Origin of the sequence: Nocardioides sp. (assembly GCF_036405735.1) — a bacterium.
Taxonomy (GTDB): domain Bacteria; phylum Actinomycetota; class Actinomycetes; order Propionibacteriales; family Nocardioidaceae; genus Nocardioides.
In genome coordinates this window covers 1-57,460 of sequence record NZ_DASWXC010000091.1, presented here as the reverse complement: position 1 = coordinate 57,460, position 57,460 = coordinate 1, and the positions used below count along the sequence as shown (strand labels likewise).

The following is a 57,460-nucleotide window of genomic DNA, read 5'->3' as shown; positions in this document are numbered from 1 at the left end:
TCTGCGGCCGGGCCCGCCGTCCGTCCCGGTCCGCAAGGACACCACGATCTGCGCGCCCCCGCTCGGCTGAGCCGCGGGCGTCAGGTGGCCTCGCCGGACGCCCGCTCCTCACGCAGCCACTGGGCGAGCCGACCGTGCCGGCTGACCTGGCGCAGCCGTCGCTCGGTCTGCTCCCGGACCGCGCGGGGCGCCACCACGAGGACGTCGTCGCCCGCGCGCAGCGCGGTACGGCGCTCCGGCACGATCGTCGCGCCGTCACGGACGATGAGCGAGACCGAGCAGCCCTTCGGCAGTCGCAGCTCGCCCACCTCGACGCCGTGCATCCGTGAGCCCGGGGTGATGGAGACCTGCAGGAGGTCGGCCGCGAGCCGGTCCAGGGGCGCTGCCTCCACCTCGAGCGCGCGGGGGTCCGACGGCCGGGCGACACCCAACAGGCGCGCGACCAGCGGCAGGGTCGGGCCGGTCAGCAGGGTGTAGGCGACGACCATCACGAAGACGATGTCGAAGAGCCGGGCCGAGCCGGGGACGCCCTCGGCCAGCGGGATCGTCATCAGCACGACCGGCACGGCGCCGCGCAGCCCCGCCCAGGAGAGGAACGCCTGGTCGCGCCAGCCCATCGGGCGTGCCACGGAGCTCACCAGCACCGACAGCGGCCGCGCCACGACGGTCAGCACGAGCCCGGCCACCAGCGCCAGCCCGACGACCTCCCACGTGATCCGGCTGGGCGAGAGCAGGAGTCCGAGCATCACGAACAGGCCGATCTGGGCCAGCCAGGCCAGCCCCTCTGCGAACGACCTGGTCGGTCCGCGGTGGGGCAGCTCGGTGTTGCCCAGCACCAGCGCGGCGACGTACACGGCGGCGAAGCCGCTGGCGTGGACGGCCGAGGCCGCGCCGTACCCGAGGAAGGTCAGCGTCAGCACCGCGAGCGGATAGAGGCCGGAGGAGGGCAGCGCGATGCGACGCATCACCCAGGCCCCGCCGAAGCCGACCGCGAGGCCCGTCAGCGTTCCGACCGCGACCTCATAGCCGATGATCCCCACGACCTGCCACCACGGGTCCTCCTGGGCGGCGCCGCTGGCGACCAGCGTGACCAGTACGACGGTCGGGGCGTCGTTGAGGCCGGACTCGGCCTCCAGGGCACCGGTCAGCCGGCGCGGGAGCGGGACACGACGCAGCACGGAGAAGACGGCCGCGGCGTCGGTGGGCGCGGTGACGGCGCCGAGGAGTACGGCGAGCATCGGGTCCAGGCCGAGCAGGTAGTGCCCCGCCGCCGCGACGACACCCACGGTCACGGCGACGCCCAGCGTGGCCAGTGACAGGCCCAGCCGCATAGCCGAGCGCACCTCGCCCCACTGGGTGCTCAGACCACCCTCGGCGAGGATCAGCGCCAGCGCGGCGAAGCCGAGCGCGTGGGCGAGCTGGGCGTCCTCGAAGTGGATGCCGATGCCGGACTCGCCGAGCGCGACACCCATGAGCAGGTAGACCAGCAGCGAGGGCAGTCCGGTGCTGGAGGAGACCCGGACCGCGAGGATGGCGCAGAGGATGACCGCGGACCCCACGAGCACGAAGACGTCGAGCTGGTGGACGTCGAAGCTCATGTCACCCCTGGTCGGCCGGTGGCGGGGCCTGAGTCTATCGGGCGCGGATAGGTTGGTCTGCGTGGGATCTGGGGTGGGTTCTGGCGTGGGTTCTGGCTTCGACTCTGGGCTGACCGAGCGGTGGACGGCCGCCTCGCGTGCGAACGTCCCGCCGTTCCACGTGATGGACATGATCGAGGCCGCCACCGTGCGGCAACGGACCCACGGCGACGCGGTCAGCCTGCTCTCGGGTCAGCCGGCGACCGGGGCACCGGCGGCCGTGGCCGCCGAGGCGGTGCGGCTGCTGCAGTCCGGTGAGCCGCTCGGCTACACGCCCGCGACCGGCATCCTGGCGCTGCGCGAGGCGATCGCCGCCCACCACGCCCGGTGGCACGGCATCGACGTCTCGCCCGACGACGTGGTCGTGACGACCGGAGCCAGCGGCGGGTTCCTCCTCGCGTTCCTCGCCGCGTTCGAGGCCGGCGACCGGGTGGCGCTCGCCCGGCCGACGTACCCCTGCTACCGCAACGTGCTGACGGCGCTCGGCTGTGAAGTCGTCGAGCTGCCGACCGGCCCGGAGACGCGGTTCCAGCCGACCCTGGAGCAGCTCGCGGCCGTGCCGGACCTCAAGGGCGTGCTCGTCGCCTCGCCGGCCAACCCGACCGGCACCATGATGCTTCCCGACGAGCTCGCCGCCATCGCCGCATGGTGCGAGGAGCGGCGCGTCCAGCTGATCTCCGACGAGATCTACCACGGCATCGAGTACGCGCCGCTGGAAGGGCATCCGCCGCTGGCCCGGAGCGCCTGGGAGACCAGTCGGGAGGCGGTCGTCTTCGGCAGCTTCAGCAAGTACTTCTCGATGACCGGCTGGCGGCTCGGGTGGCTGCTGGCACCCCGTCGGCTGCGCCGCGCCGTCGACGTGCTGACCGGCAACTTCACGATCTGCCCGCCGACGCTGGCCCAGCGCGCGGCGGTGCAGGCGTTCACGGACGAGTCCTACGCCGAGCTCGACGGCCACGTGCGCCGGTACGCCGGCAACCGGGCCGCCCTGCTGGCCGGACTCGCCGACCTCGGCATCACCCGGCTCGCCCCCGCCGACGGCGCCTTCTACCTCTACGCCGACGTCGGCCACCTCACCGACGACACCATGGCCTGGTGTCGCCGGCTGCTGGCCGAGCACGGGCTCGCCCTGGCCCCCGGCATCGACTTCGACGCCGGCGCCGGGGGCGAGGGTCACCGCTTCGTGCGGCTCTCCTTCGCGGGGGACCGCGCCGAGATCGACGAGGCCCTGCGCCGGCTCTCCACAGCCGTGCCGCGCTGAGGTTTCCGCCGCGACCGGCCGGGCAGGAGGCCGGGGAGAGCCGGAGCGGAGGTGGTCGATGATCTTCTACGGCGACCCGGAGCGCGTCCTCCGGCTGTCGCGGCGGCTGGCGCGCGAGGCGGCCGGCATGCGCGAGGACGCCGAGGAGGTGCACCGCGCGGTCCAGGCCGTGCCGTGGCAGGGCGTCGCGGCGGATGCCATGGCGACGGCGTGCCGGACGCGGGTCGCCCACCTGCTGCACACCGCCGACCTGTACGACGAGGCGGCCGAGCGGCTGGTCGACCACGCCCGCCGGGTCGAGGGGCGGCTGGCACTGATCGCCGCGATCGAGCAGCACGTGCTCGGCCTGGTCGACCGCGCCCGGGCGCGGGCCGCCGACGTGGCGTCCGGCTTGCTCGACGCGCTCGACCCACGTGACGAGCTGTTGGCGACGTTCCGGCCACCGCCGTCCGGCAGCGTCGAGTGGCTTCGTCTCGACCTCCCGGTGGACCTCCCCGTCAGCCTCCCCGGGCTGCGATGAGGACGGTGAAGCCGGGACCGCCCGACTCCGACGGTCGCAGCGTCGCCATCGCCGACATCGCCGGCGGGGTCGCCGGGCTGGCCGCGTCGACGGCAGCGATGACGGCGCTCGCCGGCACGATGGGCGGCGTCGGGTTGAGACTGGCCGGCCGGGCGGCGATCGGCGCCGCCACGGCGGCCGACACCGACCTGGCGCTCTCCGCGCCGGTGGCACCGGAGACGTTCGCCGTCGCCGAGGCGGCGCTGCTACGGGCGGTGGCCGGTCCGGAGGGCGCCGGACCCGATGTCGCCGCGTGGGAGCTGCTGGCGGTCGGCGTACGTCGGGCCGCCGCGACGATGACGGCGGCCGACGAGCTGGTCCGTGGCTGGTGGCTCGGCCTCGCCGAGCAGGCGCTCACCGTCGGCGCGCCGGGCATCGCCGCGGCCGGTGCGCTGGCCGGCGCGGCCACGGGGCAGCGCGCCTCCTACGCCCTGGCCGGGCTGCTCGGCACCGCCTACCTCACGGGGACCGGGCACCGCACCGTGCCGCGCCCCGACCTGACCGTGCCCGACCTGGCCCGGCAGCCGCAGGGCGTCCAGGGGCTGGTGACGGTGCTCGCGCAGACGAGCGCACTCTCCGGGCCTGGCGCGGAGCGGAACAACGGCACCGTCGCGGTGCAGACCCTGGTCGCCCCGGACGGCGGGCGCCGCCACGTCGTCTACCTCCCCGGCACCGACGACCTGCGCCCGTGGAGCCGCGACGGCGACGTCCGCGACTGGGCGACCAACCTCCGGCTGACCGGCAACCGCCCGACCGCGTACGCCGCGGGCGTCCTCGACGCGATGGCACAGGCCGGCATCCGGCCCGGTGAGCCGGTGCTGCTGGCCGGGCACAGCCAGGGCGGGATGCAAGCCGCGGCGCTGCTGAGCCACGGGACGCCGTACGCCGTCACCGACGTCGTCACGGTGGGCTCACCCACCGCGCAGCTGGAGGGTCGCTTCCCCGCCGGCAGCCAGGTGCTCTCGCTGGAGAACGCCGGTGACCTCGTCCCGAAGACCGACGGTGCCGACAACCGCGACACCGTCGCGCAGGTCACCGTCACCTTCGCCACCCGCGACACCGGCATGCCCGGCAACCACGACCTCACCCACTACCTCGCCGGCGCGGCGGCGGTCGACGCCTCGGCCCATCCCTCGGTCGTGGCCGCGGTCGACGGGCTCGACGACTTCCTGTCCGGTGAGCTCGCCGCGGCGGGGCAGGTCTTCCAGATCACCCGGGACTGAGGCGCGCGGCCGTCAGGCGATCCGGTGCACGAACTCGCCGAGCTGGGTCAGGTTGCGGCACTCCACCATGGGGACGACCTCGCCGTAGCGGGTGGCGGCCGAGTCGCCGGTGTCCCACTGCCGGCGTGCCTCCGGGTTGAGCCACCACGCCTGGCGCGTGTTCTCCGCGATCGAGCGCAGAGTGGGCAGCGCCAGGTCGGCGTAGTTGGAGCGGGCGTCGCCGAGGACGAGCAGCGACGTCTTCGGACCCAGTGCATCGGCGTGCCGCTCGGCGAACAGCTCGAACGCGCGGCCGTAGTTGGTGCGGCCGAACCGTGCGGCGTACGCCGACGCCTCGGCGAGGCGCGTCATGGTGTCGACCATGTCGCCCCCAGGCGTGAAGTACGACGTCACCTCGTGAACCTCATCGACGAAGGTGAACGCCCGCACCTTGCTGAACGCCTCGCGCAGCGCGAAGACCAGCATCAGCGTGAACGACGCGAAGTTGGCCACCGACCCGCTGACGTCGCAGAGCACGACGAGCTCGTTGCGGTGCGGGCGCTTCGGCTTGTGGTGGGTCTCGAGCGGGACGCCACCGGAGGCGATGGAGGCGCGCACCGTGCGGCGTACGTCGAGCGGTCCGCGGCGCCGGGCGTGGTGTTCCTGGGTGAGCCGGGTGGCGAGCCGGCGGGCGAGCGGATAGACCTCCCGCCGCAGCTCCTCCAGGTCGGCGCGGCGGGCGGAGAGGAAGTCGAGCCGGTCGATGGTCGGCCGCACGCTGACGTCGGCGATGTGGGCCGGGCCGCGCTCCTCGGCGATCCGGCGCCGGGCGTCGGCCTCGACCAGACCGGTGTACGCGCCCACCCGGCGGGCGGCGACCCGCTCGGCCTCCTCCTCGGTCCAGCCCGAGGCCATCAGCCCCTGGACCAGCCTGCTGGTCACCTCGTCGGGTGCCAGCCGCCGCAACGTGGTGTACGACGACCAGGACGACAGTCCCGGCCCGCGACCGGGCATCGCCCCCAGCCGGCCGACGGCCTCCGCGGCCAACTGGCGCAGCCGCTCGGTGTCGTCGGTCGCGAGGGCGTCGACGAGCTGGTCCTGCAGCAGCCGGATCGACGCCGCGGTGTCGCGCAGCACCGCCGCGTCCCGGGCATCCACCGCCACGTCCGCGTCGAGGGCGGCGTCATCGGCCCGTACGCCGGCCACCCCGTCGCCGACCAGCCGAGGGAAGTACAGCTCGAACAGCGCGTCGAAGGTGGGCCGCTGACTGTGCCGCTTGACCAGCGTGGCGGCGTACACGTCGCGCACCTGGGTCCGCGAGCCCCAGCCCACCGCCCCCAGGGCGCGCGCTGCGTCCAGCCCCTCCGACAGCGACACCGGCAGACCCGCGGCGCGCAGCGCCTCGAGGAACTCGATGTGACGGTCGAGCAGGGCCATGGGATCAGCGCCGCAGCCGCAGCTCGCGCACCGCGCGCTCGGTGTCGGAGGCGTGCTTGAGGACGACCCCGAGGGTGTCGTCGATGGCCTTGGCGTCCAGGTCCTCGATCTCCAGGGCGATGAGCGTGCGCGCCCAGTCGACCGACTCCGCGATCGACGGCGCCTTCTTCAGCTCCAGCTCCCGCAGTCGCCCGACGACGGTGACGAGCTGCTCGGCGACCTTCGCCGGCAACCCCGGCACCTGCGAGGTGACGATCTCCTTCTCGCGCTCACTGTCCGGGTAGTCCAGGTGCAGGTAGAGGCAGCGGCGCTTGACCGCCTCCGACAGCTCCCGCGAGGCGTTGGAGGTGAGCACGACGAACGGGCGCCGGACCGCGCTGACGGTGCCGAGCTCGGGGATCGTGACCTGGAAGTCGCTCAGCACCTCCAGCAGCAGGCCCTCCACCTCGACGTCGGTCTTGTCGACCTCGTCGATGAGCAGCACCGTCGGCTCCTCGCGGCGGATGGCGGTCAGCAGCGGCCGGGTGAGCAGGAACTCCTCGGAGAAGACGTCGTCGTGGGTCTGGCTCCAGTCCTGGCCCTGGCCGTCGCTGCCGGCGGCCTGGATCCGCAGCAGCTGCTTCTTGTAGTTCCACTCGTACAGCGCGCGGGCCTCGTCGAGCCCCTCGTAGCACTGCAGCCGCACCAGGTCGGCGCCGGTCGCCCGGGACACCGCCTTGGCCAGCTCGGTCTTGCCGACGCCCGCCGGCCCCTCGACGAGCAGCGGCTTCTCCAGCGTGCCGGCGAGGAAGGCCGTCGTCGCGGTCGGGCCGTCGGCGAGATAGCCCACCTCGGCCAGCCGCGCGGTCGCCTCGGCAGGGGACGAGAACCAGGTCATGGCGCCCATCCTCTCAGTCCCCGGCCGACGTACCTCACCGGTTCTCAGCGGGCGCTCAGCCCGCAGTGGCACCCTGGTCCCGTGCCACCCGGAACCCCGCCCGTGAAGCCGCGCGCCCTCGTCGTCGACGACGACCAGGCCGTGCGGGAGTCGCTGCGCCGCTCCCTGGAGTTCAACGGGTACGACGTCACGCTGGCCGGCGACGGGGCGGAGGCGCTCGCGATGATCGCCGCAGCACGCCCCGACGTGGTGGTGATGGACGTGATGATGCCCCGCCTCGACGGCCTGGAGGCCACCCGGGCGCTGCGCAGCGCGGGCAACGACGTCCCCGTCCTCGTGCTCACCGCGCTCGACGCGGTCGGCGACCGGGTCGACGGCCTGGACGCGGGCGCCGACGACTACCTCACCAAGCCGTTCGCGCTGCCGGAGCTGCTGGCCCGGCTGCGCGCGCTGCTGCGCCGCGCGACCCCTCGCGAGGAGGGCGACGAGGCGGAGATCCTCACCTTCGCCGACCTGACGATGAACGTCCCGACCCGCGAGGTGGTCCGGGGAGGCCGCCGCATGGAGCTGACCCGCACCGAGTTCGCACTGCTGGAGATGTTCCTGCGCCGGCCGCGGCGCGTGCTGGAGCGCTCCTTCATCCTCGAGGAGGTCTGGGGCTTCGACTTCCCGACCACCGCCAACTCGCTGGAGGTCTACGTCGGCTACCTGCGCCGCAAGACCGAGGCCGACGGCGAGCCCCGCCTGATCCACACCGTGCGTGGCGTCGGCTACGTCCTGCGCGAAGGATGAGGCCCCCTTCTCGCATGCCCGTGCGTCCGCGCCCCGAACCGGGACCCCGATGAACAGCCGCTGGCACTACCGCCGCTCGCTGGAGAGCCGGGTCACCCTGCTGACCACGGTCGCCGTCGGTGTCGCCGTCGCGTTCGTCTCCATCGGCGTCTACTTCACGGTCCGGGTCCAGCTGACCGCGACGCTGGACGACTCGCTGCTGCAGCGCGCCCAGCTGGCGGCGCGCTCCTCCACGCTGCAGCAGCTGACCCAGGGTGCGGAGATCCCTGCCGCGGCGTTGGGCGCCGCCGACATCCGCATCGCGTTCGTCTACGCGGACGGCATCATCCACATCCCCGACCGGGCCGGCGACTTCCCGCGCCTCGGACAGCCCGAGCTGGCCGTCGCCACGGGCGAGCGGGGCTGGGTCATCCGCACCATCCGGGTCGACCGCGACGGCGAGTACCGCGTCGTCACCGTCCCCACCACGCGAGCCGGCCAGGCGCTCGTGGTCGCCCAGTCGCTCGCGCCGCAGCAGCAGGTCCTCAACCGCCTCGGCATCGTGATGCTCGCCTTCGGCCTGCTCGGCGTGGCAGCCGCGGGGTTCGCCGGTAGGGGCGTCGCCGGGAGCGGCCTGCGACCGGTGCGCCGGCTCACCAAGGCCGTCGAGCACATCGCCCGCACCGAGGACCTCACCCCGCTGCCGGTCGAGGGCGACGACGAGATCGCCCGGCTGGCCACCGCGTTCAACGGCATGCTGGTCGCGCTGGCCGCCTCCCGCGACCGCCAGCGGCAGCTGGTCGCGGACGCCGGCCACGAGCTGCGGACGCCGCTCACCTCCATGCGCACCAACATCGACCTGCTCACCCAGGCCGGCGCCTCGCTCGACGAGGACCAGCGGGCCGAGCTGCTGGGCGACGTACGCGCCCAGATGGTGGAGCTCACCACGCTCATCGGCGACCTCGTCGAGCTCGCCCGCGACGAGCCGCTGACGCCGGTGGTCGGCGCGGTGGAGCTGCACGAGGTCGTCGAGCATGCCGTCGGCCGGGTCCGGCTGCGGGCGCCGTCGGTCACGTTCGAGACCGACCTCGACCCGTGGTGGGTGGTGGGCGAGGAGCACAGCCTGGAGCGCGCCGTGACCAACGTGCTCGACAACGCCGCGAAGTGGAGCCCCGCGGGCGGCACCGTCCGGGTCGCGCTGCAGCGCGGAACCCTGACCGTCGACGACGAGGGCCCCGGCATCGGCGAGGCCGACATCCCGCACGTCTTCGACCGGTTCTACCGCTCCCCCGAGTCCCGCTCGATGCCCGGCTCCGGGCTCGGGCTGTCCATCGTCCGCCAGGTGGCCGAGCGTCATGCCGGCACCGTGTCGGCCGGCCGCGCGCCGTCCGGCGGTGCCCGGCTCGAGCTGCGGCTGCCCGGCGCCCCGTCCCCCATGCCGAAGGGAATCCCCACCCGTGCCCCGTCCTGAGCGGTCCCCCGCCCGCGCCACCCGTGCCGCCCTGGCCGCCGTGGCCGCCCTGCTGCTGTTCGCCGGCTGCGGCGGCGAGGACCCCGAGCCCTCGGCCGCGCCGCCCCTGCCGGCCGGGCACGCGGGCGTCGCCTCGCCCAGCGGCGCCGCGGCCGCCTTCAACCCGTGCGACGCCGTCGACGCCGACGCCGTGAGCGCCGCCCTCGGCTCGCCGCTGAGGCTGGAGCGAGGCACCACGACCAACGTCCGCTGCTCCCTGTTGCCGGCCGAGGAGGGCAAGCCGACCTTCGAGCTGTCCTACCTGTGGTTCGACGACGGCCTGGCCGCGGCATGGGAGACCATGGACGTCCCGGCCGGTCGGGTCCGGACACCGCGGATCCCGGGTGCCGACGACGCCCGGGTCGTCGTCAACGAGTCAGCGGAGGCGTACGCCGTCTCCGCGTTCCTGCAGAACGGCACGCTGATCCAGACCGTCAACGCACTCGCGCTGGCGCCGTACGACGGCCCGCGGGTCGACCGCGCGGTGGAGACCCTTCTGACGCAGCTGTCGGCCGGCCGCCACGGCACCTGACCGCCGGGCGGTCCGACCGCCGGGCGGCTACCGCGGCGTCGTGCGGGTGTCGCGCCAGGACCGCTCGAACGGCAGCCGCCAGGCGTGCGGCGCGATGAGCTGGTGGATGGCGTTGGGGCCCCAGGAGCCGGGCGCGTAGAGCCGGACCGGCGGCGGGTTGTCGAGCAGCGGCTGGGAGATGTCCCAGAGCGTCTCGATGCCCTCGGCGGTGGTGAACAGCGTGTGGTCCCCGCGCATCGCGTCGTGGATCAGCCGCTCGTAGGCCTCGAGCACGCCGGTCGAGGAGGAGGTCTCCTGGGTGGCGAACTGCATCGACAGCTTCTCCAGCTTCATGCCCGGCCCGGGCCGCTTGCCGTAGAACGAGAGCGACATCCGCGACTGGTCGGCCAGGTCGAAGGTGAGGTGGTCCGGGCCCTGGGTCCCGGCGTTGGAGCCGGCCGGGAACATCGTCAGCGGCGGCTCCTTGAACGCGATGGAGATGATCCGCGCGCCCTCCGCCATCTTCTTGCCGGTGCGCAGGAAGAACGGCACGCCGGCCCAGCGCCAGTTGTCGATGATGACCTTCAGCGCGATGAACGTCTCGGTGTCGGAGTCGTCGGCCACCTCGTTCTTGCCGCGGTAGCCGGTGTACTGCCCCCGGACGACGTTGGCGGGGTCGATGGGCCGGATCGAGCGGAACACCTTGTTCTTCTCGTCGCCGATCGGTCCCGGCGCCAGCGAGGTCGGCGGCTCCATCGCCATGAACGCCAGCACCTGCATCAGGTGGGTGACCACCATGTCGCGGTAGGCGCCGGTGGACTCGTAGAAGGCCGTGCGCCCCTCCAGGCCGAGGGTCTCGGGGACGTCGATCTGGACGTGGTCGATGAAGTTGCGGTTCCAGATCGGCTCGAACAGGCCGTTGGCGAACCGGAACGCGAGGATGTTCTGCGCCGCCTCCTTGCCGAGGAAGTGGTCGATGCGGAAGACCTGGTCCTCGTCGAAGACCTGGTGCACCGCGGCGTTGAGGACCTTCGCGGAGGCCAGGTCGGTGCCGAACGGCTTCTCCATGATGATCCGGGCGCGCTCGACCAGCCCGGCCTCGTCGAGCTCGTGGATCACGTCGAGGGCCGCCTTCGGCGGCACCGAGAGGTAGTGCAGCCGGGCCACCGGCCGGCCGGTGCGCGCCAGCTTCGCCTCCGCGTCGTGGACCAGGTGGGCGAGCTCCTTCGCTCCCCGCGAGGTGGGGATGTAGGACAGCAGCTCGGCGAACGGTGCCCAGCGCGCGTCCGTGACCACGCCCTTGCCGAACTCCTCGCAGGCATCGCGCGCGAGCTTCACGAAGCCCTCGGTGTCGATCTCCTCCAGCGAGGTGCCGACGATCATCGCGTCCTTGAGCAGCCCTGCCTCGAAGAGCCGGAGCAGCCCCGGCAGCAGCTTGCGTCGGGCCAGGTCACCCGTGGCGCCGAACAGCACGACGACGTGCGGTTGCTCCATGTCCTCCACGGTAGCCATCCGGGATGCCTTCCTCTCTGGTGCGGCCTGTTCCTCGAGACGAGGTGCGTGAGCCTCAGTCCTGCGGCCAGGCGAACAGGCAGAACGTGTGGCCGGCCGGGTCGGTGTAGACCCGCAGCGGCTCCTCCGCGTCGTCGGACTGGTCCAGGCGGAGGCTCGCGCCCAACCCCAGTGCCCGATCGTGGTGCTGCTCCATCTCCTCGACGCTGTCGACGAGGAAGTCGAGGTGGAGCTGCTGGGGGACGGCCGGGTCCGGCCAGGTGGTGGGCGTGACCGACGCGGCCTGCTGGAACGCCAGCCGCTCACCGCCCGGTCCGACGATCGAGCGCCAGTCGGTGTCGTCGCCACCGTCCTCGAAGCCGTCGGGATAGCTCCACCCGAGCAGCTCGCGGTAGAACTCCGCCAGCCGCGGCACGTCGGTGGTGTCGAGCACGACGCTGCGCAGGTGGATCCCCATGGGTCCAGCCTGGCACAGGGACGGAAGGCGAGGGCGTACGCCGGCCGCGGGTCTGCTCAGCCGTCGGCCGGATGCAGTGCGCTCAGCAGGCGTTCGGCCTTCCAGCGCGTCTCGGCGTACTCCTCGGCGAGATCGCTGCGGACCGTGATGCCGCCGCCGGTGCCGAGCGTCCAGCGGCCGTCGCCCGTGGTCGTCAGCGCGCGGATCACCACGCCGAGGTCGGCCCGGCCGTCGGCGGCGATCCATCCGAACGCGCCGGCGTACGCGCCGCGCGGGCCGCCCAGCCCGGGCGCGGCCTCGACGGCCTCGATGATCTGCATCGTGCGCAGCTTCGGGGCACCGGTCATGGAGCCGGCGGGGAAGAGCGCTCGCAGCGCCTCCACCGTGCCGACCCCGTCGCGCAACCGTCCGCGGACCGTGCTCACGAGCTGGTGGACGCTGGCATAGGACTCCACCGCCATCAGCTCCGGCACCTCGACCGTCCCCGGCTCGCACACCAGCGAGAGGTCGTTGCGGAGCAGGTCGACGATCATGAGGTTCTCGCTGCGGAACTTCGGGTCGGTGCGCAGCCGCTCCGCGCTCTGCTCGTCCTCCTCCGGGGTGCTCCCCCGCTGCGTCGTCCCCTTGATCGGCCGCGTCTCGATCGTGCGCTCGGCCGTCACGAGGGCGTAGCGCTCCGGGCTGGAGCTCAGTAGCCACGCCTCGGCGCCCGGCATGTCGTGCTGCAGGAAGCCGGCGTACGGCGCCGGGTTGATGTCGCGCAGCCGCAGGTAGACCTCCGCGGGCACCTGACGTCGTTCACCCTCCGTCGGCGTGTCGCGGTCGGAAGGGTCAGGTGCCGGCGTCAGCCGGTAGGTCAGGTTCGTCTCGTAGGTGTTGCCGGCCCGGAGCTGCTCCTGGACCTGCTCGAAGGCGGTGGCGTAGGCGGGGGGCGGCGACGCCGCGGCCGCGGAATCCCCGGTGAACCGGGGATTCCGCGACTTCGGGGGCGTTGCAACGCCCCCGAAGTCCGAGGACTGCCCCCGAACCTCGTCGTCGAACACCCGCAGCCGGCTCGGCCGCATCCACACGGCGTCGGGCAGGTCCTCGGACGGTACGGCGGGCAGGTCGGGCCGACAGGCGTAGCCGAAGTAGCCGAACCACTGGTCGGCGGGCGCGCCGGCGGCCAGCTCGTCGGTCAGCGCCGACCAGATGTCCGAGCCGACGACCTCCGCCCGGCCGTCGGCGTGCCGGGTGACCTCACGCCGGGCGGCGGAGTAGGTCAGCGAGACGTCGGAGGGCTCCAGCCAGCCGAGCAGCGAGCGCCGGCCCGACCACTGCCGCGCGCCGCCGCCGTCGAGCCAGACGCACCGGGGATGCTCGCGGGCGACCGCGGCGAACACCTCGTGGGCAGCCGTCACGAGGCGAGTCCCAGGAAGTTGCCGACCAGCCGGGTGCCGTGCTCGGACAGGATCGACTCGGGGTGGAACTGCACCCCCTCCAGCGGCAGCGAGCGATGCCGCACGCCCATCACGGTGCCGTCCTCGGCCCGGGCGGTGACCTCGAGGCAGTCGGGCACGGACAGCGCCGCCAGCGAGTGGTACCGCACGGCGCGCAGCGGCGACGGTACGCCCGTGAACACGCCGGCACCGTCGTGGCGCACGGTCGCCACCTCGCCGTGGGCGGGCTCGACGCGGTCCACCCGGCCGCCGTACGCCGTCACGAGTCCCTGCATCCCGAGGCAGACCCCGAGCACCGGCCGGGTCGCTGCGCGCAGCACGTCGGTCCCGACGGCGAAGTCGGCCGCGTCGGCGGGGTGGCCGGGGCCGGGCGAGAGCACGACGAACGCATGGGAGAGCACCTCGTCCGCGGTCACCTCGTCATGCTCCACCACGGTGGGCAGGACGCCGGTGACGCCGGCGATGAGGTGGACCAGGTTCTGGGTGTAGGAGTCGTGGTGGTCGACCACGACGACGTCCGGCACAGCTGGCACGGCGACGAATGTCATCAGTCCAGCAGCAGCCGGGCGACCAGGTCGTGGATCAGGTCGTAGCCGCGCTCGGTCAGGATCGACTCGGCGTGGAACTGGATGCCGTGGAAGTGCGGTCCGCGCACCGCGTGGACGTCGCCCGACTGCGGGTCGGCGTCGACCGAGACGCCCTCGGGCAGCTCGCGGTCCCCGACCCGGCCGACGAACGTGTTGTAGAACCCCACCCGGTAGGACCGGCCGTCGACGGTCACGGGCGACTGGGTGCCCTGGAAGACGATGTCCTTGTAGTGCAGCTCGATCCCCAGCTCGTGGCACAGCGCCTGGTGGCCGAGGCAGACGGCGAGGAACGGCCGCTCGGTCTCCAGCAGGGAGGAGACGGCCGCGCGCAGGTTGCGCATCTTCGGATCGGCGTCGTCGCGGGGGTCGCCGGGGCCGGGGCCCACGATGACGAGGTCGAAGCCGTCCAGGCAGCCGGGCGTGTAGTCCTCGTGGCGTACGACGGACGAGGTCATGCCGAGCACGGCCAGGATGTGGCGCAGCATCTTCACGAAGTCGTCCTCGCCGTCGAGGATGACGACCGACTTCCCGGCCAGCCGAGGGTCCGGGTCGGATCCGCCCTGGTCGGTCAGCCAGAACGTGGAGAGCCGCCGGTTGCGCTGGTTGAGCTCGAGCAGCACGTCCTCGTCGGTGACGAGCTCGGCGACGCCGCGGCCGGCCGGCACCGGCGCGGGCGGCACCAGCCCGAAGGCGGCGAGGATGCCCCCGGCCTTCGCGTGCGTCTCAGCCACCTCGTACGCCGGGTCGGAGTCCCGCACGAGCGTCGCGCCGGCGCTGACCTTCAGCTCGCCGGAGGGCGAGACGTCCGCGGTGCGGATGACGATGGGGCTGTCGACCACCGGCTCCCCGGCGGCGTCGCGGCCGAAGATCGCGAGCGCGGCGCCGTAGTAGCCGCGGCCCTCGGGCTCGTAGGCCTTGATCAGCCGGCAGGCGTTCTCGACCGGCGAGCCGGTCACCGTGGCGGCGTACATCGTGTCGCGGACGACCTCGCGCACGTCGCGCGTCGTGCGGCCGGCCAGCAGGTACTCGGTGTGGATGAGCCGCGACATCGGCTTGAGGAACGGCCCGAGCACCTGGCCGCCCTCGGTGCAGATGTCGCACATCATCTTCAGCTCCTCGTCGACGACCATGAAGAGCTCGTAGATCTCCTTCTCGTCGCGCAGGAACTCCAGCAGCCGCGTCTTGAGCGTGCCGTCGGGCTCGCTGCCGATCTCGGCAGGGAGGCGGAAGGTGCCGGAGATCGGGTTCATCCGGACGTCGCCGCCGCTGATGGAGACGTGCCGCTCCGGGCTGGCGCCGATGAGGTAGCGGTCGCCGGTGAAGAACAGGAAGGTCCAGTAGGCGCCGCGCTCGCGCTCCAGCAGGCGACGGTAGACGGCCAGTGCCTTGGCGGCGTCCCAGTCGGCGACCACGGCGCGGTAGTGCCGGCCGACGACGAGGTTGGCGCCCTCACCCTGGCCGATCTCGTCCGTGATGATGCGCTCGACGACCTTCGCGTAGTCCTCGTCGCTGGTCTCGAACCCGCCCCGGTCGACGAAGTCGACTTCGGCCTCGGGGATCGCGGCGATCACGTCGGCGACGGACAGCTCGACCTCGGTCTCGACGTCGACCACGACGAGCGGGGTGCCGTCGTCGTGCGCCTCGAAGCCCCGCTCCGCGACCTGACGGAACGGCACCGCGACCAGACGGTCACAGCGGCGGCCGTCCGCGGGCACGCCCGTCTCCAGCGGTACGTCGAGCAGCGACTCGGCCACCCAGCGGCGGCCGCCGAGCGCGCCGATCGTGTCACGGTCCCCGGTGCGTGTGGAGCGGCGGATGAGCGCCCAGGCCTCGTGCCCCTGGATCGCGTCGATCGCGGCCCGGGCGGCGGAGACTGCAGCGCTCATGGCTGAACCCTAGAACGCCGGGTCGAGCCGGCGCCCCCGAGTTCACGCCGTAGGACTCACTCGCAGTCGAAGAGGGTGTCGCTGATCAGCTGCGCCCGCTCGACGTACCCCCGCGCGGTGGCGTGCAGGCCGTCGACGAGCCACTCCCGGTGCGCGGCGGCGGCCTCGCTCCAGGGTGCCGTGCAGGTGGCCGGACGGACGGCGGCGAGCTGGGTCATCCAGCGGTTGTAGCGGGCGGTCATCCGGACCCCGTGGCGCGGCCAGCGGGAGCTCTTGTAGGTCGTCACCAAGACGACGTAGGTCTCCGCGGGCAGCAGGGCGACGGTGCGCCGCAGGCTCTCCGCCGACCAGCCACGGCTGGGGTTGGAGCCGAGCGCGACGACGACCGCCGCGGGGTCACGGTCGGTGCGCAGGATGTTGCGCACCAGGCGAGGCATCGCGCTGACCGGGCGGCCGTTCACGCCGTTCACGCTCCAGCCCGGCTGCAGGTCGAGCAGCTGCGAGCGGCCGCGGTAGGTCAGCGAGTCACCGATGACGTAGACGCCATCGGCCGACGGGGTCACATGATCGCGGCGCGGCCCCTCCTGGGCGGCGTACGCCGGCGCGCCGGTGGTCAGGCAGGCGGCGACGACCAGGGCGAGCACGGCGGCGACGCGACGCATGAGGCTTCTCCAGTGGTACGGCGGCGCCCCGATGACGCGGCCGGGGAGATTGGATCCCGGGCCGGGCGGACGGGTCAAACCGTCCGCTGCGCCGCCGACCTGTCGATCGGCCGGGGTCGTGGGAAGTGGAGACTTCTGCCACGCCGTCCTGGGCCCGAGCTGGCAGAAGGCTCCACTCAGCAGGCGACGCAGGTCCGGGCTGTCGGGCGTGCCTCGAGCCGCTCGACCGGGATGGGCCGGCCACAGCGCTCGCAGGTGCCGTAACGGCCGTCGTCGATCCGGGCCAGCGCGGCCTCGATCTCGCGGAGCCGATGCCGTGCCTGCTGCACCAGCGTCGCCACCTGGGAGCGCTCGAACGCGATCGTGGCACCCTCGGGGTCGTGCTCGTCGTCGGCGTTCGTCGACGCCGACGCCTCCACGATCTCGCGGAAGTCGCCGGTGAGCTCCGCCAGCCGGCGCGTCGTGCGCTCACGCTCGGCGAGCAGGCGTCCGCGGTCAGCATCCACCCCACCAGTCTCCCCGACGGGCAACTCGGCGTGGTGGGCGTCGGGCCGAGCGCAGGGCTCAGTCGATGACGGTCAGCAGCTGCGTGGCGCGGGTCAGCACGACGTAGAGCGTGGCGCGGCCGGTGGCGGACTCGTCCTCGATCTCCTGCGGGCGCACCACCACGATCGCGTCGAACTCCAGCCCCTTGGTGTCGAGACCGGTGAGCACCACGACCCGGTCCTCACCCGACGGCGTCGCATGGGCGTCGACGGCGGCCGCCCGTGCGTGCGGCGCGTCCTCGGCGACCTCCGACCAGGAGGCCAGCCAGGCGTTGACCTCCGCCCGGCGCGCGACCGGCACCACGATGCCGACCGTGCCGGAGACCTGGCCGGCGAGCCGGACGACCGCCTCGCGAGTCGCCGCCTCGAGGTCGGCGACGCCGGTGATCTCCTCCGGCTCGACACCGGTCGAGCGGACCGCGGTGGGGAGATCGGCGTCGAGGCCGACGCGCTCGGCGTACGCCGCGGCGTAGGCGTAGATCTCCGCGCTGTTGCGGTAGTTGGTCGAGAGGTGGAACTCGTGGACCGCCTTGCCCTCGAGCGCCTCGGCGCGGGCCGCGGCGGCCTCCTCCGGCACCGGCCACGAGGACTGGGCCGGGTCGCCGACGATCGTCCAGGACGCCGTACGGCCGCGGCGGCCGACCATGCGCCACTGCATCGGGGTCAGGTCCTGCGCCTCGTCGATGAGGACGTGGGCGAACGGGTCGTCCTCGATGCGGTACTTCGGCGGCTGCCAGCCCGGCCCGGAGGCGAACTCGCGGTCGGAGGCGGTGAGCAGCTCCTGCACGTTGATGCCGAGCTCCGGGTCGACGTCGCGCTCGTCGGCCGGCTTCTCCGGGACGTCGCCCAGCGCGTAGCGCAGCTCGTCGAGCAGCGGGATGTCCTCGATCGACAGGTCGATCGGGTCGCTGGTCGAGCCCCACGACTTGAGCAGCTGGCGCTGCTCCTCACCGGTGAGCACGCCCTCGGCGACCCGGGAGAGGAACTCCGGCTCCCGCAGCCAGCCCAGCACGGTGCGGGCCTCGAGCGGCGGCCACCAGGCGTGCGCGAACTCCAGGAACGCCGTGTTGTCGAGCAGCTCGTCCTCGAAGGAGTCCTTGCCGCGCTCGCGGCCCCGCTCGCTGCGGACCTGGCGCCACAGCGCGTCGGTCAGCGTGCTGACCACGCGCGGGAGCTGCCGGTTGCGACGGCCCTGGCTCATCAGGGTGCGGCGCAGCTGGCCCAGCCGGCCGCGGTCGAGGGTGAGCACGTCGTCGCGGTAGAAGATCTTGAACTCGGTGGGGCTGCCGGGCGCCTGCTGGCGCGCGGTACGCCGCATCAGCTCCGCCATCTTCGCCGCGCCCTTGACCGCCGCGACGGCGGGCTCGTCGTGCCGGGTCGCCTTCACGCCGTCCACGACCTCGCCGAGGCTGCGCAGCGCCACCGCGGTCTCGCCGAGCGACGGGAGCACCCGGGCGATGTAGTTCATGAACACGCCGCTGGGGCCGACGATCAGCACGCCGCCGGACTCGTAGCGACGCCGGTCGGTGTAGAGCAGGTACGCCGCGCGGTGCAGCGCCACGACCGTCTTGCCGACGCCCGGGCCACCGGAGATCGCGACGACGCCCTTCGACGGGGCGCGGATCGCCTTGTCCTGCTCGGCCTGGATGGTGGCGACGATCGAGTGCATCGTGCGGTCGCGGGCGCGGGAGAGCTGCGCCATCAGCGCGCCCTCGCCGACGATCGGGAGATCGTCCTCGCGGCCCTCGTAGCCCTCGGCGTCCAGCAGCTCGTCCTCGAGTCCGACCACCTTCGGCCCGGCGCAGCGCAGCACCCGGCGCCGGATCACGCTGTGCGGCTCGGCGGCGGTCGCCTGGTAGAAGACGGCGGCCGCCGGGGCCCGCCAGTCGATGAGGAGGCTGTCGCGGTTCTCGTCGCGCAGGCCGATGCGGCCGACGTACCGCGGCTCCTCGTCCACCTCGGGGCGCAGGTCGAGCCGGCCGAACACCAGGCCCTCGTGCGCCGCGTCGAGCTGGGCGATCCGCTTGGCCGCCTGGAACACCATCGCATCCCGCTCGACGAGGCCACCCTCGTGGCCCAGCTTGCCGCGAGCCTGCCCCTCCCGGGCCAGCTCCTGTGCGGCCTTCGCGGAGTCCGCCAGCTGGCGGTAGACCCGATCCACGAACGCCTGCTCGCGGTCGACTTCCCGACCGACCAGATCCTCGCTCAACGTTGTCCGTCCCCTTGCGCCGACCGTTCCCCGCCGCGCCGCTCCGGTCGCGACCGGCTGAGCGCAGCAAGTTCTCAAGCCTACCCGTGCGGCGCTGTCTCTCCCATTCGGTCCGGCCGGCGGGCCGGGTGCGTCGGCCTGTTCGGGCTGTTCGGGCTGTTCGGGCTGTTCGGCAAGGTATGCAGCCGAGTGGTCACTTCCCTCGTGGAACTCCGCACGGGGAGTGCGCATCGGCCTGCATACCTCGATGGGCATGCAGCCAGCGTGCCCGGAGCCCGGAGACAATCAGCCCTTCGGACGCGACAGGAACGCCAGCATCGCCTCGCGGGCCTCGTCGGAGCCGAACAGCCGCGCGCTGAGCTGGGACAGGTCCTCGCCCCGGGCGTCGATGCGCTCCAGCAGGTCGCGCGAGAGCAGCCCCTTGGTCTCCCGCAGCCCCTGGGCGGCGCCGGTCGCGAGGCTGGCGCAGACCCGCTCCACCTCCGCGTCGAGGTCGTCGGCCGGCACGGCCCTGGTCACCAGCCCCATCGCCACCGCGTCGGCGGCGGTGAACGTCTCACCGGTGAGGAAGGCGTACGACGCGGCGCGGCTGGTCAGCCGCGGCAGGACGGTCAGCGAGATGGCCGCGGGGGTCAGTCCGAGCTTCACCTCGGTCAGCGCGAACGTCGCCGGCTCGGCCGCGACGACGATGTCCGCGGCGGCCACGATCCCGATGCCACCGGCGCGCACCGCTCCCTGCAGCCGCACCACGACCGGCTTGGTGTGCGCGACGATGCTGCGCTGCAGCGCGACGATGGCGCGGGCGCCCTCGACCATCGGGACCGTCGCCGCCTCGGACAGATCGGCGCCGGAGCAGAACACCTTCCCGGTCGCGGCGAGCACGACGACCTTGACCGTGTCGTCCGCGTCGGCCTCGGCCAGCCGACCGGCCAGCTCGGTCACGAGCTGCCGGGAGAGCGCGTTGCGGTTGTGCGGGGAGTCGAGGGTGATCGTCGCGACGTCGCCGCTGACGACGTAGTGGACCAGTTCCGGAGTGTCCTCAGCCATGGCGGTCATCCTGCCCGATCGCACCGCCCTCGTGGCCCGATGACCTCGCGCCCGCGCGGCGCGCACACTGGAGGGGTGGACAGGGTCCAGGCGGCCTTCCGGGCGAGTCCGCGCGCGTGGTTCCTCCCGGTGTCGCAGCGCTGGCGGGCGTCGTACGACGGCCCGCTGCCGCTGCCCGCGGGACAGACCAACTCCCAGCCCCGCACCGTCGAGGCGATGCTGCGTCTGCTCGACGTGCAGCCGGGGCAGCGCGTGCTCGACGTCGGGGCCGGCTCGGGCTGGACGACCGCGCTGCTCGCGCACCTGACCGGCCCGACCGGGGAGGTCGTCGGTGTGGAGCTCGAGCCGGAGCTGGTCACGCTCGGGACCCGCCACCTGGCGGCGACCGGGCGGCGGTGGGCCAGCATCCGGCAGGCCGAACCCGGCGTACTGGGAGCGCCCGCGCTGGCGCCGTACGACCGGATCCTGGTCTCCGCCGACGCCACCCACCTGCCGCGTCAGCTGTGCGACCAGCTCGCCGACGGCGGCCGGATGGTGCTGCCGGTGGGCGGTGTCATGCACCTGGTGGAGCGGGCGGGGGAGGAGTTCGCGGTCAGCCGGCACGGCACCTACCGGTTCGTGCCGCTGCGGTGAGGACGAGCCGACGGACTACAGGTGCGGACCGCGCCGTGGGTCGGTGTCGCGCTCGTGCGGACTGCGCTCCTGCGGCGACGCGCGACGCGGCTTCTTGCGCGCCCAGGCGGGGTCCATGACGATCTCGTGGGTGTCCCCGTCACGGCCGTCGAAGGACACCGCGACGGTCTCGAACCCCTTGTGCCGGTTCATCAGCGCGTACGACGCGTAGGCGCGCCGGTCCGCCTCGGTCAGGTCCACCGCGTCGGTGAACGGCGTCAGCAGGGCGCGCGGCCACAGCCGGCGGACCAGCACGACGTTGACCTCGATGCCGAGCACGCCCATGACGCTGGCGATGTAGATGAACGCCACCAGGCCCAGGACGGTGGCGAAGGTCTTGTTCATCCCCTGCGCCTCGTTGATGACCTGCGTGACGTAGACGGCCCCAGCCCACTGCAGCCCCTGCCACAGGAAGGCGAGCGTGAAGCCGCCGGGAGCCGCGCTGCGCAGCAGGTGCTCCCGGGTGGTCGCGAACCGCATCAGCAGCGTCAGCACGGTCCCCACGACCAGCACCGAGGCCAGGGCGATCAGCCACCGCAGCGTGGTGTCGATCCGTCCCCCGAACACCTGGGTGTTGCTGCCGATGGTGGAGATGAGCGACACCCCGAGCACGGCCAGACCCGCGGTGGCGAGCAGGCCGAGGCTACGCAGCCGCAGCAGGAACGGGTTGGGGCGGCTGTTGCGCGGCACCGACCAGGCGGTGTTGACGGTGTTCTGGATCGCCAGGCCGAGCCCCATCGCGCCGTAGAGGGCGACCAGGGCACCGGCCACCGCGCCGGCCGTCGACCCCCGCAGGCCCTCCGGCCGGCCCAGCTCGTCGCCGATGATGGGGAACTGGTGCAGTGCGCTGTCGAGCAGCGTCTCCTGCAGCCCGGGATTGTCGTCGAGCAGGAAGCCGAGGATCGAGCTCCCGAGCAGCATGAGCGGGAAGATCGCGACGAAGGCGTAGTAGGTGAGGATCGCGGCCAGGTAGTTGCCCTGGTCGTCGAAGAACTTGTAGACCACGCCCAGCGGGAACCCCAGCGGGGAGAACCGGCGCTGGGTCCGGTCGACCGCACCGAGGACGCCCACGAGGTCAGGCTAACGGGATCGCGGTCCGGGGTCCGGGAGCGTGGGCATCTCGACGCCCGCGTGGCGGCCGATCATCGCGGCGCGCACCACGGCACTGCCGCCGTACCGCTCCCGCAGGTCGTCGAGCGCGCCGTCGAGCCGGGCACGTTCGCGGGTCCCGCGGCCGTCGACGCCCTCCAGGTGCAGCGGCAGCTCCAGCTGCTCGTCGCGACCGGTCTCGACCAGGCCGGAGACCGAGATGCCGATCAACGTGCACCCGCGCTCCTCGATCAGCGGCCGGGCGGTGTGCAACAGGCCGCGGCCGGCCTGGAGCCAGTCGGCGGTCGCGGCCGTCGCGCGGGGCAGGGTCGTCGCCCGCGTGACGCGGGTGTAGTCGTCGAACCGCAGCCGCAGCGTGACCGTCCGGCCCGCGCGCTCGCCGCCGCGCAGCCGTCGCGACACCCGGTCCACGAGGGCGGCGAGCAGCGCCTCCAGCTCCTCGTGGGTACGCCGGCCACGACCGATCGCGGACTGCGCTCCGACCGAGCGCCGCCGCCGGCCGGTCTCCACCGGCCGAGGGTCGCGCAGGCGGGCCAGCGCGTGCAGGTGCCGGCCGGCCGCCTTGCCGACGACGTGGGCGAGCTCGGACTCCTCGCGCCGCGCCAGGTCGCCGAGGGTCCGGATGCCGTCGGCGTGCAGCTTGGCGGCCGTGACGGCGCCGACGCCCCACAGCCGCTCGACCGGCAGCGGATGGAGGAAGTGCTCCTCGCCGTGCGGCGGGACGTGCAGCAGGCCGTCGGGCTTGCTGACGGCGCTGGCGACCTTGGCGAGGTACTTCGTGCGGGCGACCCCCACCGAGATCGGCAGCCCGACCTCCTCGCGGACCCGTCGGCGCAGCGCGACCGCGATGTCGACCGGCTCGCCGACCAGCCGGCGCAGTCCTCCCACCTCGAGGAACGCCTCGTCGATGGAGATGCCCTCCACGAGCGGCGTCGTGTCGCGGAAGATCTCGAAGACCGCCCGGCTGGCGGCGACGTAGGCGTCGAACCGCGCCGGGACGACGATCGCCTCCGGGCACAGCCGGGCCGCCTGTCGCCCGCCCATGGCCGAGCGGACGCCGAAGGCCTTCGCCTCGTAGCTGGCCGCGAGCACGACGCCGCCCCCGACGATCACCGGACGGCCGCGCAGCCGCGGGTCGTCGCGCTGCTCCACCGACGCGAAGAAGGAGTCGAGGTCGGCGTGCAGGATGCTCGCGGTCTCGCTCTCGGTCATCCGACCATGATCGAACACCTGTTCGATCAGAGCAAGCGCTGGCACCTGACGCCGCCAACCGGCGACCGGCGTGTCGCCGTCGGAGACGTCAGGTGCCCGCCGAGAGCCGCAGGGAAGCTCAGTACGACTTGGGCAGCCCCAGCGAGTGCATCGCGACGAAGTTGAGGATCATCTCCCGGCTGACGGGGGCGATCCGGCCCAGCCGCGCGGCGACCAGCTGGTTGGCCAGGCCGTACTCCACCGTCAGGCCGTTCCCGCCGTGGGTGTGCACGGCGACGTCCGTGGCGTTGCAGGCAACCTCGCCGCCGGCGTACTTCGCCATGTTGGCGTACTCCCCGGCCGTGAAGTCGTCGCCCGCGTCGTAGAGCGCGGCCGCCTTCTGCCACAGCAGCCGGGCCTGCTCGAGCTCGATCTTCACCTTCGCGAGCGGGTGGGCGATGCCCTGGTGGGCGCCGATCGGCTGCTCCTTCCAGACCGCCCGGGTCGTGGCGTACTCCACCGCCTTGTCCAGCGCGTAGCGCGCCATGCCGCAGGAGAGCGCCCCGCCCATGATCCGCTCGGGGTTGAGGCCGGCGAAGAGCTGCCACAGGCCGCCGTCGGCACTCTCGGGGTCTCCTACCAGCGCGTCAGCCGGGACCCGGACGTCGTCGAGGAAGAGCGTGAACTGCTTCTCCGGCGCCTGCCACGCCATCGGGATGACCTGCTTGGTGAACCCGGGGGCGTCGGTCGGCACCACGAAGAGCGCCGGCTTGAGCTTGCCGGTCTTGGCGTCCTCAGTGCGGCTGACGATCAGCACCGACTGCGCCTCGTCGACCCCGGAGATGAACGTCTTCTGGCCCCTCAGCACCCACCCGTCCCCATCCCGGGTCGCGGTGGTGGTGATCTGGTGGGAGTTCGACCCGGCGTCGGCCTCGGTGATGCCGAAGGCCATCAGCAGCGTGCCGTCGGCGATGCCGGGCAGCCACCGCTGCTTCTGCGCCGGCGTCCCGCAGCGCGCGATGATCGAGCCGCAGATCGCCGGGCTGACGACCATCATCAGCAGCGGCGCACCAGCCGCGGCGGCCTCCTCGAGGACGGCCGCCAGGTCCGCCATGCCGCCGCCACCGCCGCCGTACTCCTCGGGGAGGTTGACGCCGAGGAACCCGCTGCGGCCCATCTCGAGCCACATCTCGGTCATCTTGCCGCCCTCGCGGGCCTGCTTCGCGACGAAGTCGTGACCGTACTTGCCGGCCAGCTTGGCGACCGCCTCGCGCAGCGCGACGCGCTCCTCGGGCTCGGTGAACATGCCGGTCATCCCTGCTCCTCGGTGCTCTCGCTCTGCGTGGCGTCGTCGACGACGGCGAGCACGGTGCCCGCCTCGACCTGCTGGCCGACGCTTGCGGCCAGCTCGGTCACGGTGCCGGCGTACGGCGCCGCGATGGTGTGCTGCATCTTCATGGCCTCCATCACGAGGATGGGCTGGCCCTCGGTGACGGTCTCGCCCACCGCCGCGTGCACGGCGATGACGCTGCCGGGCATCGGTGCGAGCAGCGAGCCGGCCGCGACCTGCGTCGTGGGGTCGACGAACCGCGGCGTGCGCAGCAGCGCGGTGTGGCCGTACGGCGAGTCGACGTCGACCCGCTCCCGGCCCGGCTCGCCGTCGACCGCGACGTCGTACGTCGTCCGGACACCGTCGCGCTCGAGCACGACCACCCATTCGCTGGTCGAGCAGGCCTGCGAGGAACGAGCAGGCCGTGTCGAGACCACGGTGAACCCGTCGACCGCGTAGCCGCGCCGGGTGCCGAGCCACTCGACGACCGTGCCGTCCTCGAACTCCGTGCGCTGCGGCCGGCTGGTGACGTTGCGCCAGCCGACCGGGATGCGCTGCTGGACCGTGCGCCGCGCCGCGGCCCGCTCGGTCAGCGCGATCGTCGCCGCGACCGGCGCTCCGGTGTCCTTCTCCAGATCCTGGCCGGCCCCCTCGACCTGGCCGGTCCGGCCGGCCGCATGCTCGGCGAGGAAGGCCGTGGAGACCTGCTCGCCCAGGAAGGCCGGCGACTCCAGCACCGAGACCAGCAGGTCCCGGTTGGTGCGCACGCCGTGGATCCGCGCCCGTCGCAGGGTCGCGGCGAGCAGTCCGGCCGCCTCGCGACGCGTCGGCGCGGTCGCGATGACCTTCGCCAGCATCGCGTCGTAGAAGGTGCTGACCGTCGAGCCGGAGCGGTAGCCCGCCTCGACCCTGATGCCGCTGCTGCCCCCGGTCGGCCCGGTCGGAGCGGAGATCTCGAACCGGCTCAGCCGCCCCGACTGCGGCTGGTAGTCCGCCTCCGGGTCCTCGGCGTAGAGCCGCACCTCGATCGAGTGCCCGACCGGGTCGTCGGTCCAGCCCATGATCCAGTCGCCGTTCGCCGCCTGGAGCTGCAGCTCGACCAGGTCGACCCCGAAGACCTCCTCGGTCACCGGGTGCTCCACCTGGAGCCGGGTGTTCATCTCCAGGAACCAGAACCGCTCGGTCGCCTCGTCGTAGAGGAACTCCACCGTCCCGGCGCCGCGGTAGTCGATCGCCTCGGCGGCGTTCCGGGCGGCCTCGTGCAGCGCGGTCCGGACGTGGTCGGGCAGACCCGGAGCGGGCGCCTCCTCGACGACCTTCTGGTGCCGCCGCGGGATCGAGCAGTCGCGGTCGCCGAAGACCATCGTGCCGACGAGCTGCACCTCGACGTGACGGCCGCGCTCGACGTACGGCTCCACGAAGACGGTGCCGTCACCGAACGCCGACTCCGCCTCCGCCCGCGCCGTCGCGATCTCGCGCTCGAGGTCGGCCAGCGAGCGCACGATCCGCATGCCGCGACCGCCACCGCCCGCCGACGCCTTGACCAGCAGCGGCAGGTCGGCCTCGGTCGGCGCCTCCGGCGCCTCCAGGACGGGTACGCCGGCGGCCTTCATGATCGCCTTGGCGCCGATCTTCGAGCCCATCGCCTCGATCGACTCCGGCGACGGGCCGATCCACGTCAGGCCGGCGTCGATCACCGCCCGGGCGAAGTCGGCGCTCTCGGAGAGGAAGCCGTAGCCGGGGTGGACGGCGTCGGCGCCGGCCCGGCGCGCGGCCTCGATGACCAGGTCGCCGCGCAGGTAGGTCTCGCCCGGCGTGTTGCCGGGCAGCCGGACGGCGAAGTCGGCGTCGCCGACGTAGGGCAGCGCCTCGTCGGCGTCGGAGAAGACGGCGACAGTGGAGATGCCGAGCCTTCGGCAGGTGCGGAAGACGCGCGAGGCGATCTCGGCCCGGTTGGCGACGAGGACTCTCTTGATCACGGTCACAGTCGAAACACCCCGAAGTTCATGGCGCCCTCGATCGGCTGGTTGGCGATGACGGACAGGCAGATGCCCAGGACGGTGCGGGTATCGCGCGGGTCGATGACGCCGTCGTCGTAGACCATGCCCGAGAGGAAGTAGGGCAGCGACTGCTCCTCCACCATCGACTCGACCATGTCCTTGATGCCCTGGAAGCCCTCGGCGTCGAAGGGCTGGCCCTTGGACTCCGCGGACTGGCGCGCGACGATCTCCATGACGCCGGCCAGCTGCGCCGGACCCATGACCGCCGACTTCGCCGAGGGCCAGGTGAACAGGAAGCGCGGGTCGTAGGCACGGCCGTTCATGCCGTAGTTCCCGGCGCCGTAGGAGGCGCCCATGATCACCGTGAGGTGCGGGACCTTCGAGTTGGAGACGGCGTTGATCATCTGGGCGCCGTGCTTGATGATCCCGCCCTGCTCGTACTCCTTGCCGACCATGTAGCCGGTGGTGTTGTGCAGGAACAGCAGCGGCGTGTCCTTCTGGTTGGCCAGCTGGATGAACTGCGCCGCCTTCTGCGCCTCCTCGCTCATCAACACGCCGCGAGCGTTCGCGAGGATGCCGATCGGGTGGCCGTGCAGCCGCGCCCAGCCGACGCACAGGGCAGAGCCGTAGAGCGGCTTGAACTCGTCGAACGCCACCGCGTTGTCCGAACCGTTGGTCGAGCCCGTCGAGACCCCGTCGACGATGCGCAGGATCGCCTCGCGCGGGTCGAACGGCTCCTTGAGGTCGGTCGGGATCAGGTCGAGCAGCTCCTCGGGGTCGAGGTCCGGCTCGGCGTACGTCGGCGCCGGGCTCGGGCCGCGCTTGCGCCAGTTGAGCCGCGCCACGATCCGGCGGGCGATGCGCAGCGCGTCCCGCTCGTCCTCGGCGAGGTAGTCGGAGGAGCCGGAGACCCGTGAGTGCATCTCGGCCCCGCCGAGCGACTCGTCGTCGGTCTCCTCCCCGGTGGCCATCTTCACCAGGGGCGGGCCGGCGAGGAAGACCTTCGCCTGCTGCTTGACCATGACGACGTAGTCGCTCATGCCAGGCACGTAGGCGCCGCCGGCGGTGGAGTTGCCGAACACGACCGAGATCGTCGGCTGCTTGCGCGCCGAGGCCCGGGTGAGGTCGCGGAAGCCGCGCCCGCCGGGGATGAAGATGTCCTTCTGCGTCGGCAGGTCCGCGCCGCCCGACTCGGTGAGGTTGATCGACGGCAGGCCGTTCTTCTCGGCGATCTCGGCGGCGCGGAACGACTTCTTCAGCGACCACGGGTTGAGGGCGCCGCCCTTCACGGTCGGGTCGTTGGCCACGATCATGCACTCGACGCCCTCGACGACGCCGATGCCGGTCACCAGCGAGGCACCGACGGTGAAGTCGGAGCCCCAGCCGGCCAACGGCATCAGCTCGAGGAACGCCGAGCCCTCGTCGACCAGCAGCTCGATCCGCTCGCGGGCGGTCAGCTTGCCGCGCGACTGGTGCCGGGCGACGTACTTCTCACCGCCGCCGGCCACCGCCTTCGCGTGCTCGGCGTCGAGCTCCTCGAGCTTGGCCAGCATGGCCTCGCGGTTGCTCACGGCCTCTCTCATGGCGCTGCTCATGACTCGAGCACCTCCTTCATCCTCTGCAGGGTGATCGTCATGCCGCGCTCGTTGGTGCGGCCGCGCAGCCGCCCCAGCAGCAGCCAGTACAGGCGCAGCGGCAGCTTCGGCTCGAGCCGGAAGTACTCCGTGACCAGCGTGCCGCCGTCGCGAGGCTCCAGCCGGTAGCCCCAGTTGTTGACCGCCACCTCGTCGGTGCCGACAGCGAACTCGAAGACCCGCTCGGGCTCGCAGACGGTGACGGTGCACGGCGTCCAGTACGTCGGCCCGACGCCGTTGCGCTTGACGTGGCCCTTGAACCGCGCGCCGACCGCCGGCCCGTCGTGGCCACTGCGCCACCGGGCCTCGAAGGTCTCCGGCGAGAACTCACCGATCCGGGTGACGTCGCTGACCAGGTCCCACACCTTCTCCGGCGGGGCGTCCATCCACAGCGAGACCTCACCGGTCATGGGCCGCAGCAGCCGCGTCATCGGATGTAACCCAACAGCTTGGCGGCCAGGTCGGTCATCACCTCGGTGGCGCCGCCCCCGATCGGCAGGATCCGGGAGTCGCGGTAGTGCCGCTCCACCTCGGTGCCGTGCATGTAGCCGGTGCCGCCGTGCAGCTGCACCGCCTGGTCGACCACCCAGTCGCAGGCCTCGACGGCCGTCTGCTTGGCGAGCGCCGCCTCGGCGATGACCTGCTCGTTCACGCCACCCGCGTCGACGTACCGCTGCGCGACCGCGTGCGTGTACGCCTTGGCGACCTCCACGCGCCGATGCATCTCGACGAGCTTGTGGCGCACCACCTGACGTGCGATCAGCGGCTCGCCGAAGGTGCGGCGCTCACGGCAGTACGCCGCCGTGAGGGCCAGGCTCCGGGCGGCGGTGCCATAGGCGTGGACCGCGAGCGCGATCCGCTCGGTGACGAACTGCTCGGCGATGTAGAAGAACCCGGCGTTCTCCTCGCCGACGAGGTTCTCCACCGGGACCCGCACGTCGACGTAGGACAGCTCGGCGGTGTCGGAGCAGTGCCACCCCATCTTGCGCAGCGACCTGGTCACGGTGAACCCGGGCGTGTCCTTGTCGACGACGAGCAGGCTGACGCCGCCGGCGCCCGGACCACCGGTGCGCACCGCGGTCGTGACGAAGTCGGCGCGCACCCCGGAGGTGATGAACGTCTTCGACCCGTTGACGACGTAGTGGTCGCCGTCGCGGACGGCGGTCGTCCGGATGCGCGCGACGTCGGAGCCGCCGTCGGGCTCGGTGATGCCGAGCGAGCCGATCAGCTCACCGGCCAGGGTCGGGCGGACGTAGCGCTCGATGAGGTCCGGCGAGCCGTGCGCGGCGATGTGCGGCAGCGCGATCCCGTGCGTGAACAGGCCGGCCAGCAGTCCGCTGGAGGCGCCCTCGGCGGTCATGCCCTCCTGCAGCGCGATGGTATCCAGCAGCGTGCCGCCCTCGCCGCCGACCGCCTCGGGGAAGCCGATGCCGAGCAGACCCTGCTTGGCCGCCACCTGGTGCAGGGACCGCGGCAGCTCGCCGGCGTCCTCCCACTCCTGCAGGTGCGGGAAGACCTCCCGCCGGGTGAACTCGGCGCCGAGAGACCACAAGTCGGGATTCGACGGGCCAGCACCCGGAACTCGCGGGGCCACAACCCGGGTTTCGGCGGTCATAGGAGGTCCTCCTGGATGTTGACGAGGCGGCTGCGGACCCACTCCCCGAGGCCCTTGGCCTGCGGGTCGAACCGGGTGCTGGCCGCGACACCGCGGCCGAGCAAGCCGCGGATGAGCACGTTGACGCCGCCGAGGTTCGGCAGCGGGTGGACCTCCACGTCGAGCGCCGCGGCCTCCGGGACCAGCTCACGCACCTTCTCGGGCGTGATGAGCTTGGCCAGCCACGCCGCGCGCCGCTCGCGGAGGTCGTCCGCGTAGGTCGAGCTGGTCGAGCTGGTCGAGACCCCCTGCGCGACCCAGAGCCCGAGGTTCGCGTCCCCGCCCTTGTCGCCCGAGCGCGCGTGCACGAAGCTGCCCAGCGGCGCCCGGCGCGTGACGACCTCGGCCGGGGCGGGCTGAGGCGCCGGACGCTGGGGCATCACGTCGGCCGGCTCGGCGAAGGTCGTCGGATCCGGCACCACCTCGGCGTCGGCGTCCCCCCGCAGCCGCACCACCGTGTGCGACACGGCCGCGCGGTCGACGTACGCCGCCGTGTAGTAGCCGAACGGCGTCGGCCGCGCGGGCGGGGCCGTGACGTGGAAGCCGGGGTAGGTTCCGAGCGCGAGCTCGATCACCGGAGCGGTGAGGTCCTTGCCGACCGGGTCGGCGGTGAGCGCCTGGACCGAGAGCCGCAGCAGGCAGCTGGCGCCCTCCTCCGTCGGGGAGTCCGGCTCGGGGACGCGGTACGTCGACCAGTCCAGCGCCGTCAGGGCGTCGCGGTCGACCGCGGCCTCGACCTGGGCCTTGATCCAGGCCGCCTTGGCGTCGATCTCGAGTCCGGTCAGCACGAACTCCACGGAGTTGCGGTACCCCCCGAGCTCGTTGACGCAGACCTTGAGCCGCGACGGCGGCGGCGTTCCCCGCACCCCGGTCACGGCGACCCGGTCCTCGCCCTGCTGCGTCAGCCGGATCGAGGTGAGGTCGGTGGTGACGTCGGGCCCGAGGTAGTGCTGCCCCTGGATCTCGTACATCAGCTGGGCGGTCACGGTGTCGACCGTGACGGCTCCGCCGGTGCCCGGGTGCTTGGTGATGACGCTCGAGCCGTCCGCGGCGATCTCCGCGATGGGGAACCCGAGCGGCTGCAGCCCGTCGGGCAGCCCACGGAACCCGCTGAAGTTGCCGCCGGTGGCCTGCGTGCCGCACTCGAGCACGTGGCCGGCGACGACCGCGCCGGCGAGCTGGTCGAGGTCGTCGTAGGCCCAGCCGTGGTGGGCGGCGGCCGGGCCGACGACGAGCGAGGCGTCGGTGACCCGCCCGGTGACGACGACGTCGGCCCCGTCCTGCAGCGCCCGGGCGATGCCGAACCCGCCGAGGTAGGCGTTGGCGGTCAGCGCCGCCCGGCTGAGGCCGAGCTCCGCAGCGAGGCCGCGGACGTCGTCGCCGGCGACGTACGCGATGCGCGGGTCGAGCCCGAGGCCGGTGGCCACCTCGCGCAGCCGCTCGGCCAGCCCGGCCGGGTTGAGACCGCCCGCGTTCGCGACGATCCGGACCCCGCGCTCCAGGGCGAGCCCGAGGCAGTCCTCGGCCTGCCGGACGAAGGTCTTCGCATAGCCGCCGGACGGGTCCTTGAGGGTGTCCTTGCCGAGGATGAGCATGGTCAGCTCGGCCAGGTAGTCACCGGTGAGCACGTCGAGCGGACCGCCCTCGAGCATCTCGCGCATCGCGGAGAGGCGGTCGCCGTAGAAGCCGGAGCAGTTGCCGACGACGAGCGGCGAGGTGGTCGTCTCAGCCACGGCGGTCACGTCCCTTCCCGGGAGGACCCGCGAAGGCCTGGGCGATGCGCAGCCACTGCTCGGCGTCCTCGCCCTCCGCCACGAGCGCGGTGTCGTCGCGGTGGATGCGCTGCGTGACGAGCCGCGCGAAGTCGTACGCCGGCCCCGTCACCCGCTGCGCCGCGTCGTCCGGACCCCACGTCCACACGTCGCCGCTCGGACCGACCAGCTCGACGCGGACCTCGGCGTCCGGCACCTCCAGGCCGCGGGCGGCGTAGGCGAAGCCGCGGGTGCGGACCCCGAGATGGCACACGTGCCGCACGCCGTCGGTGACCTGCGGCGTGATGCCGAGCGCGTCGTAGACGTCGTGCGCGTGCGCCCAGGTCTCCATCAGCCGGGCGGTCGCCATGGAGGCGGGCGACATCGGCGGACCGAACCACGGCAGCTTGCCGTCGGCCGAGCGGAGCGCCGCGACCAGCGCCGCACGGCCGGCGTCCCACCGGGCGAGGAGCTGCTCCGTCGTTCCGGTTGCGAGCGCCGCGGCACCGTCGTCGACGAAGCCCTCCGGGTCCGCGATGGCGCTCAGGACGAGCGCGTCCCAGTCGGACTTGTCGCCGGCGGCGGCTCGGGCGGCCAGCACGGCCGCCTCGTCGGTCCAGGCCAGGTGGGCGACCTGGGTGGCCACGTCCCAGCCCTCGGCGGGGGTCGGCGTCCGCCACCCGCCGGTGGCGGAGTCGTCGAGCCCGACGACGGTCGCCCGGAGCCGGTCGCCCTCGGCGGCGAGATCGGCGAGCAGCTGGTCGAGGACGGGGTTGGTCATGGCAGCTCCCTGTTGATCTCGCGGTCGAGGACGGCCGCCCAGCGGTCCAGGATGCGCTGACGACGCCGGGCGTCGTCGCTGATGGTGTTGGCCAGGCCGAGGCCGCGCACCAGGTCGAGGGTCGCCTGGACCAGCTCACGTACGCCGTCGCGCGACTCGTCCGCGTCGAGCAGCTCGACGGTGAGCCGGTGCACCTCCCGGCCGACGCGCTCCTCGAGGGGTCCGACGGCCGCGAGCAGGTCCGGGTCTGTCCGCGCGGCGACCCAGAGCTCCAGGGCGGCGGTGAAGACCGGTGAGGTGAAGTGGTCGGCGAGCATCTCGAGGATGGCGCGGGTCCGGTGCGACCCCGTCGGCAGTGCCGCCGTGGCGGCCTCGAGCTCCTCGCCGCGGATCCGGGTGACGTGGTCGACGGCCGCGAGAACGAGCGCGTTCTTCGTCGGGAAGTGGTGCAGCTGCGCACCGCGGCTGACCCCGGCCCGCTCGGAGACCAGCGTGGTCGACGTGCCGCTGAAGCCGCGCTCCACCAGGCACTCCACGGTCGCCTCGAGCAGCCGCGCCCGCATCGCCCGCGTGCGCTCCTCCTGCGGCACACGCGCCGCCATGGGTTGGCTCACCCGCCGAAGCATGGCCGCTCACAAACAAACAGTCAACCCTGACTTTTTCTCGAGTCCCGGGTTCCCGTGGGTTGAGACCCGGGTTTCAGAGGGTCGAGACCCGGGTTCCTGCTGGCTCGACGGCCCTACAGCGACACTTGGTGCCGATTTGCTCGCCGTAGTGGCCGCTCCAATAATCGGCGTCGGCGAGGAGAGGGAGCTCCTCCTGCTGTTTCCCGTGACAGCAGTGGCGGAGTGGTGAACGGAATGAGACCCCCCACGCGTTCACCGCTCCGCCGCCACCTCGTCAGGCGCAGGACGCCTCAGTAGGCACCGGTCCAGCGCAGGGCGAGCGCGGCGATGTCATCGGCGGTGTCGGCGCGGCGCAGCGACGCCACGGCGTGGGCGACCATCTCCTCGGGCGACTTCGCTGCCGCCGTACGGAGCGTGGCGGCCAGCCGCGCCGTGCCGGCGTCGATGTCCTCGCCGCGCCGCTCCACGAGGCCGTCGGTGAAGCAGAAGAGCGTGGCGCCGGCCGGCACCTGCACGGTCGTCTCGGCGTACGTCGCCGGCCCGATGCCGAGCGGGCGACCGGGCGGCACCGACACGGGCTCGACCACGCCGTTGACCAGCATCGGCGCGGGGTGGCCGGCGTTGGCGAGGATCAGCTCCCCGGTCCGCGCGTCGCCGACACCGACCAGCACGGTGGTGAGGTGCCCATCGGCCTCGATGTCGAACTGGTGGGAGCATCGCTCGAGGACCGCCGCGGGTCCATGGCCGTCCAGCAGGTAGGCGCGCACGGTGAACCGGGCCTGCGCCATGACCGCGACGGTGTCGACGCCGCGCCCGGACACGTCGCCGACGACGAAGCCGAAGCGATGCTCGTCGAGCGCCACGACGCTGTACCAGTCACCGCCGATGTCGATGCCGCGCGCCCCGGCGACGTACCGCGACGCGAACTCCGCCTGTGGCAGCGTCGGCATCGCGCTGGGCAGCAGCGCCCGCTGCAGCCGCTCGAACAGGTCGCGCTGCTGTCCGTAGAGCGCGTCGACCTGCTGGTAGAGCTCGGTGATGGTGGTCGCGTCGTCCTCGGCGGACCGGCGGGCTCGCGCGAGCCGGTGTGCGGTGCCGGCGCCGACCAGCGTGGCGAGCAGACCACCGAGCAGGAGCCAGGTCGGCAGCCACCGGCTGAGCGAGGAGCCCAGGTGGACCCGGGGCGAGGTGACCAAGGTGAGCACGGTGTCGCCGAACCGGATCTCGTCGCGAGCGGTGTCGCCGTCCAGCGGCAGCGTCGCCGGCGGCACGTCGGTCGTGGTCAGCGCTTCCGGCGTGACCTCCCGGCCGAGGTAGATGGCGTAGTGCAGGTCGGCGTACGCCGAGTTCGTGTCGACGGGGGCGCGCCGGTCGGCCGGGATCGCGCGCTCGGCGTACACCGCGTAGCCGGTCACGGGGTCGGCCTGCGCCCACGCGATGCGGGCACGGTCGCCGATGCGAAGCTGCTCGGCTGTGGGGGTTGTGTGCTCGAACGCCCGCAGGACGTAGCTCCGGGTGGCCGGGTCGTCGAGAGAGACGGCCGGGGCCTCGCCGGTGCTGGCGATCGGCTCCACCGTGTCGCCGCGGCGCTGCCAGAGCGAGGCGCCCACGAACATCTTGTCCGGCCCGACGAAGCTGACCATGAACCGCCGAAACGCCTTGGTCCGGTCCGACGGCGCCGCCACCCGCTGCACGCTCAGGGCAGTGCCGAGCGGCCGCTCGATCAACTGGACGGCCGACGTCAGGACCGAGGCCGCCTGGCGCGTCTGGGACTCGAGCAGCCGCTGCTCGGTGTTCGCGTCGACGCGCGCGGCTGCCCAGGCGGCGGTCCCCGTGAGCAACATGCCGGCAGCGACGATGCCGGCGGCGAGCCTCCTGGCCTCGCGACGCCCGTCCGTGGCGGCCGGGCGTTCGTGCGGCGTCACTGGTCGGTGTCCGTCGGGAACAGGTCGGCGAGGCCGGTGAGGGAGAGGATGCGCGTGACCGGTCGCGGGGGGTTGCGCAGTCGGAGCGACCGGCCGGCATCCACAGCCTGCTGTTGCAGCCGGACCAGCGCGCCCAGGCCGCTGGAGTCGATGAAGGTCACGTCCGCGACGTCGAGCGCGACGACCTTCGCGTCCGAACGGAGCAGCGGCTCGGTATGGGCGAGGAGCTCGCCGTGGCTGGCGATGTCGAGCTCACCCGAGATGCGGACCACCGCGACGCCGCCGTCGAGGGACGTCGTGAACGCAGCCATGCCATACCAACTTCCGAGTAACGACGAGACACCAATGTAGTCGCCCTGCGCGTTCCGCGGCGTCGAACCCGGCCCGAGCGCTCGCCGGTCGGTCCTCATCCCACGGAAACCCGGGGCTCGACCCACGGAAACCCGGGGCTCGACCCACGGGAACCCGGGGCTCAACCGGCGACCGTGGTGACGATGCGGACCCGTTCGACCGGGTCGACCCAGCCGTCGCGGGCCTGCAGCAGACGCACGGCGGACCAGGCGAGGAACGGCAGCGCGACGAGGACGGAGAGCGACCAGTGCGGGGCCCGCGCCAGCCCGGAGAACACGAGGCTCGTGAGGGTGGTGGCCACGGCGAGCTTGGTGGAGTAGATGACCATCGCGACCGGTGGCGCGGGGGTCGCCCGCGCCGAGCGGAGGTCGGCGGCGTACGGCGACCGCTGGGCCCATCGCAGGGAGGCGGTCACGACCTGGGCGAGCACGACGAGCCACACGCACAGCAGCGCGACCAGCTCGGCAGCCGTCGGCACGCCCGCCCGCAGACACGCCAGCGCCAGGGTGATGCCGGAGGCGACCAGCAGGAACTCGGTCAGCACCCAGGCTCGGGCGGCGAAGACCGCCCCCGGCCCGACCGGCAGGCTCTCGCGCCACAGGACGCCACGGGTGTCGAGGCACCAGGCGTTGACGCCGAACAGCAACGCGCCACCGGAGGCCACGAGCCCGGGCAGGATCGTCAGCTGGCTCCACGGGAGGTCTCCGGCCAGCGAGACCAGGCCGGGCCCGATCGCGAGCACCAGCAGCCCGCGGCGCATCGGCACCGCCCGCCACACCGAGGACCGGTCGGTGCGGATCATCGCCCCCAGGATCGTGCGCGCCTCGGGCAGCGGCCGTTGCCGCCCGCTCTCGGAGCGCAGCTCGTCGCGTGGCTGCAGCCGGGCTGCGTAGTGCGCGGGGACGGCGCCCACCACCACGGCTGCCAGCAGCATCACCATCATGACCAGGAGCGTTCCGGCCCAGCGCCAGGTGGTGCCCTCGACGAGGCCGACGACGAACCACCGGGTGGGCACCCGGTCCAGCAGCGGTCCGAGCCGTCCGGTCACCTGCAGCAGGCCGGCCCCGGCGAGCACCGCGACCCCGGCGAGGCGCACCGTGGCGATGCCGTGCGGCAGCCGTCGGACGCCCTCGATGCTCCACGCCACGACCTGGCCCACGGCCGTCGCGGCGAGGATCCACAGCGCGGAGCCGAGCACCGCCGGCAGGTACCGGTCCGGGCCGACGCCGTACGCCGTGGCGCCGAGCAGCGCCCAGGACTGGATCAGCCAGGCGATGTTGAGCGGGGCGAGCAGCAGGGCGCCGAGATGGTCGGTCGTCGGGCTGACGGGATAGGCCACCAGCTGCTCACGCGGCACCAGCTCCCGGCCACCGCCGGAGGCGACCGCGGAGGCGAGGACGAGCAGCTGGAACGCGGCGAAGGCCGAGGGCAGCAGGACGAGCACGTCGACGGACCGCTCGCTGGTCCCCGCTCCCGGCACGTACGCCGGAACCGCGGCCGCCAGCACGGTGACGGCGGCGAACGCCAGCAGCCCGACGGCGCGCCGCCGACGGCTGATCGTCGTCGCGCGGAACCGCAGCAGGTGGCCGACGTCGACGATCGCACACCACTCGTTGCGCAGCAGGTGCTCGAGCTGCGTGCGACCGCCGGGGCGGCGGCGCGGGACGCTAGTCGAGGAGGCCGCGATAGGCACGCGCGCCCTCCTCGCCCGCCATGTCGCGGGCCGTCACGGTCGCGACCCGGGCCCCGCCTCGCAGCACCAGCACCGAGGAGCAGGCCTCCACGGCCAGCTCGCGCAGGTGGGTGGAGACGAGCACGCAGGCGCCGCGAGCCCGCGCGTCGTTGACGACCTCCAGGGTCGCCTCGACGCCGATCGGGTCGACGCCGTCGAACGGCTCGTCGAGCAGCAGCACCGCCGGCTCGTGGAACGCGGCCAGCAGCACCGAGAGCCGCCGGCCCATGCCGTGGCTGAACCCCGCCGTGACGCGGTGCGCGACGTCACCGAGCTCGAAGCGCTCCAGCAGCGTGCGCGCCTGCTCCTCCCAGCCGTGCGGCATCCGCCGCAGTCTCGCGGAGAGCTGCAGGTGCTCCCACGGCGTCGCCCGCGGCACCAGGCCACCGACGTCGGGGCAGTACCCGACCGCCCGCTTCACGCCCAGCGGCTCCCGACGTACGTCGTGCCCGGCGACCACCACGCTGCCGGCGGTCGGCGGCACGACGCCCGCGATCACCCGCATCGTCGTGGACTTGCCGGCCCCGTTGCGCCCCAGCAGCGCGGTCGAGTGACCCGCGTGGGCGGCGAGGTCGACGCCACTCACGGCATCGACCTCGCCGAACCGGACGTACAACGCCCTCACATCGACGACCGGCCGGGGGACTTGCTCACTCACTACCTCATCCTGAGCCGTCGCCCCCCGCCCTGGAAATGGCCGATGGCCGGTTCGGGCCGCTTTGCGACGCGAACCGGCCATCGGGGCCATCCCGGATCTGACCGATCGGCTGATGCCTCAGGCGGGGAAGGTCTCGCCCTTCGCCGCCAGGTCACGCAGGTACTGCGTCGGACGCAGCTGCTCGCCGTACTTGTCGGCCAGCTCGTCGGCGCGCGCGAGGAAGGCCTCGATGCCGTACGAGCCGTCGGCGGCGTCGTAGCCGGTGATGAACGACGCGGCACCGCCGGTGGCCGGCGGGAAGCCGATGCCGAAGACCGAGCCGATGTTGGCGTGCGCGGCCGAGGTCACGACGCCCTCCTCGAAGGTCTTGGCCGTCTCGATGGCCTGGCGGAACAGCAGCCGGTCCTTGATGTCGGCGATCGGCAGCTGCTCCTCGGCGACCGGGAACCGCTCGGCGAGACCGGCCCAGATCGAGCCGCGCTTGCCGTCGGGGTAGTCGAAGAAGCCCGCGCCGCGCAGGCGGCCCGCGCGACCCTGCTCGATCATCCAGCCGGCGACCGTCTCGGTCGGGCCCGGCTCCCCGCCGATCGCCTCACGAGTGGTCTTGGCGATCTTGTGCATCAGCTCCAGGTTGAGCTCGTCGGCGAGCTGCAGCACGCCGGTCGGGTAGCCGGCCTGCGTGGTGGCGCGGTCGAGGGTGTACGGCGCGACGCCCTCCTGCAGCATCGCCAGTCCCTCCTCGAGCATGGTGCCGATGACGCGCGAGGTGTAGAAGCCCCGCGAGTCGTTGGCGATCATCGGGGTCTTCTTGATGACCTGGACGACGTCGTAGGCCCGCGCCAGGGTCTCGTCGGAGGTCTCGGCACCCTTGATGATCTCGACCAGCGGCAGCTTGTCGACCGGGCTGAAGAAGTGCAGGCCGATGAAGCGCTGCGCCGCGTCGGTGCCCTCGAGACCCTTGGCGAGCTCGGTGATCGGCAGCGTCGAGGTGTTCGAGCACAGCAGAGCGCCCTCGGCGAGGAACGGGATGATCTCGTTGAAGACCTTCTGCTTCAGCTCGACCGACTCGAAGACGGCCTCGACGACGAGGTCGGCGCCCTTCGCGTCGGCCGGGTCGATGGTCGGCGTGATCCGGTTGAGAATCTGGTCGGCCTTCTCCTGGGTGATCTTGCCGCGGGAGACGCCCTTCTCGTTGAGGCCGGCGGTGTAGGCCTTGCCCTTCTCGGCCGCCTCGATGGTGACGTCCTTGAGGACGACCTCGACACCGGCGCGGGCGAGCACGTAGGCGATGCCGGCGCCCATCATGCCGGCGCCGAGCACGACGGCCTTCGTGGGCGTGTACTTCTCGACGCCGTCGGGGCGCAGGGCGCCGGAGTTGATCGAGCCGAGGTCGAAGAAGAACGCCTGAATCATGTTCTTCGCCTGCTGGCTGGTGACCAGCTGGACGAAGTAGCGCGACTCGATGCGCGAGGCGGTGTCGAAGTCGACCTGGGCACCCTCGACCGCGGCCGAGAGGATCGCCTTGGGGGCACGCATGTCGGCCTGCTTGAGCTGCTTGCGCAGGATCGGGCCCAGCGCCGGCAGGAACGCCGCGAGGGCCGGGGAGGACGGCTTGCCGCCGGGCAGCTTGTAGCCGGGCTTGTCCCACGGCTGCAGGCCGGCGCCCTCGACGTCGGCGTTCTCCTTGACCCACGCCTTCGCGCGGGCGAGAAGCTCGTCGGCCGGGACGATCTCGTCGACCAGGCCCTTGCCGAGCGCGGCCTCCGGCTTGAACCGGGTGCCCTGGCCGAGGATCTCGGTCAGCGCGGTGACGATGCCGAACATCCGCACGGTGCGGGTGACGCCGCCACCACCCGGCAGCAGGCCGAGGGAGACCTCGGGCAGGCCGATCTCGTAGCGGCCCTCGGCCGCGATCCGGCGGTTGGCCGCGAGCGCGATCTCCAGCCCACCGCCGAGCGCGGCACCGTTGATGGCGGCCACGACCGGCTTCGGGAACAGCTCGAGCTTCCGCAGCGTCGCCTTGATCTCCTCGACCTCGGCGAAGATCTCCGCGGCGTGCTCCTTGCGCAGCGGCAGCATGCGCTTGAGGTCGCCACCGGCGAAGAAGGTCTTCTTGGCCGAGGCGATGACGACGCCGGTCACCGTGTCGCCCTCGGCGAGCAGGCGGTCGACAGCCGCGGTGAACCCGGCCTTGTAGGCCTCGTTCATGGTGTTGGCGCTCTGGGACGGGTCGTCGAGCGTCAGGGTGACGATGCCGTCGGCATCGATGTCGTACTTGACAGCAGACTGAGTCATTTCCTTGGTCCCCTTCAGACGATCTCGACGATGGTGGCGATGCCCATGCCCGCGCCGATGCAGAGCGTGGCCAGGCCGCGCTTCTTGCCGGTGCGGATGAGCTCGTCGACCAGCGTGCCGAGGATGATCGCGCCGGTGGCGCCGAGCGGGTGGCCCATGGCCATGGCGCCGCCGTTGACGTTGGTGACGGACTGGTCGATGCCCATGTCCTTCATGAAGCGCAGCGCGACGGCGGCGAACGCCTCGTTGATCTCCCAGAGGTCGATGTCGGAGGGCTTGAGGCCGGCCTTGGCCAGCGCCTTGTACGCCGCGGGGCCGGGGCCCGTCAGCATGATGGTCGGCTCGGAGCCGATCACGGCGCTGGACACGATCCGCGCCTTCGGGGTCAGGCCGTAGTCCTTGCCGACCTGCTCGTTGCCGATGACCACGATGGCGGCGCCGTCGACGATGCCGGAGGAGTTGCCGGCGTGGTGGACGTGGTTGATCTTCTCGATCCACGGGTACTTCGCCAGCGCGACCTCGTCGAACCCGCCGTCGCGGCCCTGCTGCTCGAAGGACGGCTTCAGCGCGGAGAGCGACTCCACGCTCGTGCCGGGACGGATCAGCTCGTCCTTGGCCAGGACCTGCACGCCGGACTTGTCGTAGACCGGGACGACCGAGCCGTCGAAGTAGCCGTTGCTCCACGCCTTGTCGGCGCGTGCGTGCGACTCTGCGGCGAGCGCGTCGACGTCCTCGCGGGTGAAGCCCTCGAGGGTCGCGATCAGGTCGGCGCTGATGCCCTGCGGCACGAAGTCGAGGGCAAGGTTGGTGGCCGGGTCCATCGCCCAGGCGCCGCCGTCGGCACCGAGCGGCACGCGGCTCATCGACTCGACGCCGCCGGCGATGATGACGTCCTCCCAGCCCGAGCGCACCCGCGCCGCAGCCTGGTTGACGGCCTCGAGGCCCGAGGAGCAGAACCGGTTGAGCTGGACGCCCGCGACGGTCTCGGGCAGGCCCGAGAGCAGCGACGCGGTGCGGGCGATGTCCATGCCCTGGTCGCCGATCGGGGAGACCACGCCGAGGACGACGTCGTCGATCCGGTCGGTGTCCAGGGTGGGGTTGCGCTTCTGCGCCTCGTCGAGCAGCCCGACCACGAGGTCGACCGGCTTGATCTCGTGCAGCGCCCCGGTCTTCTTGCCACGGCCGCGGGGCGTGCGGAGGTGGTCGTAGATGAATGCTTCAGCCATCGGTCTTCCTTGTTGTCGGCTCGTTGTCGGCTTGTTGTCGGTACGTCGTGAGGTACGCGGGTGGGTGCAGGTCGGTGCGGGGTGGTTCAGTGCGCGGCGGACGCCGGCTGGGCACGGTAGCGGGAGGGCCGGCCGTCGATGCCGAGCGCCCGCCACAGCGGCTTGGTGAGCGTGTTCCGGACGCCGATGTTGTCGGCCAGCATGCGGATGTCGCCGAAGACGTCGCGCAGCGCCTTGCGCGACTCCGGCGAGTCCCACCAGATCTCCCGGGCGACCTCCTCGGGGATGCCCATGTCACGCAGGGCGCGCTTGTTCGGCTTCAGGATCAGGTCGCAGGCGATCCGCATGGTGAGCGGGAACAGCACCGCGAGCAGCGCCTTGCGTACCGGGTCGAGGTGCGGGACGTGCTCCTCGAGGTACTCGTGCCCGAAGCTGATGTGACGGGCCTCCTCGGCGATGTGGATCTGCATCACGCGAGCGACGAGCGGGTGGATCTCGTCGGAGGACCGCATGATCGCCTTCTGGAGGTGGTCGATCGGCTCCTCGATGGCGAGCACCATCGTGAAGAAGAACTCCGGGAACAGCCAGCCCATCGACGCGATCAGGGGCGCACAGGCCTTGAACGACCCCGACAGCCCGTGGATCTCGGGGGCGATCCGGTTGACCGCCTCCTGGAACATCTGGGTGTGGTGGGTCTCCTCGGTGATCTCGTGGGTGGCGTACCGGAACTCCGGGTTCTCGTTGTCCAGCCACAGCAGCCGGAACATCACGCCGGCGATGAGGAACTGCTCGAACTGCAGACCCACCTTCGCCACGAGGCCGTAGCGGTAGCGGCCGATCTCACGCTGCCGCTCCTTGGGCAGCGTGCGGTACCACGGGTGGCCGCCGACGGCGTCGGCCTCCGGCAGGATCCAGCAGTCGTCGTCGGGGCGCCGGCCGAAGAGCGGGTCGTCCCAGGGGATGTCGAGGAAGGCGTCGAAGTGCTGGTGCACGGACGCCTCCGACAGCTGCCGGAGGACGTCGCGGTACGCCGGCTCGAACTGTTCCGCCGTACGCCGGCGGGGAAGCAGCTTCACCATGTCGGTCCCCTCGTCAGACCGGGGCGGGCAGGGAGCGGGAGATGATCTCCTTCATGATCTCCGAGGTGCCGGCGTAGATCTGCGAGACCCGCAGGTCGGCCCACGCGCGGGCGATCGGGTACTCGTTCATGTAGCCGTAGCCGCCGTGCAGCTGCAGGCACTTGTCGGCCACCTTCTGTGCCCGCTCCGAGCACCACAGCTTCACCATCGCGGCGGTCGGGATGTCGAGCTGCTTCTCGACGTGGAGGGCGATGCACTCGTCGAGGAAGGACCGGGCGACCCGCGCCTCGGTGGCGACCTCGGCCATCTTGAACTTGGTGTTCTGGAAGCCCCAGATCGGGCGGCCGAAGGCGTGCCGGTCGTGGACGTAGCGCATGGTCTCGTCGAAGCAGAACTCCATGGCGGCGACGTTGGAGACCGCGACGATGAGTCGCTCCTGTGGCAGCTGCTCCATCAGCTGGATGAAGCCCTGGCCCTCCGCGGTGCCGAGCAGGTTGCTCGCCGGGACGCGGACGTCCTCGTAGATGAGCTCAGAGGTGTCCTGCCCCTTCATGCCGATCTTGTCGAGCACCTTGCCGCGGGAGAAGCCGGGGGTGTCGGCCGGGACGATGACCAGTGAGATGCCGGCCGCCTTCTCCTCGGGGTTGGTCTTGACGACCGTCACCACGACGTCGGCCTGGGCGCCGTTGGTGATGAAGATCTTCGTGCCGTTGATGACGTAGTCGTCACCGTCCCGGATCGCCTTCGTGGTGACGCTCTGCAGGTCCGACCCGGTGCCCGGCTCGGTCATGGCGATCGCGCCGACGACCTCGCCGCTGGCCATCTTCGGGAGCCAGGTCTGCTTCTGCTCCTCGGTGCCGTAGGCCAGGATGTAGTGGGCGACGATCCCGTTGTGCAGCGAGACGCCCCACGAGCTGTCTCCGGCGCGGGCCTGCTCCTCGATGAGGATCGCCTCGTGGGCGAAGGATCCGCCACCGCCGCCGTACTCCTCGGGGATCGAGAGGCAGAGCAGGCCGACCTCGCCGGCCTTGTTCCACAGGTCCCTGTCGACGTGCTTCTGCTCGATGTACCTCTCGACGTTGGGCGCGATCTCCTTCTGGCAGAAGGTGCGCGCAAGGTCGCGGAAGTCGTCGAGGTCCTGGTTCATCCAGGGCGAGCGGCGAGGCGGCATCGTTTCCTCCGATGGCTGAGGCGGCCGGTGGACACCGGCGGGACAGGTGGTACAGGGTGTACCAAGGTACAAGGTGTATCACCGGCGAGCGCGCCGCGACAAGCAGTGCCACGGAGACGTGACCCCGGTCACAGTCGCGTCAGGTCGGTCGCCGTGCCCTCAGGCGCGACGGGGAGGATGGAGCACGTGGAGACGACCGATGCCGGCCTGAGCCGCCGCGACGCGCTGGTGGCTGCGGCCGTCGCGTGCGTCGAGGAGTACGGCCCGCACGTCGGCATGGCCCAGATCGCCGAGCGCGCCGGCGTACCCCGGCCGCATGTCTACCGGATCATCGCGAGCAAGGACGAGCTCGACGCCGAGGTCGCGCGCATCGCCGCCGAGCAGTTCCTGGCCCGGGTGCGGCCCGCGGTCGCGCAGCCGGCCTCGATCTGGGCGGTCGCGCACGGCTCGATCTCCTCCGCGGTGTCCTGGGCGGCCGAGCATCCCCAGCTGTACCGCTTCATCGCCGCCCGCCAGCACGCCCGCGCCGCGAGCGGCCCCCGGCAGGGCCGGGGCCGCTTCCTGGACCTGCTGGTGCAGTCGAGCCTGGAGTACGTCCGGCGCGCCGGCAGGGAGATCGACACCGTGCCGGACGCGGTGCTCGCCGGCATCATGGGCCTCATCGACGCCAGCATCATCTGGTGGCTCGACCACCACGACGAGAGCCAGGACCAGCTCGTCACCCGGTTGGCACGTCAGGTCACGCTCATCGAGCGTGACCTGCTGGCCCAGCTCGGCATCACCGTCGACGAGTACACCGTCCTCGGCGCGCCCTGAGCCGGGCGCTCACGCTCCGGCGATCAGCTGCTCCAACGGCGCGTCGGGGTCGACGGTCAGCCCGAACGCCCGGGCCCGGGTGTCGATGACCGCCCACGCCGACTCCACGAGCAGGCCGATCATGTGGTCGGCGTCGGGTACGTCGACACCGGTCCGGATCCAGCGGCGCACCGTGCCGAAGACGGCCACGACCAGCCCGTAGACCAGCGGCCCGGTCGCCGCGCGGTCCGCCTCGCTCAGCTTCGCACCGAGCGCCTCGAAGACACCGGTCAGCAGCGCGGCCACCTGGGCGCTGACCCGCCCGAGCGTCTGCTCGAGTGGACCGTCGCCGTCGACGGCGGTCTCGTAGTCGAACCGGCGGTGCAGCAGCGGGTGGCGCACCGCCCACTGGACGTAGACCCGGATCATGCCCTCGATGCTGTCGCGGATCGTCCCCTCCAGGTGCAGCGTGGGCACCAGCTCGGCCCACAGGCTCTCCAGGACGTAGGACTGCACGGCGGCGTCGAGCTCGCGGCGGTCCGCGAACTGCCGGTAGACCACCGACCGGCTCAGTCCGGCGCGGCGCGCCACCTCTTGCAGCGTGAGGTCGGCGTCGCCGGACTCGATCAGCTCGACGGCGACCCCGACGATCCGCTGGCGGCGCGCGTCGTTGTGCTCCCGCCAGCGCTTCTGGCGACCGTCGGGTGCCGCGTCGGGGACGGTGGTCATGCCACCGAGCCTAGCGAGCCGCGGCCGGCGTACGTCGGCTCGGGACTCAGCGGGCCGTGGCGGGCTGGCTCCGGAACCGCGCGGATCGACCCTCGATGCCGGCGAGCCGCCAGAACAGCCGGGGCACGGGCCCACGGATGCCGAGGTCGTCGCAGAGCATCCGGACGTCGGCGAACAGGTCGCGCAGGAACTGCTGCGAGCGGGGCGAGTCCCACCAGATCTCGCGGGCGACCTCGTCGGGGATGCCCATGTCCTCGCGGGCCCGCTTGCTCGGCACCATGATGACGTCGCCCAGGGCACGCATGCCCAGTGGCGTGAGCACGCCCAGGAGGAGCTTGGAGACGCGACCCAGGTCGGGCGCGTGCTGCTCGAGGTAGGTGTGGGCGAAGCCGATGTGGCGAGCCTCCTCGGCCACATGGATGGAGATGATCCGCTCCAGCATCGGATGGATGCTGGTGTTCTGCCGCAGCAGCTGCTTCTGGAGGTGGTCGATCGGCTCCTCACCGGCGAGCACGCCCATCCAGAAGAACGCCGGCGCCCAGCCGGCGACGGTGGCCAGCAGCGGGATCGCCTTGCGGAACGCGGTCGGCGCCCCCTGGACGTCCAGGCCCGTGCGGTTGACGAACTCCTGGAACATCTGGGTGTGGTGGCATTCCTCCGTCGCCTCGTGCGTGGAGTAGCGGAACTCGGGGTTGCCGTTGGGCAGCGTCAGTGCGTGGTTCATGATCCCGCTGATGAGCAGCTGCTCGAACTGCAGCCCGACCTTGCAGATCAGCGCCCAGCGGTAGATCCCGATCTCGATCTGGCGCTGCTTCGGCAGCGACCGGTACCACGGGTGTGCACCGAGGTTGTCCTCCGGACCGAGGATCCACCGCTCGTCGGTGGGGTCGACGCGGAACTCCGGGTCGTCCCAGTCGATGTCCTCGAAGGCGTCGAAGTGCTGGTGGACCGACGCCTCGGACAGGGTCCGCAGCGTGTCGTAGTACTCCTGCTTGCCCTGGCGCCGGTAACCGGTCGCGGCCGTGCGCTCTTCCTCGATCGCGGTCATGTCCCCAAGTTACTGGGACAGGTGTCCCATTTACAAGGACCGCAGCGTGGCTTCTGTGAACCGCGTCATACGCCCGCGCAGGCGGTCAGGCGCTGGCGTGCGGGCGGCTCGCGCCGCCCCGGCCTCCGCGCCGGCGGCTGCGGCCGCTCCCGTTGCCGCTCCCGTTGCTGCTGCCGGTGCCATTGCCGGAGCCCTTCCCGCCGCCGTTGCGGGCGCCGTTGCGGGCGCCGGCGCCGCCACCGGTTCCGGCGCCCGAGCGCGGACGGCGGGAGCGCTGCTGGCCGCCACTCCGAGGTGCGGTCGCGCCGGAGCCGGCCGCCTCGGCGACGTACCCGCCGTCGACGAGCACCCGGGCGCCGGGCGCAAGGGTGGTCAGCACCGGGTGCCGGGGGCCGTCGACCTTGGTGATCGTCGGCTTGATGCCGGCGGCGCGAGTCAGGTCGCGCACGTCGCGGACCTGCTCGTCGGTCATCAGCGTGACGACGGTGCCGGAGGCGCCGGCGCGGGCGGTGCGCCCGGAACGGTGCAGGTAGGCCTTGTGCTCGGCCGGCGGGTCGGCGTGCACGACGAGCGCGACGTCGTCGACGTGGATCCCGCGGGCGGCGATGTCGGTCGCGACCAGCGTCGTGGCGGCACCGCTGTGGAAGGCCTCCATGTTGCGGGTGCGGGCGCCCTGGGAGAGGTTGCCGTGCAGCTCGACCGACGGCACGCCGTTCTTGTTCAGCTGGCGGGCGAGCGCCTTGGCGCCGTGCTTGGTGCGGGTGAAGACGACGGTGCGTCCGGGCGCCGAGGCGAGGTCGACGAGCACGGGCAGGCGGTGGTCGCGCGCCAGGTGCAGGACGTGGTGGTCCATGGTCGACACCGGCGACTGCGCCGAGTCGGCCTCGTGCGTGACCTGGTTGTGCAGGAAGCGCTTGACCAGCACGTTGATGCCATTGTCGAGCGTCGCCGAGAACAGCAGTCGCTGACCGCGCTCCGGGGTCTTCTCCATGATCCGGCGTACGCCGGGCAGGAAGCCGAGGTCGGCCATGTGGTCGGCCTCGTCGAGGATCGTGATCTCCACGGCGCCGAGGTCGCAGTGGCCCTGACCCATCAGGTCCTCGAGCCGGCCCGGGCAGGCGAGCACGATGTCGACGCCCTTGCGCAGGCCCTGGACCTGCGGGTTCTGGCCGACGCCGCCGAAGACGGTCTGGACGGTCAGGCCGAACTCGCTCGCCATCGGATCGAGCGACTCCTTGATCTGACCGACCAGCTCGCGGGTCGGCGCCAGGATCAGGGCGCGGGGGCGCTTCGCGGTGCGCGGCTTGCCGGACTCGACGAGCCGAGCGACCAGCGGCAGCAGGAAGGCGTAGGTCTTCCCGGAGCCGGTGCGGCCGCGGCCGAGAACGTCGCGGCCGGAGAGGCTGTCGGGAAGGGTGGCGGCCTGGATGGGCGTCGGCTCGGTGATGCCGCGCTCGGACAGGACGGTGGCCAGGCGTGCGGGCACGCCGAGGTCGGTGAAAGACACAGAAGACTCGCTTGACGAGAGAGGTGTCTCGCCAGAGGAGGAAGGCACCCGTGAGGTGCGATCGGCGGGCCGGGGCAAGACAGGAACGGCGTCCGCGGTGCCCACCCTAGGGGACGGGCACCGCGAACGCCGATTCCTGACCGGTGCCGCGACTGTCGCGAAGCGACGCCGTCAGCCGAACTGCAGGTGCTTGTCCTCGTAGGTGCCGGGCCCGAGGACCTTCATGTCGACCACGTAGTTCTGCTTGGCCTCGAACGGGAAGCTGTCGCCCTGCCGCGGCATGTTCGGAGCGCCGCGCAGCAGGTAGCCCGACTTCATGTCCATGAGCGGCCGCGAGCCGGGGACCTCCGGCTCCGAGACCACGAAGCGCGCCGCGCCGCGCTTCTCCATCTCGGTGACCAGCCCGGCGAACCACGCCGACACGAGGTCGGCCTTGAGCGTCCAGGAGGCGTTGATGTAGCCGATGGTGAACACGAAGTTCGGCACGCCCGCGAGCAGGGCGCCGCGGTAGGCGGTGCGCGACCCGGAGTCGAGCGGCTCGCCGTCCAGGGTCACCTCCACGCCGCCGAACATCTTGATGTTCAGCCCCGTGGCGCTGACGATGATGTCGGCCTCGAGGTGCTCCCCCGACTCCAGCTCCACGCCGGTCTTGGTGATCGTGCGGATCTTGTCGGTCACGATGTCGGCGCGCCGCTCGCGCAGCACCTTCCACAGGTCACCGTCGGGCACGGCGCACAGCCGCTGGTCCCACGGGTTGTACGGCGGGGTGAGGTGCTGGTCGACGAACGCCTCGGCCTCGGCCTTGGTGAAGCCGGGACCGCCGTTGCGGGCGGTGAGCGAGGAGACCTGGTGGTTGCGGATGAACTTCTTCGCCAGGCCGGGGGCCCGCTGCGCGAAGTGGTAGAGCCCGACACTGAGGCCGATGTTCTCCCAGCGCAGCGTCTCGTAGTACGACGCCGCGCGCAGCTTCTTGAACGGCAGGAAGGCCCGGAACGGCACCTTGCTCAGGCCGTGGGCGACGGGGTCGCTGCCGGGCCGCGACAGGATGTACGTCGGCGTGCGCTGCAGCATCGTGACGTGCCCTGCCCCGGAGTTGGCCAGCGCCGGCACCAGGGTCACCGCGGTGGCGCCGGAGCCGATGATGACGACCTTCTTGCCGGTGTAGTCGAGGTCCTCGGGCCAGAACTGGGGGTGGATGAAGGTGCCCTCGAAGTCGTCCACGCCGGGGAACTCCGGCTGGAAGCCCCGGTCGTAGTCGTAGTAGCCGGTGCAGTTCCACAGGAACTGGGAGGTCAGCGTCACGGGCTCACCGTCGGCGAGCGCCTGGACGGTCCAGGTGTTGGTGCCGCTGTCCCAGGCAGCCGAGGTGACCTGGTGCCCGAAGCGGATCAGCTTGTCGACGCCCTCCTCCTCCGCGACGGTCTGGAGGTAGCCCTTGATCAGCGGGCCGTCGGCGAGCGTCGTCGTGGAGTCCCACGGCCGCCACTTGAAGGCGAAGGTGAACATGTCGGAGTCCGACCGGATGCCGGGGTAGCGGAACAGGTCCCAGGTGCCGCCGAGGTCGTCGCGCCGCTCGAGGACGACGACCGACTTGGTGGGGTGCTCGCGCCGGAACGTCGCCGCGGCGTCGATGCCGGACAGACCGGCACCGATGATGACGACGTCGACGTGCTCAGTGGGGTTGCTGGCCATGGAGGAAACCTACTCGCTGGTAGCGCAACTCCGAAGGGTGTCCACGGGATGTCGCGCCGCCTGCTGCGGCTAGGGCTGGACCGCCGCGCCGGAGGCGACCAGTGCCTCCACGCCGTCGATCCCCCAGGCGGTGAGCGCCGCCACGGTCTGGGCGCCCGCCTCGGCCGCGGGTGGCGGGCCCAGGGTCGCCGCGGTGCGGCTGAAGCGCGGCGCCGGGGCAGGCTGGGTGAAGCCGTCCTTCTCGACGAACGTGCCGCGCGCGACCAGGTGCGGGTGGCGCGCCGCCTCGGACGGCGTCACGACCGGCGCGACGCAGGCGTCGGTGCCCTCGAAGACCTCGGTCCACTCCGCCTGGGTGCGCTGCTTGAGCGACGTCGCGAACAGCTCCCGCATCTCGCCCCACCGGGCGAACTCGTACTGACCCGGGCAGACGTCCTTCACGCCGAGCAGGGTCACGAAGGCGTCGAAGAACTGCGGCTCGATCGCACCGACGGCGACGTGGCGACCGTCGCCGGTCTCGTAGACGTCGTAGAAGGGCGCGCCGCCGTCGAGCAGGTTGGTGCCGCGGTTCTCGGTGAACAGCCCCGCGCCGGCGAAGCCGGCGGCCATGACCCCCAGGTGGGCCGTGCCGTCCACGATGGCCGCGTCGACGACCTGGCCCCGGCCGCTGACCCGCGCCTCGAGGAGCGCCGCGAGCACGCCGATGACGAGGTACGTCGACCCGCCGCCGAAGTCGCCGAGCAGGTTGACCGGGAAGTGCGGCCGAGCGGGGTCCTGACCGAGGCCGTGCAAGGTGCCGGTCGTCGCGATGTAGGTGAGGTCGTGCCCCGCCGCGTGCGCCAGCGGGCCGTCCTGGCCCCAGCCGGTCATCCGGCCGTAGACCAGCCGCGGGTTGCGCGCGAGGCAGTCCTCGGGCCCGAGGCCGAGCCGCTCCAACACGCCGGGCCGCATCCCCTCGACCAGGACGTCGGCCCGCTCGACGAGGTCGAGCACGGTGGCGACCGCGTCGGGGTGCTTCAGGTCCAGCGCGACGCTGGGGCGGCCGCGGGTCAGCAGGTCGTGGGGCCCGCCACCGAGGGGGTTGCCACCGGGGCGGTCCACCCGGATCACGTCCGCCCCGAGGTCGGCGAGGATCGTGCAGGCGTGCGGCCCCGGACCGATCCCGGCGATCTCCACGACCTTGATCCCGCGGAGCGGTCCGGTCCCCTGGCCGAGCGTGACGGCGGCATCCCTGACATCGGTAGTCATGGCCGGATCATGGCAGGAGGTGCCCGGGCGTCGGAGGACCCGTCTCAGCCCGGCGCGCTGTTGCGAGGGGTCACAGCACCCGCGACAGGAACGCGCGGGTGCGCTCCTCGCGGGGGGCGGTGAACAGCTCGGCGGGCGGTGCCTGCTCGAGGATCCGCCCTCCGTCGAGGAAGCAGACCGAGGTCGCCACCTCGCGGGCGAACGCCATCTCGTGGGTCGCCAGCACCATCGTCATGCCCGCCGCCGCCTCGGCGCGCACCATCGCGAGCACCTCGCCCACCAGCTCCGGGTCGAGGGCCGCCGTGATCTCGTCGAGCAGCAGCAACCGGGGCCGGGTGCACAGCGCCCGCACCAGCGCCACGCGCTGCTGCTGGCCGCCGGAGAGCGCGTCGGGGTGCGCCGCCGCCTTCTCGGCCAGCCCGAATCGTCCGAGCAGGTCGAGGGCCCGCTCCCGGGCCTCGCGGCGTGGGACCCCGTGCACCTTCACCTGGGCCAGCACGCAGTTCTCCAGCACCGTCAGATGCGGGAAGAGGTTGTAGGCCTGGAACACCATCCCGATCTCGCGGCGCACCTCGCGCGGGTCCACGAGCGGGTCGGAGATCTCGCGTCCGTCGAAGCCGATGGTGCCGTCGTCGATGGTCTCGAGCAGGTTGAGGCAGCGCAGCAGGGTCGACTTGCCCGAGCCCGAGGAGCCGATCAGGCACACCACGTCGTGCTGGCGGACGGTCAGCGAGATGTCGCGGAGCACCACCCGGTCGCCGTACGCCTTGCGCAGGCCGCGCACCTCCAGCAGGTCGGTCATCGCGCCAGCCCCCGCTCCCGGCGCATCGCCCGGGCGGCGAGCCAGTCGGTGAGGCGCGCCAACGGCACCGTGACGACCACGAAGAAGGCGGCGGCGACCAGCAGCGCGGAGTAGTTGAAGTGGTAGTTGCCGTAGTCCGAGGCCGCGCGCAGCGCCTCGACGACGCCGACGGCCGAGATCAGGGCGGTGTCCTTCTGCAGGGAGACGAAGTCGTTCATCAGCGGAGGAACGACGCGACGCAGGGCCTGGGGCAGCACGACGTGGCGCATCGCCTGCGGCCGGGAGAGCGCGAGCGCCTCGGCGGAGGCCAGCTGGGTCGGGTGCACGGAGTCGATGCCCGAGCGCACGACCTCGGCGACGTACGCGCCGTACGAGAGGACCAGCGCCACCAGCGTCAGCCAGAACAGCGAGTTCGTGACGCCGCTCAGCCGCATCGCCGGGATCCCGAAGGCGCACAGCACGACGACCAGCAGCGTCGGGATCCCGCGGAATAGGTCGGTGTAGGCGACCGCGAGGAGCCGCAGCGGCGCGAGCCAGGGCGAGACGGTGCGACGGGTGACGGCGACCAGGATGCCGACGAGCAGGATCAGCGGCTCGGCGATGAGGAACATCGCGACGTTGGTCCAGAACCCGTCGGCGACCGCAGGGAGCGCCGCGCGCATGTGCTCGCCGTCGAGGAAGGTCTCGCGGAACCGCTCCCAGCCCGGCGAGCTCACCGCGCCCAGGCCGAGCAGCCCGAGCACGACGGTCGTCACCACGACCGCCGTCAGCGTGCGCTGGTGGCGCTGGCGGCGGACCAGCGCCGCGCGCTCGAGCTGACGGGGGCTGGGCGTCCAGGCGTCGCTCACCGCTCCGTCCGCCACGGGCTCACCGCTCCCGGGTCACTTGAGGACGGGCACGTCGACGACGTCGGAGAGCCACTCCTGCTCGATGTCGGCCAGCGTGCCGTCCGCCTCCAGGTCGGCGAGCACCTGGTCGACGCAGGTGCGCAGCGGGTTGCCCTTCTCGAAGAGCAGCCCGAACTCGTCGGCCTGGCCGGCGGTCTCGAACTGACCGGTGATGGCGGAGCCCTCGATCTCGACGGCGCTGATGTAGAAGGCCGTCGGGAGGTCGGCCACGATGCCGTCGACCTGCCCGTTGAGCAGCGCCTGCTTGGCGGCGTTGGTGTCGTTGAAGACGAGCGGCTCCGCCGTCGGCTTCACCTGCTCGCGGACGGCGGTGAGGCTGGTGGTGCCGGTCTGGGCGCCGAGCTTGAGGCTCTTGAGGTCGGCGAGGCTGCCCGCCTGGTCGGCGTTCTCGGCCAGGGTGATGACCGCCTGGGAGGCGGTGTAGTAGGGCCGGGAGAAGTCCACGACCTCGGCGCGCTCGGGCGTGATCGAGATCTGGTTGATGTCGAAGTCGAACTCCTTGGCGCCCGGCGCGTAGGAGTTGTTGAACGGCACCTTCACCCAGGTGACCTCGTCCTCGGCGAACCCGAGCTTCTCCGCGACCGCGTAGGCGACGGCCGACTCGTAGCCGCGGCCGTTGCTCGGGTCGTCCTCGGAGAACCACGGCTCGTAGGCCGGCGAGTCGGTGGCCACCGTGAGGGTGCCGGCGGTCTTGACCGGCAGCCCGTCGGTCGTGCAGGCGTCGGCCGCCGGGGTGGCGTCTCCGGCGGGCTCGGTGGCCTCGTCCTCGGCGGGGGCGCAGGCGGCGAGCGCGAGCGCGAGCGGGACGGAGAGCAGGGCGGTACGACGCAGCGACATGGCACGCATCGTAGACGGGTCGGTCCGGCTGCCGGCCTCCTGCCCGCCCCCTGTCCCCCGCACAGCGTTACTTGTGAGTAACATCGCGGCATGACGCAGTCCGAGTCGCCGTACCCTCACCTGCTCAGCCCGCTCACGCTCGGCTCGGGGGAGGACGCCGTCACCCTGCGCAACCGGGTGGTGATGGGATCCATGCACACCGGCCTGGAGGACCGGCGCGTCGACCTGCCCCGGCTGGCCGCCTTCTTCGCCGAGCGCGCCAAGGGCGGCACCGGCCTCATCGTGACCGGCGGCTACGCGCCCAACAAGCGGGGCTGGCTGAAGCCGCTGGCCTCGGAGATGTCCTCGCGGCTGCAGGCCATGCGCCACCGCGAGGTCACCGGCGCGGTCCACGAGCACGGCGGCGCGATCGCGCTGCAGGTGCTGCACGCCGGCCGCTACGGCTACCACCCCCTCAGCGTCTCCGCCTCGGCCACGAAGTCCCCGATCACGCCGTTCAAGCCCTCGGCGCTCTCGACCAAGGGCGTCGAGAGGACCGCCTCCGACTTCGCCCGCTCGGTCGCGCTCGCCAAGAAGGCGGGGTACGACGCGGTCGAGATCATGGGCTCGGAGGGCTACCTGATCAACCAGTTCCTCGCCGAGCGCACCAACGACCGCACCGACAAGTGGGGCGGCTCGGCGCTGAACCGGATGCGGTTCCCCGTCGAGATCGTGCGGCGTGCCCGCGAGCTGGTCGGTCCGGGCTTCCCGATCATGTTCCGGATCTCGCTGATCGACCTGGTCGAGGGCGGCCAGACGTGGGAGGAGACCGTCGAGCTGGCCTACGCGCTGCAGGAGGCCGGGGTGACGGTGTTCAACACCGGCATCGGCTGGCACGAGGCACGCGTCCCCACGATCCTCACCCAGGTGCCGCGGGGTGCCTGGCACGACCTCACCGCCCGGCTGCGCGCGGAGGTGGCAGTGCCGGTGTGCGCGTCGAACCGCATCAACACCCCCGAGCTCGCCGAGGACATCCTCGCCGCTGGCGACGCGGACCTGGTGTCGATGGCCCGACCGCTGCTCGCCGACCCCGCCTTCGTCGCCAAGGCGGCCGAGGGCCGCGCCGACGAGATCAACACCTGCATCGCCTGCAACCAGGCCTGCCTGGACCACGCGTTCTCGAACAAGAAGGCGTCGTGCCTGGTCAACCCGCGCGCCTGCCACGAGACCACGCTGGTGCTCGCTCCCAGCCGCTCCCGCCGTACCGTCGCGGTCGTCGGTGCCGGCCCGGCCGGGCTGTCCGCGGCCGTCTCCGCCGCCGAGCGCGGGCTCTCGGTGACGCTCTTCGAGCGCGCCACCGAGATCGGCGGTCAGTTCCGGCTCGCGATGGCCGTGCCCGGCAAGGAGGACTTCGCCGAGACGCTGCGCTACTTCGGGCGCCGGCTGGAGGTGCTCGGCGTGGACGTGCGGCTCGGCACGACGCCGAGCGTGGCCGACCTGCAGCGCTTCGACGAGGTCGTGGTCGCCACCGGCGTCAGGCCGCGGGTCCCGTCGCTGCCCGGCGCGGAGCATGCGGCCGTCGTGACCTACGCCGACGTGCTGGCGGGCCGGGTCGTCCCCGGGCGGCGGGTCGCGGTCATCGGCGCGGGCGGCATCGGTGTCGACGTGTCGGTCTGGCTCACCCACGAGGACGAGACGCTCGACGAGTGGAAGGCGCACTGGGGCGTCGGCGACCCGGCGCTGCACCGCGGCGGCCTCGCCGAGCCGAAGCCGCGCACGCCGGCCCGTGAGGTCACGCTCCTGCAGCGCAAGGCGACCCCGATCGGCATCGGGCTCGGCAAGACGTCCGGGTGGGCCCACCGGGCGGTGCTGAAGCAGTCGGGCGTGCGGCTGGTCAGCGGGGCGTCGTACGACGGCATCGAGTCGGCCCCGGACGGGGTGACCCTCCGCTACACCGTCGACGAGGCCGCCCAGGAGCTCACCGTCGACACGATCGTGCTGTGCACCGGCCAGGAGTCGGTGCGCGACCTCTTCGACGAGCTGACCGCGCTCGGCGTACCCGCACAGCTGATCGGCGGCGCCGACGTCGCGGCCGAGCTGGACGCGAAGCGCGCGATCGGCCAGGGCACCCGGGTGGCCGCGGCGCTCTGACCCGGTTTCCCTCGCGTCACACTCCGGGGGCGGTTCGTCGGCTTCGGGGGCGTTGCAACGGCCCCGAAGTCGCGGAATCCCCGGTTCACCGGGGATTCCGCGGCCCGCTCACGCCGGCTGGGGGCTGTCCGGCTGGCCGGCGATGAGCCCGGCCAGCCAGTCGAAGGACCGCTTGGGGGTGCGCTCCTGGGTGGCCGGGTCGACGTGGACCAGGCCGTAGCGCGGGCGGATGCCGTCGGCCCACTCGAAGGCGTCCAGCAGCGACCACACGTAGAAGCCGCGGACGTCGACGCCGCGCTCCACCGCAGCGGTGACCGCCGCCAGATGTCCGGCCAGGTAGTCGATGCGGTCCTGGTCCTCGACCACGCCCGCCGGTCCCGGCTGCTCCTCGTACGACGCCCCGCACTCGGTGATGACCAGCGGCGGCAGCGCCGCCCGGTACCGCGCCCGGGTGAGGATCAGCCACTCGCGCAGCGCGTGCGGCACGACCGACCAGCCGGACGCCGTGAGGGGGTGGCCGAGCAGCGGGACGAACCGGAACGGCGTCGGGGCGTCCTCGTCGGCCGCGGCCACCCGCAGCGGGCTGTAGTAGTTGATGCCGTAGAAGTCGAGCGGCTGCCGGATCGTCGCCATGTCGCCGTCCTGCACCACCTCGTCGAGGAACGGCGCCAGGTCGGCCGGGTAGCGGCCGAGCAGCATCGGCTCGAGGAACATGCCGTTCCACAGCGTGTCGAAGAGCTTGGTCGCGCCGACGTCGGCGACGTCGTCGCTCGCCGGCCACATCGGCGCATGGTTGTTGGCGCAGCCGACGCCACGGGCACCGTGTCGGCGCAGCTCGGTGACGGCACGGCCGTGGGCCACCAGCAGGTGGTGGCCGACCGGCAGCGCGTCGAGCTGCAGCTGGCGCCCCGGGGCGTGGTCGCCGACGCCGTACCCGCGGGTCATGGCGACGTTGGGCTCGCTGATCGGCACCCAGTGCTCGACCCGGTCGGCGAGCCGGGCGCCCACCACGTCGGCGTACTGCGCGAAGGCCTCGATCGTCGCCCGGTTGAGCCACCCGCCGTCGTCCTCCAGGGCCTGCGGCAGGTCGTGGTGCAGCAGCGTCGCCATCGGCCGCACGCCGGCGGATAGCAGGTCGTCGACGAGCCGGTCGTAGTGGTCGAGCCCCGCCGGGTTCACCGTGCCCCGGCCCTTCGGGAGCACCCGCGACCACGAGATCGAGAAGCGGTACCCGCCCACCCCCAGGCGGCGCAGCAGCGCGACGTCCTCGGCCTGCCGGTGGTAGTGGTCGGCCGCCACCGCGCCCGTGGTGCCGTCGGCGATACGACCCGGCTGGGCGCAGAAGGTGTCCCACACGCTCGGACCGCGACCGTCCTCGGTCACGGCGCCCTCGACCTGGTAGGCGGAGGTGGTGACCCCCAAGGTGAAGCCGGGCGGCAGCGGGGGGACGGGCACGAGCACAATTGTGACTCGTGACCGTCGAGATCCGCCGAGGTTCCTCCCGATTCCCCGAGCGAGAGCCGGGGCGTGCCACCTGGCATGCCTTCTCGTTCGGCTCCCACTACGACCCGGACAACGTCGGCTTCGGGCCGATGACCTGTCACGACGAGCACCTGCTCGGCGACGGGCGCGGCTTCAGCCCGCACCCGCACCGCGACCAGGTCATCGTGACGTGGGTCGTCGCCGGTGCCCTCACCCACAGCGACTCGACCGGCGGGACGCACACGTTGCGGCCGGGCGAGGTCGGGGTGCTGTACGCCGGCAGCGGGGTCGAGCACAGCGAGATCGCCGCCGCGCCGCAGACCCGGTTCGTGCAGGTCTGGCTGCTCCCCGACGAGCACGACGCCCGGCCGGCGTACTCCGTCACGCCGGTCGAGGGGGCGGGCCTGGTGCGCGCGGTGGCCCCGACCAGCACCGCGACGCTGTGGGTGGCGCGGCTCGCGGCCGGCGAGAGCGTGACGCTGCCCGAGGCCCCGCTGGTGCACGCGTTCGTGGCGTCGGGGGCGCTGTTGCGCAGCTCGCTGGCCGAACCGCTGGCGGCCGGTGACGCGTTCCTGGTCTCGGGCGGCGGTGAGTACGCCGTCACCGCCGGTGTCGCCACCGAGCTGCTGATCTGGGCGATGTCGGCCGGTGACCGCGCGAGCTGAGCCGGATCCGGGATTCGTCGGCACCGCCAGGTCGGGCTCTCTAGGCTCTCCGGTCATGACCGCCCCATCGACGACCGGCAGGACGCATGGCGCACCGCGCCCGAGCGGGTCCTTCACCGGCGAGCTGGCCGGCCCGTGGGGCTTGCTGCGCACGGGGCGGATGCGAGCCGCACTGGCCGACCTGGCGCGGCTGCGCCGCGCCGCCGCCGAGGGCGCGGTGGAGCTGTCCGAACCGGAACGGGCCGAGGCGGCGCTGCTCACTGTCGAGGCCGAGCTCGCGGTCGGCGACCTGGCCCGAGCGGGCCGGGCGGCCGAGGAGCTC

The 57,460-nt window shown here is 72.5% G+C and carries 51 protein-coding genes (1 of these 51 cut by a window edge); 12 read left to right on the top strand and 39 right to left on the bottom strand.

The features are described from left to right. Positions 1–70, top strand: the final stretch of a protein-coding gene (locus tag VGE38_RS14795; protein ID WP_331143320.1) for a LytR C-terminal domain-containing protein. It extends 437 nt beyond the left edge of the window; only the last 70 of its 507 coding nucleotides appear in the window; its start codon lies beyond the left edge, outside the window; its stop codon occupies positions 68–70. 10 nt (positions 71–80) lie between these two features. Here the strand turns inward: VGE38_RS14795 and VGE38_RS14790 are convergent, their stop codons facing one another. Further along, positions 81–1,598, bottom strand: a complete 1,518-nt coding sequence (locus VGE38_RS14790) for a potassium/proton antiporter (protein WP_331143319.1) — start codon at positions 1,596–1,598, stop codon at positions 81–83. Between the two features lie 85 nt (positions 1,599–1,683). On the opposite strand from VGE38_RS14790, the gene VGE38_RS14785 reads away from it, so the two are divergent. From VGE38_RS14785 to VGE38_RS14775, 3 genes are read left to right on the top strand one after another with little or no spacing between them, the layout of a single operon-like run. Next, complete coding sequence (locus VGE38_RS14785) at positions 1,684–2,898, top strand: aminotransferase class I/II-fold pyridoxal phosphate-dependent enzyme (RefSeq protein ID WP_331143318.1); 1,215 nt, start codon at positions 1,684–1,686, stop codon at positions 2,896–2,898. A gap of 58 nt (positions 2,899–2,956) precedes the next feature. After that, on the top strand, positions 2,957–3,418 hold the full coding sequence (locus tag VGE38_RS14780; RefSeq protein ID WP_331143317.1) for a hypothetical protein: 462 nt from the start codon (positions 2,957–2,959) through the stop codon (positions 3,416–3,418). Further along, positions 3,415–4,680: a lipase family protein gene (locus VGE38_RS14775; protein ID WP_331143316.1), complete on the top strand. Its 1,266-nt coding sequence runs from the start codon at positions 3,415–3,417 to the stop codon at positions 4,678–4,680. The genes VGE38_RS14780 and VGE38_RS14775 overlap by 4 nt, the downstream gene beginning before the upstream one ends. Positions 4,681–4,692: 12 nt before the next feature. Here the strand turns inward: VGE38_RS14775 and VGE38_RS14770 are convergent, their stop codons facing one another. Continuing rightward, on the bottom strand, positions 4,693–6,096 hold the full coding sequence (locus VGE38_RS14770) for a vWA domain-containing protein (RefSeq protein WP_331143315.1): 1,404 nt from the start codon (positions 6,094–6,096) through the stop codon (positions 4,693–4,695). 4 nt (positions 6,097–6,100) lie between these two features. After that, a complete protein-coding gene (locus tag VGE38_RS14765) occupies positions 6,101–6,973 on the bottom strand; it encodes an ATP-binding protein (protein WP_524538554.1) in 873 nt (290 codons plus the stop codon). Between the two features lie 81 nt (positions 6,974–7,054). On the opposite strand from VGE38_RS14765, the gene VGE38_RS14760 reads away from it, so the two are divergent. Genes VGE38_RS14760 through VGE38_RS14750 form a run of 3 tightly spaced genes read left to right on the top strand, consistent with a single transcriptional unit; the run spans position 7,055 to position 9,786 of the window. Further along, a complete protein-coding gene (locus VGE38_RS14760) occupies positions 7,055–7,765 on the top strand; it encodes a response regulator transcription factor (protein ID WP_331143313.1) in 711 nt (236 codons plus the stop codon). 49 nt (positions 7,766–7,814) lie between these two features. Then, a complete protein-coding gene (locus VGE38_RS14755; RefSeq protein ID WP_331143312.1) occupies positions 7,815–9,215 on the top strand; it encodes a HAMP domain-containing sensor histidine kinase in 1,401 nt (466 codons plus the stop codon). Beyond that, entirely contained in the window at positions 9,202–9,786 is a 585-nt protein-coding gene (locus VGE38_RS14750) for a hypothetical protein (protein WP_331143311.1), read from the top strand. Before VGE38_RS14755 ends, VGE38_RS14750 begins: the two co-directional genes overlap by 14 nt. A gap of 27 nt (positions 9,787–9,813) precedes the next feature. Here the strand turns inward: VGE38_RS14750 and zwf are convergent, their stop codons facing one another. The 9 genes from zwf to VGE38_RS14705 form a co-directional block, all read right to left on the bottom strand. Continuing rightward, on the bottom strand, positions 9,814–11,259 hold the full coding sequence (zwf, locus tag VGE38_RS14745) for a glucose-6-phosphate dehydrogenase (RefSeq protein ID WP_331143310.1): 1,446 nt from the start codon (positions 11,257–11,259) through the stop codon (positions 9,814–9,816). A 73-nt stretch (positions 11,260–11,332) separates the two neighbouring features. Continuing rightward, positions 11,333–11,734, bottom strand: coding sequence for a VOC family protein (locus tag VGE38_RS14740; RefSeq protein ID WP_331143309.1), 402 nt, complete (start codon positions 11,732–11,734; stop codon positions 11,333–11,335). A 56-nt stretch (positions 11,735–11,790) separates the two neighbouring features. Continuing rightward, positions 11,791–13,134, bottom strand: a complete 1,344-nt coding sequence (locus tag VGE38_RS14735) for an anthranilate synthase component I family protein (protein ID WP_331143308.1) — start codon at positions 13,132–13,134, stop codon at positions 11,791–11,793. After that, entirely contained in the window at positions 13,131–13,706 is a 576-nt protein-coding gene (locus VGE38_RS14730) for an anthranilate synthase component II (RefSeq protein ID WP_331143307.1), read from the bottom strand. Before VGE38_RS14730 ends, VGE38_RS14735 begins: the two co-directional genes overlap by 4 nt. 14 nt (positions 13,707–13,720) lie before the next feature. Next, positions 13,721–15,646 (bottom strand): anthranilate synthase family protein, encoded by a 1,926-nt coding sequence (locus VGE38_RS14725; protein WP_331143306.1) that lies wholly within the window; start codon positions 15,644–15,646, stop codon positions 13,721–13,723. 56 nt (positions 15,647–15,702) lie between these two features. Next, positions 15,703–16,308: an SGNH/GDSL hydrolase family protein gene (locus tag VGE38_RS14720; protein ID WP_331143305.1), complete on the bottom strand. Its 606-nt coding sequence runs from the start codon at positions 16,306–16,308 to the stop codon at positions 15,703–15,705. 176 nt (positions 16,309–16,484) lie between these two features. After that, positions 16,485–16,814, bottom strand: coding sequence for a TraR/DksA family transcriptional regulator (locus VGE38_RS14715; protein ID WP_331143304.1), 330 nt, complete (start codon positions 16,812–16,814; stop codon positions 16,485–16,487). Positions 16,815–16,872: 58 nt separating this feature from the next. Further along, complete coding sequence (locus VGE38_RS14710; protein ID WP_331143303.1) at positions 16,873–19,062, bottom strand: HelD family protein; 2,190 nt, start codon at positions 19,060–19,062, stop codon at positions 16,873–16,875. A 285-nt stretch (positions 19,063–19,347) separates the two neighbouring features. Further along, complete coding sequence (locus VGE38_RS14705; RefSeq protein ID WP_331143302.1) at positions 19,348–20,109, bottom strand: enoyl-CoA hydratase family protein; 762 nt, start codon at positions 20,107–20,109, stop codon at positions 19,348–19,350. 75 nt (positions 20,110–20,184) lie between these two features. On the opposite strand from VGE38_RS14705, the gene VGE38_RS14700 reads away from it, so the two are divergent. Then, positions 20,185–20,742 carry a protein-L-isoaspartate O-methyltransferase family protein gene (locus tag VGE38_RS14700; protein ID WP_331143301.1) on the top strand — a complete coding sequence of 186 codons (558 nt, stop codon included), beginning with the start codon at positions 20,185–20,187 and terminating at the stop codon, positions 20,740–20,742. A gap of 15 nt (positions 20,743–20,757) precedes the next feature. On the opposite strand, the gene VGE38_RS14695 is transcribed toward VGE38_RS14700, so the two are convergent. The 18 genes from VGE38_RS14695 to VGE38_RS14610 form a co-directional block, all read right to left on the bottom strand. Beyond that, positions 20,758–21,852 (bottom strand): YihY/virulence factor BrkB family protein, encoded by a 1,095-nt coding sequence (locus tag VGE38_RS14695; RefSeq protein WP_331143300.1) that lies wholly within the window; start codon positions 21,850–21,852, stop codon positions 20,758–20,760. Between the two features lie 9 nt (positions 21,853–21,861). Next, a complete protein-coding gene (dinB, locus tag VGE38_RS14690) occupies positions 21,862–23,103 on the bottom strand; it encodes a DNA polymerase IV (protein WP_331143299.1) in 1,242 nt (413 codons plus the stop codon). Between the two features lie 118 nt (positions 23,104–23,221). Next, entirely contained in the window at positions 23,222–24,397 is a 1,176-nt protein-coding gene (locus VGE38_RS14685; RefSeq protein ID WP_331143298.1) for an acyl-CoA dehydrogenase family protein, read from the bottom strand. Beyond that, entirely contained in the window at positions 24,394–26,391 is a 1,998-nt protein-coding gene (locus tag VGE38_RS14680) for an acetyl/propionyl/methylcrotonyl-CoA carboxylase subunit alpha (protein WP_331143297.1), read from the bottom strand. Before VGE38_RS14680 ends, VGE38_RS14685 begins: the two co-directional genes overlap by 4 nt. Before the next feature lie 2 nt (positions 26,392–26,393). Continuing rightward, complete coding sequence (locus VGE38_RS14675) at positions 26,394–28,007, bottom strand: acyl-CoA carboxylase subunit beta (RefSeq protein WP_331143296.1); 1,614 nt, start codon at positions 28,005–28,007, stop codon at positions 26,394–26,396. Then, positions 28,004–28,477, bottom strand: a complete 474-nt coding sequence (locus VGE38_RS14670) for an SRPBCC family protein (protein ID WP_331143295.1) — start codon at positions 28,475–28,477, stop codon at positions 28,004–28,006. The genes VGE38_RS14675 and VGE38_RS14670 overlap by 4 nt, the downstream gene beginning before the upstream one ends. Continuing rightward, positions 28,474–29,598, bottom strand: a complete 1,125-nt coding sequence (locus VGE38_RS14665; protein WP_331143294.1) for an acyl-CoA dehydrogenase family protein — start codon at positions 29,596–29,598, stop codon at positions 28,474–28,476. The genes VGE38_RS14670 and VGE38_RS14665 overlap by 4 nt, the downstream gene beginning before the upstream one ends. A gap of 59 nt (positions 29,599–29,657) precedes the next feature. Further along, the gene (locus VGE38_RS14660) at positions 29,658–31,433 is read right to left on the bottom strand and encodes an acyclic terpene utilization AtuA family protein (protein ID WP_331143293.1); all 1,776 of its coding nucleotides are present in this window, start codon (positions 31,431–31,433) and stop codon (positions 29,658–29,660) included. Then, on the bottom strand, positions 31,426–32,232 hold the full coding sequence (locus VGE38_RS14655; protein ID WP_331143292.1) for a TIGR03084 family metal-binding protein: 807 nt from the start codon (positions 32,230–32,232) through the stop codon (positions 31,426–31,428). Before VGE38_RS14655 ends, VGE38_RS14660 begins: the two co-directional genes overlap by 8 nt. Then, the gene (locus VGE38_RS14650) at positions 32,229–32,846 is read right to left on the bottom strand and encodes a TetR/AcrR family transcriptional regulator (protein ID WP_331143291.1); all 618 of its coding nucleotides are present in this window, start codon (positions 32,844–32,846) and stop codon (positions 32,229–32,231) included. Before VGE38_RS14650 ends, VGE38_RS14655 begins: the two co-directional genes overlap by 4 nt. 302 nt (positions 32,847–33,148) lie before the next feature. Next, positions 33,149–34,783, bottom strand: coding sequence for a PP2C family protein-serine/threonine phosphatase (locus VGE38_RS14645; protein ID WP_331143290.1), 1,635 nt, complete (start codon positions 34,781–34,783; stop codon positions 33,149–33,151). After that, on the bottom strand, positions 34,780–35,094 hold the full coding sequence (locus tag VGE38_RS14640; RefSeq protein WP_331143289.1) for an STAS domain-containing protein: 315 nt from the start codon (positions 35,092–35,094) through the stop codon (positions 34,780–34,782). The genes VGE38_RS14645 and VGE38_RS14640 overlap by 4 nt, the downstream gene beginning before the upstream one ends. Positions 35,095–35,255: 161 nt before the next feature. Continuing rightward, positions 35,256–36,827 carry a hypothetical protein gene (locus VGE38_RS14635; protein WP_331143288.1) on the bottom strand — a complete coding sequence of 524 codons (1,572 nt, stop codon included), beginning with the start codon at positions 36,825–36,827 and terminating at the stop codon, positions 35,256–35,258. Next, positions 36,802–37,524: an ABC transporter ATP-binding protein gene (locus VGE38_RS14630; RefSeq protein WP_331143287.1), complete on the bottom strand. Its 723-nt coding sequence runs from the start codon at positions 37,522–37,524 to the stop codon at positions 36,802–36,804. Before VGE38_RS14630 ends, VGE38_RS14635 begins: the two co-directional genes overlap by 26 nt. 117 nt (positions 37,525–37,641) lie before the next feature. Then, complete coding sequence (locus tag VGE38_RS14625) at positions 37,642–39,819, bottom strand: 3-hydroxyacyl-CoA dehydrogenase NAD-binding domain-containing protein (protein WP_331143286.1); 2,178 nt, start codon at positions 39,817–39,819, stop codon at positions 37,642–37,644. A gap of 14 nt (positions 39,820–39,833) precedes the next feature. Then, positions 39,834–41,045, bottom strand: coding sequence for an acetyl-CoA C-acetyltransferase (locus VGE38_RS14620; RefSeq protein WP_331143285.1), 1,212 nt, complete (start codon positions 41,043–41,045; stop codon positions 39,834–39,836). A gap of 86 nt (positions 41,046–41,131) precedes the next feature. Continuing rightward, a complete protein-coding gene (locus VGE38_RS14615; protein ID WP_331143284.1) occupies positions 41,132–42,124 on the bottom strand; it encodes an AurF N-oxygenase family protein in 993 nt (330 codons plus the stop codon). Positions 42,125–42,137: 13 nt separating this feature from the next. After that, on the bottom strand, positions 42,138–43,295 hold the full coding sequence (locus VGE38_RS14610) for an acyl-CoA dehydrogenase family protein (protein ID WP_331143283.1): 1,158 nt from the start codon (positions 43,293–43,295) through the stop codon (positions 42,138–42,140). A 186-nt stretch (positions 43,296–43,481) separates the two neighbouring features. Between VGE38_RS14610 and VGE38_RS14605 the strand changes: the two genes are divergently transcribed. Then, a complete protein-coding gene (locus VGE38_RS14605; protein ID WP_331143282.1) occupies positions 43,482–44,111 on the top strand; it encodes a TetR/AcrR family transcriptional regulator in 630 nt (209 codons plus the stop codon). A 9-nt stretch (positions 44,112–44,120) separates the two neighbouring features. Here the strand turns inward: VGE38_RS14605 and VGE38_RS14600 are convergent, their stop codons facing one another. The 8 genes from VGE38_RS14600 to VGE38_RS14565 form a co-directional block, all read right to left on the bottom strand. Beyond that, positions 44,121–44,819 carry a TetR/AcrR family transcriptional regulator gene (locus tag VGE38_RS14600; protein ID WP_331143281.1) on the bottom strand — a complete coding sequence of 233 codons (699 nt, stop codon included), beginning with the start codon at positions 44,817–44,819 and terminating at the stop codon, positions 44,121–44,123. Between the two features lie 46 nt (positions 44,820–44,865). Beyond that, a complete protein-coding gene (locus VGE38_RS14595) occupies positions 44,866–45,867 on the bottom strand; it encodes an AurF N-oxygenase family protein (protein WP_331143280.1) in 1,002 nt (333 codons plus the stop codon). An 85-nt stretch (positions 45,868–45,952) separates the two neighbouring features. Next, positions 45,953–47,374: a DEAD/DEAH box helicase gene (locus tag VGE38_RS14590; protein ID WP_331143279.1), complete on the bottom strand. Its 1,422-nt coding sequence runs from the start codon at positions 47,372–47,374 to the stop codon at positions 45,953–45,955. Between the two features lie 171 nt (positions 47,375–47,545). After that, entirely contained in the window at positions 47,546–49,066 is a 1,521-nt protein-coding gene (locus VGE38_RS14585) for a flavin-containing monooxygenase (RefSeq protein ID WP_331143278.1), read from the bottom strand. A 69-nt stretch (positions 49,067–49,135) separates the two neighbouring features. Continuing rightward, positions 49,136–50,314, bottom strand: a complete 1,179-nt coding sequence (locus VGE38_RS14580) for a CaiB/BaiF CoA transferase family protein (protein WP_331143277.1) — start codon at positions 50,312–50,314, stop codon at positions 49,136–49,138. A gap of 70 nt (positions 50,315–50,384) precedes the next feature. Then, positions 50,385–51,116: an amino acid ABC transporter ATP-binding protein gene (locus VGE38_RS14575; RefSeq protein ID WP_331143276.1), complete on the bottom strand. Its 732-nt coding sequence runs from the start codon at positions 51,114–51,116 to the stop codon at positions 50,385–50,387. After that, complete coding sequence (locus VGE38_RS14570; RefSeq protein WP_331143275.1) at positions 51,113–51,964, bottom strand: amino acid ABC transporter permease; 852 nt, start codon at positions 51,962–51,964, stop codon at positions 51,113–51,115. The genes VGE38_RS14575 and VGE38_RS14570 overlap by 4 nt, the downstream gene beginning before the upstream one ends. 33 nt (positions 51,965–51,997) lie before the next feature. Next, entirely contained in the window at positions 51,998–52,861 is an 864-nt protein-coding gene (locus VGE38_RS14565) for an ABC transporter substrate-binding protein (RefSeq protein WP_331143274.1), read from the bottom strand. Between the two features lie 90 nt (positions 52,862–52,951). Here VGE38_RS14565 and VGE38_RS14560 point away from each other — a divergent pair, with 90 nt between their 5' ends. Next, positions 52,952–54,991, top strand: a complete 2,040-nt coding sequence (locus VGE38_RS14560; RefSeq protein ID WP_331143273.1) for an FAD-dependent oxidoreductase — start codon at positions 52,952–52,954, stop codon at positions 54,989–54,991. A gap of 108 nt (positions 54,992–55,099) precedes the next feature. On the opposite strand, the gene VGE38_RS14555 is transcribed toward VGE38_RS14560, so the two are convergent. Further along, complete coding sequence (locus VGE38_RS14555; protein ID WP_331143272.1) at positions 55,100–56,446, bottom strand: GH1 family beta-glucosidase; 1,347 nt, start codon at positions 56,444–56,446, stop codon at positions 55,100–55,102. Positions 56,447–56,463: 17 nt separating this feature from the next. On the opposite strand from VGE38_RS14555, the gene VGE38_RS14550 reads away from it, so the two are divergent. Together VGE38_RS14550 and VGE38_RS14545 are read left to right on the top strand one after the other, a co-directional pair. Continuing rightward, on the top strand, positions 56,464–57,138 hold the full coding sequence (locus VGE38_RS14550; protein ID WP_331143271.1) for a pirin family protein: 675 nt from the start codon (positions 56,464–56,466) through the stop codon (positions 57,136–57,138). Between the two features lie 55 nt (positions 57,139–57,193). Beyond that, positions 57,194–57,460: hypothetical protein (locus tag VGE38_RS14545; RefSeq protein ID WP_331143270.1), on the top strand; the 267-nt coding region annotated here is incomplete at its 3' end.

Excerpts from the sequence above, each read along its gene's own strand:
- zwf (WP_331143310.1), bottom strand. The coding sequence starts at position 11,259 with ATGGAGCAACCGCACGTCGTCGTGCTGTTCGGCGCCACGGGTGACCTG.
- VGE38_RS14685 (WP_331143298.1), bottom strand. The coding sequence starts at position 24,397 with ATGACCGGCATGTTCACCGAGCCCGAGGAGCGCGTCGCGCTGCGCGAG.
- VGE38_RS14740 (WP_331143309.1), bottom strand. The coding sequence starts at position 11,734 with ATGGGGATCCACCTGCGCAGCGTCGTGCTCGACACCACCGACGTGCCG.
- VGE38_RS14625 (WP_331143286.1), bottom strand. The coding sequence starts at position 39,819 with ATGACTCAGTCTGCTGTCAAGTACGACATCGATGCCGACGGCATCGTC.
- VGE38_RS14755 (WP_331143312.1), top strand. The coding sequence starts at position 7,815 with ATGAACAGCCGCTGGCACTACCGCCGCTCGCTGGAGAGCCGGGTCACC.
- VGE38_RS14595 (WP_331143280.1), bottom strand. The coding sequence starts at position 45,867 with ATGACCGCGATCGAGGAAGAGCGCACGGCCGCGACCGGTTACCGGCGC.
- VGE38_RS14780 (WP_331143317.1), top strand. The coding sequence starts at position 2,957 with ATGATCTTCTACGGCGACCCGGAGCGCGTCCTCCGGCTGTCGCGGCGG.
- VGE38_RS14765 (WP_524538554.1), bottom strand. The coding sequence starts at position 6,973 with ATGACCTGGTTCTCGTCCCCTGCCGAGGCGACCGCGCGGCTGGCCGAG.
- VGE38_RS14770 (WP_331143315.1), bottom strand. The coding sequence starts at position 6,096 with ATGGCCCTGCTCGACCGTCACATCGAGTTCCTCGAGGCGCTGCGCGCC.
- VGE38_RS14620 (WP_331143285.1), bottom strand. The coding sequence starts at position 41,045 with ATGGCTGAAGCATTCATCTACGACCACCTCCGCACGCCCCGCGGCCGT.
- VGE38_RS14560 (WP_331143273.1), top strand. The coding sequence starts at position 52,952 with ATGACGCAGTCCGAGTCGCCGTACCCTCACCTGCTCAGCCCGCTCACG.
- VGE38_RS14725 (WP_331143306.1), bottom strand. The coding sequence starts at position 15,646 with ATGAGCGCTGCAGTCTCCGCCGCCCGGGCCGCGATCGACGCGATCCAG.
- VGE38_RS14670 (WP_331143295.1), bottom strand. The coding sequence starts at position 28,477 with ATGACGCGGCTGCTGCGGCCCATGACCGGTGAGGTCTCGCTGTGGATG.
- VGE38_RS14720 (WP_331143305.1), bottom strand. The coding sequence starts at position 16,308 with ATGCGTCGCGTCGCCGCCGTGCTCGCCCTGGTCGTCGCCGCCTGCCTG.
- VGE38_RS14675 (WP_331143296.1), bottom strand. The coding sequence starts at position 28,007 with ATGAGCAGCGCCATGAGAGAGGCCGTGAGCAACCGCGAGGCCATGCTG.
- VGE38_RS14775 (WP_331143316.1), top strand. The coding sequence starts at position 3,415 with ATGAGGACGGTGAAGCCGGGACCGCCCGACTCCGACGGTCGCAGCGTC.
- VGE38_RS14790 (WP_331143319.1), bottom strand. The coding sequence starts at position 1,598 with ATGAGCTTCGACGTCCACCAGCTCGACGTCTTCGTGCTCGTGGGGTCC.
- VGE38_RS14640 (WP_331143289.1), bottom strand. The coding sequence starts at position 35,094 with ATGGCTGCGTTCACGACGTCCCTCGACGGCGGCGTCGCGGTGGTCCGC.
- VGE38_RS14585 (WP_331143278.1), bottom strand. The coding sequence starts at position 49,066 with ATGGCCAGCAACCCCACTGAGCACGTCGACGTCGTCATCATCGGTGCC.
- VGE38_RS14580 (WP_331143277.1), bottom strand. The coding sequence starts at position 50,314 with ATGACTACCGATGTCAGGGATGCCGCCGTCACGCTCGGCCAGGGGACC.
- VGE38_RS14655 (WP_331143292.1), bottom strand. The coding sequence starts at position 32,232 with ATGACCAACCCCGTCCTCGACCAGCTGCTCGCCGATCTCGCCGCCGAG.
- VGE38_RS14705 (WP_331143302.1), bottom strand. The coding sequence starts at position 20,109 with ATGGCTGAGGACACTCCGGAACTGGTCCACTACGTCGTCAGCGGCGAC.
- VGE38_RS14615 (WP_331143284.1), bottom strand. The coding sequence starts at position 42,124 with ATGGTGAAGCTGCTTCCCCGCCGGCGTACGGCGGAACAGTTCGAGCCG.
- VGE38_RS14565 (WP_331143274.1), bottom strand. The coding sequence starts at position 52,861 with ATGTCGCTGCGTCGTACCGCCCTGCTCTCCGTCCCGCTCGCGCTCGCG.
- VGE38_RS14610 (WP_331143283.1), bottom strand. The coding sequence starts at position 43,295 with ATGCCGCCTCGCCGCTCGCCCTGGATGAACCAGGACCTCGACGACTTC.
- VGE38_RS14575 (WP_331143276.1), bottom strand. The coding sequence starts at position 51,116 with ATGACCGACCTGCTGGAGGTGCGCGGCCTGCGCAAGGCGTACGGCGAC.
- dinB (WP_331143299.1), bottom strand. The coding sequence starts at position 23,103 with ATGACCGAGAGCGAGACCGCGAGCATCCTGCACGCCGACCTCGACTCC.
- VGE38_RS14600 (WP_331143281.1), bottom strand. The coding sequence starts at position 44,819 with ATGACCACCGTCCCCGACGCGGCACCCGACGGTCGCCAGAAGCGCTGG.